This window comes from Megasphaera sp. MJR8396C, from assembly GCF_001546855.1.
Lineage (GTDB): Bacteria > Bacillota > Negativicutes > Veillonellales > Megasphaeraceae > Megasphaera.
The window spans coordinates 65045-122715 of record NZ_KQ958161.1; the positions used below are offsets into that span (position 1 = coordinate 65045).

59 protein-coding genes and 1 riboswitch (1 of these 60 cut by a window edge) are annotated in these 57671 nt (G+C 49.3%); of the genes, 20 read left to right on the plus strand and 39 right to left on the minus strand.

Annotated elements, in window-relative coordinates:
* The 10 genes from HMPREF3201_RS03545 to HMPREF3201_RS03590 form a co-directional block, all read right to left on the minus strand.
* A partial coding sequence (locus HMPREF3201_RS03545) for a sugar kinase (protein ID WP_062411767.1) occupies positions 1-840 on the minus strand: 840 nt, incomplete at its 3' end.
* Between the two features lie 164 nt (positions 841-1004).
* Positions 1005-1781, minus strand: a complete 777-nt coding sequence (locus HMPREF3201_RS03550) for an SDR family oxidoreductase (RefSeq protein ID WP_062411768.1) — start codon at positions 1779-1781, stop codon at positions 1005-1007.
* Positions 1782-1797: 16 nt separating this feature from the next.
* Positions 1798-2841, minus strand: a complete 1044-nt coding sequence (locus HMPREF3201_RS03555; protein WP_062411769.1) for an alcohol dehydrogenase catalytic domain-containing protein — start codon at positions 2839-2841, stop codon at positions 1798-1800.
* Between the two features lie 46 nt (positions 2842-2887).
* On the minus strand, positions 2888-4171 hold the full coding sequence (locus HMPREF3201_RS03560) for a TRAP transporter large permease (RefSeq protein ID WP_062411770.1): 1284 nt from the start codon (positions 4169-4171) through the stop codon (positions 2888-2890).
* 14 nt (positions 4172-4185) lie between these two features.
* Positions 4186-4692: a TRAP transporter small permease gene (locus HMPREF3201_RS03565; protein WP_062411771.1), complete on the minus strand. Its 507-nt coding sequence runs from the start codon at positions 4690-4692 to the stop codon at positions 4186-4188.
* Between the two features lie 3 nt (positions 4693-4695).
* Entirely contained in the window at positions 4696-5712 is a 1017-nt protein-coding gene (locus HMPREF3201_RS03570) for a TRAP transporter substrate-binding protein (RefSeq protein ID WP_062411772.1), read from the minus strand.
* A gap of 29 nt (positions 5713-5741) precedes the next feature.
* Positions 5742-6992, minus strand: coding sequence for an enolase C-terminal domain-like protein (locus tag HMPREF3201_RS03575; RefSeq protein WP_197408254.1), 1251 nt, complete (start codon positions 6990-6992; stop codon positions 5742-5744).
* A gap of 100 nt (positions 6993-7092) precedes the next feature.
* On the minus strand, positions 7093-7788 hold the full coding sequence (locus HMPREF3201_RS03580) for a FadR/GntR family transcriptional regulator (protein WP_062411774.1): 696 nt from the start codon (positions 7786-7788) through the stop codon (positions 7093-7095).
* Between the two features lie 158 nt (positions 7789-7946).
* Positions 7947-8894, minus strand: a complete 948-nt coding sequence (locus HMPREF3201_RS03585) for a 2-hydroxyacid dehydrogenase (protein WP_062411775.1) — start codon at positions 8892-8894, stop codon at positions 7947-7949.
* A gap of 186 nt (positions 8895-9080) precedes the next feature.
* Complete coding sequence (locus HMPREF3201_RS03590; protein ID WP_062411776.1) at positions 9081-9635, minus strand: 3'-5' exonuclease; 555 nt, start codon at positions 9633-9635, stop codon at positions 9081-9083.
* An 85-nt stretch (positions 9636-9720) separates the two neighbouring features.
* On the opposite strand from HMPREF3201_RS03590, the gene HMPREF3201_RS03595 reads away from it, so the two are divergent.
* On the plus strand, positions 9721-10443 hold the full coding sequence (locus HMPREF3201_RS03595) for a M48 family metallopeptidase (protein ID WP_062411777.1): 723 nt from the start codon (positions 9721-9723) through the stop codon (positions 10441-10443).
* Here HMPREF3201_RS03595 and HMPREF3201_RS03600 read toward each other — a convergent pair.
* From HMPREF3201_RS03600 to HMPREF3201_RS03615, 4 genes are read right to left on the minus strand one after another with little or no spacing between them, the layout of a single operon-like run.
* Positions 10431-11600 carry an ABC transporter substrate-binding protein gene (locus tag HMPREF3201_RS03600; protein ID WP_072272006.1) on the minus strand — a complete coding sequence of 390 codons (1170 nt, stop codon included), beginning with the start codon at positions 11598-11600 and terminating at the stop codon, positions 10431-10433. The genes HMPREF3201_RS03595 and HMPREF3201_RS03600 overlap by 13 nt on opposite strands.
* Positions 11601-11647: 47 nt before the next feature.
* Entirely contained in the window at positions 11648-12658 is a 1011-nt protein-coding gene (locus tag HMPREF3201_RS03605) for a M23 family metallopeptidase (RefSeq protein WP_062411778.1), read from the minus strand.
* Between the two features lie 13 nt (positions 12659-12671).
* Positions 12672-13202, minus strand: a complete 531-nt coding sequence (locus tag HMPREF3201_RS03610) for a DUF4446 family protein (protein WP_062411779.1) — start codon at positions 13200-13202, stop codon at positions 12672-12674.
* 29 nt (positions 13203-13231) lie between these two features.
* Positions 13232-14083, minus strand: coding sequence for a ParB/RepB/Spo0J family partition protein (locus tag HMPREF3201_RS03615; protein ID WP_062411780.1), 852 nt, complete (start codon positions 14081-14083; stop codon positions 13232-13234).
* 160 nt (positions 14084-14243) lie between these two features.
* Between HMPREF3201_RS03615 and HMPREF3201_RS03620 the strand changes: the two genes are divergently transcribed.
* On the plus strand, positions 14244-14906 hold the full coding sequence (locus HMPREF3201_RS03620) for a hypothetical protein (RefSeq protein ID WP_062411781.1): 663 nt from the start codon (positions 14244-14246) through the stop codon (positions 14904-14906).
* A gap of 98 nt (positions 14907-15004) precedes the next feature.
* On the opposite strand, the gene HMPREF3201_RS03625 is transcribed toward HMPREF3201_RS03620, so the two are convergent.
* On the minus strand, positions 15005-16288 hold the full coding sequence (locus tag HMPREF3201_RS03625) for an adenylosuccinate synthase (RefSeq protein WP_062411782.1): 1284 nt from the start codon (positions 16286-16288) through the stop codon (positions 15005-15007).
* Positions 16289-16573: 285 nt separating this feature from the next.
* Between HMPREF3201_RS03625 and HMPREF3201_RS03630 the strand changes: the two genes are divergently transcribed.
* From HMPREF3201_RS03630 to HMPREF3201_RS03655, 6 genes are all read left to right on the plus strand, one after another.
* Positions 16574-17692 carry an NADH:flavin oxidoreductase gene (locus tag HMPREF3201_RS03630; RefSeq protein ID WP_062411783.1) on the plus strand — a complete coding sequence of 373 codons (1119 nt, stop codon included), beginning with the start codon at positions 16574-16576 and terminating at the stop codon, positions 17690-17692.
* A gap of 66 nt (positions 17693-17758) precedes the next feature.
* Positions 17759-18541 (plus strand): ATP synthase subunit B family protein, encoded by a 783-nt coding sequence (locus HMPREF3201_RS03635; protein WP_062411784.1) that lies wholly within the window; start codon positions 17759-17761, stop codon positions 18539-18541.
* Complete coding sequence (locus HMPREF3201_RS03640; RefSeq protein ID WP_062411785.1) at positions 18534-18944, plus strand: GerW family sporulation protein; 411 nt, start codon at positions 18534-18536, stop codon at positions 18942-18944. The genes HMPREF3201_RS03635 and HMPREF3201_RS03640 overlap by 8 nt, the downstream gene beginning before the upstream one ends.
* A 107-nt stretch (positions 18945-19051) precedes the next feature.
* A complete protein-coding gene (locus HMPREF3201_RS03645; protein ID WP_062411786.1) occupies positions 19052-19480 on the plus strand; it encodes an OmpH/Skp family outer membrane protein in 429 nt (142 codons plus the stop codon).
* Positions 19481-19680: 200 nt separating this feature from the next.
* A complete protein-coding gene (locus tag HMPREF3201_RS03650; protein WP_044503395.1) occupies positions 19681-20001 on the plus strand; it encodes a metal-sensing transcriptional repressor in 321 nt (106 codons plus the stop codon).
* Between the two features lie 13 nt (positions 20002-20014).
* Complete coding sequence (locus HMPREF3201_RS03655; protein WP_062411787.1) at positions 20015-22690, plus strand: heavy metal translocating P-type ATPase; 2676 nt, start codon at positions 20015-20017, stop codon at positions 22688-22690.
* A gap of 59 nt (positions 22691-22749) precedes the next feature.
* On the opposite strand, the gene HMPREF3201_RS03660 is transcribed toward HMPREF3201_RS03655, so the two are convergent.
* The 6 genes from HMPREF3201_RS03660 to HMPREF3201_RS03685 all read right to left on the minus strand — a co-directional run bounded on the left by HMPREF3201_RS03660 (position 22750) and on the right by HMPREF3201_RS03685 (position 27590).
* Positions 22750-23904, minus strand: coding sequence for a sensor histidine kinase (locus HMPREF3201_RS03660; protein ID WP_062411788.1), 1155 nt, complete (start codon positions 23902-23904; stop codon positions 22750-22752).
* The gene (locus HMPREF3201_RS03665; protein WP_062411789.1) at positions 23891-24598 is read right to left on the minus strand and encodes a response regulator transcription factor; all 708 of its coding nucleotides are present in this window, start codon (positions 24596-24598) and stop codon (positions 23891-23893) included. Before HMPREF3201_RS03665 ends, HMPREF3201_RS03660 begins: the two co-directional genes overlap by 14 nt.
* Before the next feature lie 124 nt (positions 24599-24722).
* Positions 24723-25403, minus strand: a complete 681-nt coding sequence (locus tag HMPREF3201_RS03670; RefSeq protein WP_062411790.1) for a DUF6803 family protein — start codon at positions 25401-25403, stop codon at positions 24723-24725.
* 28 nt (positions 25404-25431) lie between these two features.
* Positions 25432-25650, minus strand: coding sequence for a hypothetical protein (locus HMPREF3201_RS03675; protein WP_062411791.1), 219 nt, complete (start codon positions 25648-25650; stop codon positions 25432-25434).
* A gap of 103 nt (positions 25651-25753) precedes the next feature.
* Complete coding sequence (gene panC, locus HMPREF3201_RS03680; RefSeq protein WP_062411792.1) at positions 25754-26599, minus strand: pantoate--beta-alanine ligase; 846 nt, start codon at positions 26597-26599, stop codon at positions 25754-25756.
* Positions 26600-26627: 28 nt separating this feature from the next.
* Positions 26628-27590, minus strand: a complete 963-nt coding sequence (locus HMPREF3201_RS03685) for a bile acid:sodium symporter family protein (protein ID WP_082709388.1) — start codon at positions 27588-27590, stop codon at positions 26628-26630.
* A gap of 451 nt (positions 27591-28041) precedes the next feature.
* Here HMPREF3201_RS03685 and HMPREF3201_RS03690 point away from each other — a divergent pair, with 451 nt between their 5' ends.
* Positions 28042-29445: a sodium:solute symporter family protein gene (locus HMPREF3201_RS03690; RefSeq protein WP_062411794.1), complete on the plus strand. Its 1404-nt coding sequence runs from the start codon at positions 28042-28044 to the stop codon at positions 29443-29445.
* Positions 29446-29575: 130 nt separating this feature from the next.
* Here HMPREF3201_RS03690 and HMPREF3201_RS03695 read toward each other — a convergent pair whose 3' ends face one another.
* On the minus strand, positions 29576-29962 hold the full coding sequence (locus HMPREF3201_RS03695; RefSeq protein WP_062411795.1) for a winged helix-turn-helix transcriptional regulator: 387 nt from the start codon (positions 29960-29962) through the stop codon (positions 29576-29578).
* Between the two features lie 172 nt (positions 29963-30134).
* On the opposite strand from HMPREF3201_RS03695, the gene HMPREF3201_RS03700 reads away from it, so the two are divergent.
* On the plus strand, positions 30135-30425 hold the full coding sequence (locus HMPREF3201_RS03700) for a hypothetical protein (protein WP_062411796.1): 291 nt from the start codon (positions 30135-30137) through the stop codon (positions 30423-30425).
* A 117-nt stretch (positions 30426-30542) separates the two neighbouring features.
* On the opposite strand, the gene HMPREF3201_RS03705 is transcribed toward HMPREF3201_RS03700, so the two are convergent.
* From HMPREF3201_RS03705 to rpmH, 16 genes are all read right to left on the minus strand, one after another.
* On the minus strand, positions 30543-31355 hold the full coding sequence (locus HMPREF3201_RS03705) for a basic amino acid ABC transporter substrate-binding protein (RefSeq protein WP_062411797.1): 813 nt from the start codon (positions 31353-31355) through the stop codon (positions 30543-30545).
* A gap of 135 nt (positions 31356-31490) precedes the next feature.
* Positions 31491-33122 carry a phosphoenolpyruvate--protein phosphotransferase gene (ptsP, locus tag HMPREF3201_RS03710; protein WP_062411798.1) on the minus strand — a complete coding sequence of 544 codons (1632 nt, stop codon included), beginning with the start codon at positions 33120-33122 and terminating at the stop codon, positions 31491-31493.
* A gap of 21 nt (positions 33123-33143) precedes the next feature.
* Positions 33144-33401 (minus strand): HPr family phosphocarrier protein, encoded by a 258-nt coding sequence (locus HMPREF3201_RS03715; RefSeq protein WP_062411799.1) that lies wholly within the window; start codon positions 33399-33401, stop codon positions 33144-33146.
* 88 nt (positions 33402-33489) lie between these two features.
* Positions 33490-35433, minus strand: a complete 1944-nt coding sequence (locus HMPREF3201_RS03720) for a PTS fructose transporter subunit IIABC (protein ID WP_062411800.1) — start codon at positions 35431-35433, stop codon at positions 33490-33492.
* 71 nt (positions 35434-35504) lie between these two features.
* On the minus strand, positions 35505-36410 hold the full coding sequence (pfkB, locus tag HMPREF3201_RS03725; protein WP_062411801.1) for a 1-phosphofructokinase: 906 nt from the start codon (positions 36408-36410) through the stop codon (positions 35505-35507).
* Entirely contained in the window at positions 36407-37168 is a 762-nt protein-coding gene (locus HMPREF3201_RS03730) for a DeoR/GlpR family DNA-binding transcription regulator (protein ID WP_062411802.1), read from the minus strand. The genes pfkB and HMPREF3201_RS03730 overlap by 4 nt, the downstream gene beginning before the upstream one ends.
* A gap of 244 nt (positions 37169-37412) precedes the next feature.
* On the minus strand, positions 37413-38660 hold the full coding sequence (locus tag HMPREF3201_RS03735; RefSeq protein ID WP_062411803.1) for an L-lactate MFS transporter: 1248 nt from the start codon (positions 38658-38660) through the stop codon (positions 37413-37415).
* A gap of 82 nt (positions 38661-38742) precedes the next feature.
* A riboswitch (ZMP/ZTP riboswitch) is annotated at positions 38743-38828 on the minus strand.
* Between the two features lie 47 nt (positions 38829-38875).
* The gene (locus tag HMPREF3201_RS03740) at positions 38876-39898 is read right to left on the minus strand and encodes a D-alanyl-D-alanine carboxypeptidase family protein (protein WP_062411804.1); all 1023 of its coding nucleotides are present in this window, start codon (positions 39896-39898) and stop codon (positions 38876-38878) included.
* 16 nt (positions 39899-39914) lie between these two features.
* A complete protein-coding gene (rsmG, locus tag HMPREF3201_RS03745; protein WP_062411805.1) occupies positions 39915-40625 on the minus strand; it encodes a 16S rRNA (guanine(527)-N(7))-methyltransferase RsmG in 711 nt (236 codons plus the stop codon).
* A gap of 1 nt (position 40626) precedes the next feature.
* Entirely contained in the window at positions 40627-42501 is a 1875-nt protein-coding gene (gene mnmG, locus HMPREF3201_RS11730) for a tRNA uridine-5-carboxymethylaminomethyl(34) synthesis enzyme MnmG (RefSeq protein WP_062411806.1), read from the minus strand.
* Positions 42502-42513: 12 nt separating this feature from the next.
* On the minus strand, positions 42514-43890 hold the full coding sequence (mnmE, locus tag HMPREF3201_RS11735; protein WP_062411807.1) for a tRNA uridine-5-carboxymethylaminomethyl(34) synthesis GTPase MnmE: 1377 nt from the start codon (positions 43888-43890) through the stop codon (positions 42514-42516).
* Between the two features lie 72 nt (positions 43891-43962).
* The gene (gene jag / locus HMPREF3201_RS03760; protein ID WP_062411808.1) at positions 43963-44760 is read right to left on the minus strand and encodes an RNA-binding cell elongation regulator Jag/EloR; all 798 of its coding nucleotides are present in this window, start codon (positions 44758-44760) and stop codon (positions 43963-43965) included.
* Entirely contained in the window at positions 44757-45419 is a 663-nt protein-coding gene (locus tag HMPREF3201_RS03765) for a YidC/Oxa1 family membrane protein insertase (protein ID WP_062411809.1), read from the minus strand. Before HMPREF3201_RS03765 ends, jag begins: the two co-directional genes overlap by 4 nt.
* Positions 45420-45476: 57 nt before the next feature.
* On the minus strand, positions 45477-45686 hold the full coding sequence (yidD, locus tag HMPREF3201_RS11330) for a membrane protein insertion efficiency factor YidD (protein ID WP_071822302.1): 210 nt from the start codon (positions 45684-45686) through the stop codon (positions 45477-45479).
* A gap of 6 nt (positions 45687-45692) precedes the next feature.
* On the minus strand, positions 45693-46046 hold the full coding sequence (gene rnpA, locus HMPREF3201_RS03770) for a ribonuclease P protein component (protein ID WP_044503417.1): 354 nt from the start codon (positions 46044-46046) through the stop codon (positions 45693-45695).
* A gap of 75 nt (positions 46047-46121) precedes the next feature.
* Positions 46122-46256: a 50S ribosomal protein L34 gene (gene rpmH / locus HMPREF3201_RS11335; RefSeq protein ID WP_071822304.1), complete on the minus strand. Its 135-nt coding sequence runs from the start codon at positions 46254-46256 to the stop codon at positions 46122-46124.
* 372 nt (positions 46257-46628) lie between these two features.
* Here rpmH and dnaA point away from each other — a divergent pair, with 372 nt between their 5' ends.
* The 10 genes from dnaA (at position 46629) to HMPREF3201_RS03820 (ending at position 57354) form a co-directional block, all read left to right on the plus strand.
* Positions 46629-48146, plus strand: a complete 1518-nt coding sequence (gene dnaA / locus HMPREF3201_RS03775) for a chromosomal replication initiator protein DnaA (protein ID WP_062411810.1) — start codon at positions 46629-46631, stop codon at positions 48144-48146.
* Positions 48147-48371: 225 nt separating this feature from the next.
* Positions 48372-49487 carry a DNA polymerase III subunit beta gene (dnaN, locus tag HMPREF3201_RS03780; RefSeq protein ID WP_062411811.1) on the plus strand — a complete coding sequence of 372 codons (1116 nt, stop codon included), beginning with the start codon at positions 48372-48374 and terminating at the stop codon, positions 49485-49487.
* Positions 49487-49702: an RNA-binding S4 domain-containing protein gene (locus tag HMPREF3201_RS03785; protein ID WP_044503420.1), complete on the plus strand. Its 216-nt coding sequence runs from the start codon at positions 49487-49489 to the stop codon at positions 49700-49702. Before dnaN ends, HMPREF3201_RS03785 begins: the two co-directional genes overlap by 1 nt.
* A gap of 2 nt (positions 49703-49704) precedes the next feature.
* Positions 49705-50817, plus strand: coding sequence for a DNA replication/repair protein RecF (gene recF, locus HMPREF3201_RS03790; protein WP_062411812.1), 1113 nt, complete (start codon positions 49705-49707; stop codon positions 50815-50817).
* Positions 50798-51703 carry a DciA family protein gene (locus HMPREF3201_RS03795; protein WP_062411813.1) on the plus strand — a complete coding sequence of 302 codons (906 nt, stop codon included), beginning with the start codon at positions 50798-50800 and terminating at the stop codon, positions 51701-51703. The genes recF and HMPREF3201_RS03795 overlap by 20 nt, the downstream gene beginning before the upstream one ends.
* Entirely contained in the window at positions 51681-51941 is a 261-nt protein-coding gene (gene remB, locus HMPREF3201_RS03800) for an extracellular matrix regulator RemB (RefSeq protein WP_062411814.1), read from the plus strand. Before HMPREF3201_RS03795 ends, remB begins: the two co-directional genes overlap by 23 nt.
* A gap of 101 nt (positions 51942-52042) precedes the next feature.
* Positions 52043-53962: a DNA topoisomerase (ATP-hydrolyzing) subunit B gene (gene gyrB / locus HMPREF3201_RS03805; RefSeq protein ID WP_062411815.1), complete on the plus strand. Its 1920-nt coding sequence runs from the start codon at positions 52043-52045 to the stop codon at positions 53960-53962.
* Positions 53963-53974: 12 nt separating this feature from the next.
* Positions 53975-55135, plus strand: a complete 1161-nt coding sequence (locus HMPREF3201_RS03810) for a pyridoxal phosphate-dependent aminotransferase (protein ID WP_082709389.1) — start codon at positions 53975-53977, stop codon at positions 55133-55135.
* Positions 55136-55171: 36 nt separating this feature from the next.
* Positions 55172-55963: a hypothetical protein gene (locus tag HMPREF3201_RS03815; protein WP_062411816.1), complete on the plus strand. Its 792-nt coding sequence runs from the start codon at positions 55172-55174 to the stop codon at positions 55961-55963.
* 23 nt (positions 55964-55986) lie between these two features.
* The gene (locus HMPREF3201_RS03820) at positions 55987-57354 is read left to right on the plus strand and encodes a hemolysin family protein (protein WP_062411817.1); all 1368 of its coding nucleotides are present in this window, start codon (positions 55987-55989) and stop codon (positions 57352-57354) included.
* A 61-nt stretch (positions 57355-57415) separates the two neighbouring features.
* On the opposite strand, the gene HMPREF3201_RS03825 is transcribed toward HMPREF3201_RS03820, so the two are convergent.
* Positions 57416-57671, minus strand: partial view of an NAD(P)H-dependent glycerol-3-phosphate dehydrogenase gene (locus HMPREF3201_RS03825; RefSeq protein WP_062411818.1) — the end only. 704 nt of this gene lie beyond the right edge of the window; only the last 256 of its 960 coding nucleotides appear in the window; the start codon falls outside the window, past its right edge; the stop codon is at positions 57416-57418.

Here is a 57671-nt window from a genome sequence, read left to right on the forward strand (position 1 = left end):
GGCGGCATCTTCTAAGGTTAACCCATCGAGGAGACCACTGGTAAAGCCGACGGCAAAACCATCGCCGGCACCGACGGTATCGACGATGTGTTTTACGTGATAACTCGGTACGTAAAATTCTTCCTGTTCCGTCCGAATATAGGTGCCGTTACTGCCGCCGAGCTTGATAACAACGGTCTGGACGCCGCGCTGCAGATAATACTGGGCAATGTCCTGTTCACTTTCCCGACCGGTCAGAATCCGGCCTTCACCGAGGCCCGGCATGACGATATCGGCATACCGAGCGGCACCATTGATAACTCTAGCCATGGCTTCCTCTGATTTCCAGAGCATGGGCCGCAGATTAGGGTCAAAGGAAATGCGTACGCCTTTACTGTGGGCCCGCATCATGAGAGTATAGATCGTTTCCCGGCATGATTGCGACAAGGCTAAGGGAATCCCCGTCACATGAAGGTGGTTGACGCCAGTCCAGTCGATACCGCTTAAATCAGATGGCTGGAAATGAGAAAAGGCCGTATGCTTACGAATATTGGCCACAAAAGGATCTCCTTCGACGACTTTTTCCTTCATCTGAAAGCCCGTCATATGGTCCTCGTCGGTCCATACATACTGTTCGTGGATGTTGTTTTCTTTCAGGAAATTGACGATACAGCGACCAAAGGGATCGATACCGACTTTAGAAATATACGATACGTTATTTCCCAGGCGCGCCATACCGACGGCATAATTCAGCTCAGCTCCGCAGACGTGGCGGGAAAAGTGTTCGACCGCTTCCAACGGCCCCGTTTCTTCGGCGATGAGTAGCCCCATCGCTTCGCCAATAGTAAGCACATTCTTCATTTTGATTCCTCCATAAGATAAAACGAGACTGTCGCAGCAGACAGTCCCGTCATCGATTTTCTAATTCAACTTACATAGATCATGATACTGTCAAGATATAAATTAGAATATCCTTTCATGTCATTACCAACAGGGAAGCTATATCAAGATCCCTTATTCGATCCTTATTTTACCAAATATCCGCCATCAACCGGAATAATCGCCCCGCCAAGATAATCACTTGCATGGGAGCATAAGAATAAGCAAGGCCCCTTCATATCATCACCCGTACCCCAACGGTGTGCCGGAATGCGTTCTGTAATCTGAAGATAGCGAGGATTATTTTTATCGAGAAGGGCGTCATTCATCTCCGTTGCCATATAACCGGGAGCAATAGAGTTTACATTAATTCCCCGGCCAATCCAATCGTTGCTCAATTCTTTTGTTAACTGAGCAATACCGCCTTTGGCTGCAGCATAAGCAGGTACCGTCTGCCCCCCAAAGAAAGAGGACATAGAAGCAATCGTAACAATTTTTCCGTACCCCTTTTTTAACATGATCTTGCCTGCTTCCTGGCAAAGGATAAAAACAGAATTCAAATTAACATTCAAAACTTCATCCCATTCTTCCATAGGGAATTCTTCTGCACTGTGGCGACGCTGGATTCCATGAGACGTAACCAGGATATCCAAATCCCCCCCAAGGGCTGCTACACTTTCCCGAAAAACACGATAAACTTCATCGCGGACAGCCAGATTACCTTTGACAGCGTGGCAGGCAAAGCCTCGGTCTTTAAAATCATCAGCAACGGTAAATACCCGATCAGACGTCCCGACGATAACGACTTCAGCCCCCGCTTCCATAAGGCCTTCAGCCATGCCATAGCCCAGGCCACGGGTACTGCCTGTTACAATCGCTTTTTTCCCCTTTACATCAAATATATTTTCAGTCGAAATATTCATAATGACATCCTCCAAATTATTCATCAAATAAAATTACCATTTTCTTAACAGATGGATCGGGATTTTCTATTTTATCAAAGACTTCTTGAATGCGACTAAAGGGAATATAATTGGTAGCAATTCCTTTCAAGTTAAATTCGCCATTTTCCATACGTTCAATTGTAGGCTCGAACTGATAGCAGGACATTCGTGAGCCAATAATATCTAATTCTCTCTGATTGATCATCGCTTGAGTGATTTGTTCAGGAACGGTAACAAATCCAAGGGGTACGACACGTCCGGCATTGCAGATAATCCCCGGTTCCATGATCATCGTTAAAGACCCGGGGAAGCAGGCTGAATCAAAGGCAATCGTTACTCCATGTCCATCAGTCAACTCATGAATCCGCTGTTTCAAATCTTCCCGCTTTGTATTAATAACAAAATCTGCACCATATTCTTTTGCCCGTTCTAATGAACTATCACTGATATCAGCACAAATAATCTTTTTAACGCCCTTTGCCTTACATGTTTGTAAAATGATAGCGCCAATCGTCCCAGTCCCCAATATAAGAACCGTATCATCAGGTACCACGCGCCCTCTTTGCGTGCAATGTGCGCCGATTGCAAAAGGTTCTACCAAAGCCGCATCTTTCCAAGGTACGTCGGAACTGATAGGATATACTTCACCTTCGGGAACAATGAAGTATTCCCGCCAACCGCCATCATAACCAGAGCCGCGAACCAAGACATTCTCGCAGACATTTTTACGATGAATACGGCATTGGTAACACGTTCCACAAGTATGAATCAAATCAACAATAATATGGTCGCCAGGTTTGACCTTCGTAACTTTAGAGCCGACAGCCGCTACGACCCCTGCATTTTCATGGCCGGGAATTCGTGGATAGCTGGCGCACGGATTGGAACCATTATAGATATGGAAGTCACTGCCGCAAACACCAGCAGCCTTCATTTGAACTAACACATCATAATCACCCTTAACTTCAGGCCGAGGCACCGTCCGTACCTCATAAGCATGTGCCCCTGTAACGACGACTTCTTTCATCATATCTGACATATCTATTCCTCCATTTCGCAATGATACACTATATTTATACTTCTATTTACTTCATTAGGTCAAGAATCCCAATAGATAAAGCCGGGAAGAAAGCAAATAAGAAGGCGCAGACAATTTCAACAGCCACAAAAGGTAACAATCGTTTGGCGACTTTCGCTACAGGTTCCCCACTAAGGCCACAAGAAACAAACATGGTGGTCCCGAAAGGCGGTGTCGCCTGTCCCATCGCTAATAAGAATACAAACAGCAGACCAAATTGAACGGGATCTACACCAAACTTAATCGCAATCGGTGCTAAGATAGGTCCTAATATTAAGTTCGTCGCACCGACTTCCAAAAACATCCCGCAAATGGTAAGCAGAACAATAATTAATACTAAGAACACAGATGCATTGCTGGCAATAGCCATAAACCCTTTCGTTACCAATACCGGAATGTGATAGAAGGTAACAATAAACCCAAACATCTGCGCCGTAACAACCAGAAACATGATGTTAGCCGTTGTAATGGCAGTCTGTCGAACGACATCAAAGATCTGGGCTCCCGTAATTTCTCGATAAATCCCTAGGCAAACAAAAAAGCCATAAAATACAGCGACAACGGCGCTTTCAGTCGGAGTAAAAATCCCGCCATAAATTCCACCTAAAATAACCAGCGGCATTAAAAGAGCCCAGATGGCATCGCGGAAAGACAGTAAAAAGCGTTTAAAGGAAAAGCTATCATTGCACGGGAAATTACATTTCTTGGCTTTGATGTAGGCATATACACAAAGGAAAAATCCACAAATGATACCAGGTACAATCCCTGCCATAAGCAATTTAGCAACCGACGTATTCGTAATATTACCATAAATAACGAATACCGTAGATGGGGGAATAACGATGCCTAAGGTACCACCAATCGCTTGACACGCGGCCGAATAATCCTTAGGGTAATCTCGTTTAACCATTTCAGGATACATAATGCCGCCAATCGCTGCCGTCGTCGCAACAGAAGAGCCTGAAATAGCTGCAAAAAACGCACAAGCAACGATAGATACCAAGGAAATACCACCTGAAATCCATCCGACCAGAGAATCGGCAAAGGAAACCAGACGTCCAGATAATCCACCTTTTGCCATGATATCTCCGGCTAAAAAGAAGGCCGGTAATGCCAGCATGGCAAAATTATCACATCCTGTGAATATTTTTTGTGTAATCATCGCTAACGATAAATTAGGGTCTAACAAAATAGCACTGATACAAGCTCCCCCCAGTGCCCAAGTAATGGGCAATCCAATGGACATCAGTCCGACTAATACTACCAGCAGGGCTACTGCAGATAACTCCATAACCTTTCGCCTCCTTATTCGTTATTTGTGGAATGTACATCCGCTTCATGATTTGTAAAACACCGTTCTTTCATCTGGAATAAGATAGCGAGTACCGTTAAGCCAAACCCCAGAGAAACAATTCCATACATGACATTCATTGGAAGTCTCAGTGCTGGGCTCATCTGGTAGCCACCGATCTCGATCATTCCAAAACTGCTGTAGAAAAAGACACTGGCAATGATAAACGCTAATAGTTGTCGAATGAATTCTAACCTTTGTTTATTCTTTTTAGAAAGGATATTATCAATTAAATCGATGCTGACAAATTGATTTTCAGTAACCGCAATATTTACACCAAGAAGGGTTAACGCTACATAAAGATATCGTGAAGCTTCCTCTGACCAGGGAATACTATAAAAAACAACATATCGGGTTACGGTTTGTATAAACACAATGCTCATAATCAGAATCAAAATAACCGCGTTTAACCGCATAACCCAAGATTGAATGCTTTTAAACCATTTTTCACCTTGCCTCATCAACTATTCCTCCTCTCCAATATCTTTAGCGGTTTGCTTAATTCGATCCAGTGTATCCTTAAATGTTCCACTAAACTCATCGCGAACGCTGCTAGTAGCTGCAATAAACTGAGATTTATTGGGGTACGTAATCTGCATGCCTTTTGAAGCCAAGGTATCTAACGCTTCTTTATCCATCTGTCGGCTCAACAGTCTTTCGTTTAAATTAGCTCGATTCATGCATTCTGTAATAAGCTGTTGATCGTCCGGAGTGAGGCCTTCCCAAGTTTTCGGTGACATAATCAAAAATACAGTAGAGTATACGTGCTGTGTAATAGCCATATGTTTATTCACTTCTACTACATTATTTTTGTCAATAACCGTCGGCGGATTTTCCTGGCCATCTAGAGCCCCTTGCTGTAAGCCGGTATAGGCATCTCCCCAAGACATGGGCACTGGATCAGCGCCTAATGCTTTCCAGAGCTCTTGATGAATTTTATTTTCCATAACACGCACTCTTAAGCCATAGACATCTTCTACATTAACGACGGGACGTTTAGAATTGGTTAAATCGCGGAACCCGGATTCCCAAATCCCCAATCCATGCAATTTCACAGAGGATAATCGCTGAAGGAAGTCATTACCAATAGGACCTAAGAATACGGCATCGGCATGTTTTTCACTCTCAATCGTATAGGGAAGATCAAATACGGCTATTTCCGGAATAAAATTAGCCAGGACACTTTGATTAACTACGGCAATGTCTAAATTTCCTAATTCACAAGCTTCTATATTATCTCGTTCGGAACCTAATTGCCCATTATGAAAAACACTGATTTGGATACGTCCATTCGATTTTTCATAAACATCTTTGGCAAATATTTCCAAACTCTTACCAATAGCACCATCTGCAGCCGAGGCTTGGGATAATCGCAAGTGAGCTACTCCATCAGCATCATAAATGTTTTTATTGCTCCCACAGCCGGCAGATAATATCAGCATTCCCAGTAAAAGTAATCCGGTCAGAATCCTTCGCATCATATTCATCTCCTTAATAGTTTAATGTGTAGTTATGGAAGTTGTAAGGCTCCATCTGTTTTTCTAGTTTGCGTCCACTGCACCACCTCGTTGCTGCAAGGATATTTTGCCGCCTCTTTTTCGTCGATATCAACCCCTAAGCCGGGAGCGTCATTGGGATAGACATATCCATGGCGGAATTCCGGCAATCCGGGAAAGACTTCCAACAAAGCACCGTGAGGACCTTTAACATCTTGAATAACGACATTCGGGGGTTCAATCCCTGACCACTCTTGAACGCCGAAATTAGGCGCCGCTAAATCGATATGGACATTCGCTGCATGTGCAATAGGTGTCATATCTCCAGGGCCATGCCAAGCTGTTTTTACTCCAAACTGTTCTGCAAAAATAGCGAGTTTACGAGCCGGGGTAATCCCTCCGATTTGACTGATGTGAACGCGAATATAATCAATCAATTGCTCTGTAATCAACTGTCTCCATTCGGCAGGATTATTAAATAATTCTCCTTCCGCCAAGGGAGTCGTAGTACTCATGCGTATTTTTCTAAACCATTCAATCTGATCCAAGGGCAATACATCTTCCACAAAGAAAAGGCGATACGGTTCTAATTCTTTCACAAAACCCATGGCTTCGGTTGGACTGATTCGTTCATGAACATCGTGAATGAGCTCAATATCAAATCCTAATTTACTCCGGATCCCATCAAACAGTTTTAAGGTATCTTTAATATATTTACGACTATCTAAATAAATTCCCGGATACGCGCCTTCGGGAGTACTATTTAAACCATGCGCCTTCCATGATCCGCCATAACCACCACACTGACATCGAATATGGGTAATTCCCATCTCCTTAAATCGCTGGATATTTTCACACAATTCTTCTAGATTTCTACCGTCTGCATGACGATAAACAGGGACGCCCTTACGAATCTTTCCTCCGAACAGTTGATATAGGGGCATTCCGGCAAGTTTTCCCTTTATGTCCCACAAGGCCATATCAATGCCAGAAATAGCATTGTTCTCAATAGGGCCGTTTCTCCAATATCCGTTCTGATGCATCAACTGCCATAGTTCTTCAATATCTTGAGGATCTCGCCCTACTAATAAAGGCTTCAAATATTGTTCAATTAAGCATTTTACGGCTAAAACTCGGTAGGCAAAGGTAGCACACCCAACGCCATATAAACCATCTTGATTCGTCATGACCTTGACAGCCACTAGGTTAATCCCTTCCGGAGCCGTTAATATTACACGGACATCTGTAATTTTTAAAGTCATCATACTCCTCCTTATCCGCTTTTATAAAAATTAACTAGCATAATTGCGTTCTCCAAACTTGTATGTTGTCATACAAGTTGAGTGAAAATAAATAACCTCCCTTTCAACGATCTTGTGACATAATCTTCGGTAACATATCCATAGCATGCTGCATGTGTTCTTCCATCCACATTTTAGCTTGATCAGAATCTTTATTTCTCATCGAATTTAAAATCTTATTATGGTAATAAACCCCGTCTTTATAGCCAAAAAGCAGATTCAATTGTTGACTCGAACGAAGTGTCTGTCCAAAAATACTTTGCAAGGCACTTTCAATAAGAACATTCCCTGAGGCTCGGCTAATTTCTAAATGAAACTGCATATCTGCTTGGACAAAGGCAATCGGTTCATTGCTTTTTTTCTTCATGGTGTCCAAAATAGCTTGCAACTTATCCAAGTGGGTATTGTTCATGCGCTCTGCAGCTAGGGCTGCACTACCACTCTCTATAATTTTGCGAAATTCTAATACTTTTAGAATATCTTTATAATCACTTTGAGTCAGTGTATGAATGGTATTCACAACACCACGTACATCACTATTTTTTACAAAGGTTCCCCGACCATGCTGACTTTCCAAAATATTCAGCGCAATACATTGCTGTATAGCCGTTCTCACGCTCGATCGGCTAACATCCATCATTTTCGTTAATTCATTTTCGGATGGAATCTTAGAGCCGACAGGCCACGTGCCATTTTCAATATTCTTTTGTAAAAAGGCGAAAACTTGTTGCGATATATTGTTTTTTCTTATAATAGGCATAACAATCTCCCAAATAAAGTAAACTTGTATGACGTCTTTCAAGTTGATCTGATTGTATCATCTTGAATGCTAAAATTCAATAGAAATATAAACAAAAATGCATTGCTTGAAAAAGAAGAATATCTTTAAATCAAGCAATGCATTTATTGCAATCATACTTAGAGGACTACGTTTTTCTGATTCCCGGCGATATAAGCGTCGATGTTATCAAAGACGATGACGGCGCGTTTCGCCATCGATTCAGCCGTTGCAAAGGCAACGTGGGGCGTAACGATGGTATTCTTAGAATGGAGCAGGGGATGATCCGTATCGAGAGGCGGTTCTTTTTCAAAGACATCGATGCCGGCACCGGCAATTTTACCGCTGTTTAGGGCATCGGCCAAGTCTTGGGATACGACGACCGGGCCGCGGGCTTCGTTGACCAAGAAGGCCGTCGGTTTCATATAGGACAGGGTTTCTGCATTGATCATGCCCTTAGACTGTTCCGTTACCGGGCAGTGAAGGCTGACGATATCAGACTGAGCCATCAGTTCTTTTAACGGCAGATATTTAATCAGTTCCGTATCTTCTTTATGGGAGAATCCATTGTAGGCAACGACCTTGGCTCCGAAGGCATGGACCAATTCGGCTACGCGATGACCAATGTTTCCCGTCCCGATAAGGCCGACGGTTTTTCCTTCTAATTCATTGCCGACAAGGCCGGCTTTGGTTCCTCCAGCCCGGCAGGCAGCGTCTACCTGAGGAACGCGGCGCAGTAAATCGAGGATCATGGCAATGGTGAGTTCGGCTACAGCAACCGTCGAATAACCGGAAGCATTGCTGACTTTGATGCCCTTAGCTTTCGCTGCGTCGAGAGCTACGTGATCGACGCCGGTAAAGGCGACGTCGATATATTTTAAATTCGGGCAGGCATTGATGACTTCTGCCTTGAGAGGCATATTGGCAATGATGAGGATATCGGCATCTTTTGCTTCTTCGATCTGAACTGCGACGTCATCATTTCTTTCATAAGCGGCAAATTCATGGCCCTTTTCGGTAAGCGGTTTTACATAGGAGTCAAGTAATTCCTGACTGATACCTAACGATTCTAATAAGACAATTTTCATGTTAAAAAGCTCCTTTCAGGATAGTAATCACTCTCTTAATTATACGCAGATAGTAGGGATTTGTAAGCCTCTATGGAAAATCAGTATATAACATTCAATGCTATATAAAAAACAGATAGCCATAAGCCAATGGACCAAGAAACAAAAAAATACTGCCGGCAATCACAAGGGACTGCCAACAGTACATTATAAGGGTTTCAATTTTAAATGTGTCGCCTGAAGGAGTTCTTCCATGGAGGAAGCACCGACCGCTTCAGCCGCTTTTAAGACGATATGGGCACAGGCCCGGGCATCATCAAGGGCCTGATGGTGCTGGAAAGAATAGCCCAAATAGCCGGCAACGGTGTCCAGTTTATGGTTGGGCAGGTCCGGCCAGACGCGGCGTGATATTTCTACCGTGCAGGCATACGACGCCTGGGGCTTTTCCAAATGGTAATACTTCAGCAGGCTGCGCAGGACCCGCGTATCAAACACAGCGTAATGGGCCACCAATATCCGCCCTTCCAGGTGTTTTTGGATATTTCCCCATAAGGCATCAAATTTCGGTTTATGGGCAACCTGCTCCGGATGAATGCCGTGGATTGCCACATTTTCAGGGTCGAATACCATAAAGGGCGGCCGAATCAAAGTGTATCCTTGACGGACACAATCATCGTCATTCATCGTGACCGCCGCCAGCGAGCAGGCGCTGTTGGCATACTTATTGGCCGTTTCAAAATCAAAGGCCGTGAAATCAAGCATACGATACCATCCTTTTGACAAAATCCTAAAATCTACTTACAATTAAATCTGATTTTTCATTCTTTTATCGGTACGAGGTATTTCCATGACGAGTGAACAATATACCTTTGCGGCTCAGGACCAAAAATTTTCCGTAACGGTCGTCCGCAAAAAAGTAAAGAACATCAATCTCCATATCCGAAATGACGGGAACTTGTTTATTTCCGCATCGCCCCGTGTTCCCTGGGCCTATATCGAGGCTTTCTTACAAAAAAAGAGCGACCTTATCTGCCGGGCCGTACAGAAGTTGCAAGAACAGCAGAAAAAGTTCCCTTTCCTGACATTGAGCGACGGCGAAACCCTCTTGATTACGGGGAAACCCTACCGTCTCGACGTCCGTCTGGGCCTTCGCAATACCATCCGGCGAAATCAGGACACGGTATTTATGGAGCTCAAGGACGATACGCCTCAGACCCGGCAGAAGCTGTATCATCAGCTGCTGCAGCGCATCGGAGCCCCTCTTTTTTCAGCCAGTCTTCAGCGAATGCTGCCCTTATTCAAAGAATATAACTTAAAAGAACCGATACTCAAACAGCGCGTCATGCGTTCCCGCTGGGGCTCGTGCATGCCTTTAAAAGGCATCGTGACCATGAACACCTACTTGGCCATTATGCCGGAAGCCATCATTGACCACGTCATGCTCCACGAACTATGCCACTTCATCCACCCCAACCATTCCCGCCATTTTTATGACGTCATGACCGTGCGCATGCCGGACTGGAAGGAACGGCGTCAGGCTATGAACCGGTATCTGCCTTACTGCATCTGATAATCAGGCGGAATGGTCGCGGCTAGGGACGGCTGTCCGTCTTTGAAAGTCAGGATGAACACATCTTTAATGGCATCGTGATTGGCGTCAAGTGAAATCGTCCCAGTCGCCCCTTGATAGTCAATCGTCTTGACCAGTTCTTTGGCGACCTCTGTCGGGTCACCGGACTGACAGCGCGAGATAGCCGCTGCCGTCATCATAAAGGCATCGTAGCCGAGGGCTGCATAACCATCGGGCAAAACGCCGTATTTTTCGTAATAGGCCCGGGAGAATTGACGAGCTGTGTCACTCGATTCGTTCCCGGCATAATGATCGGTATAGTAAAGATTAGTCAGATATTGACCGTCTATATCCTTCTCCATTTTAAGGCTGTTCCAACCGTCAGGTCCCAATAGCGGCATAGAAATTCCCTGGCTTCTCAGTACTTTAATAGCCGGAATCGTCCAGTCGTCGTATCCCGGAAGATAAATGACATCGATGCCGGCAGCCTTTAGCTCAGATATGGCCCGAACAAGGTCGTTCGGATCCGATACGTCACGAAAAATCGGAACCTCTCCGCCGCTGGCAAGAAAAGCACTGCGGAAGTATTCCGCCAGTCCCTGGGCATACATCTTATCGGGATAGTAAAAGACGGCGGCCTTGCCGGCCTGCAGGTTATGACGGGCATAATCGGCCATGGCACGCCCTTGAGAGGCGTCGATAAAGGCAGCCCGGAACATATACTGATAGACTTCATTAGCCCGGATATCGACGGTGATATCGGGCTGCGTCCCGCCAGGACTGATGAGGGGAATCTTGACGGCTTCCACATTGGGAATGACCGCCCGCGTACAGTCGGCAAGGTCCGGCCCAATGATGGCCGACACATGCCGCACGTTTAGCTGCTGAATGGCGGCTACGGCATCTTCCGGCTTGCCGTGATTGTCTACCGATACGAGCTGTACCGGTTTGCCCAGCAGGCCGCCGCGTTCATTGACGATATCTTTCGCCAGTTCAATGCCCCGTTCGGTCGACGCCGAATAGGACATCCCTTTGCCGCTTAGGGCCAGATTGGTTCCGATGAGAACCCCGGTGTACTGGCGGAAAAAAGTACATCCCCCAAGCAAAAAGGCAGACAAAAATACAAACAGGACAAGGAACTGAACATTTTTCTTCATGAAAGTCCTCCTTCCTTATTTGAAAACGTCTGCCTGAGTCTTTATGATTAAGGTAAAAACAGTAAGGGATTGGTCGGCGAGCCATTGACCCGAACCTCATAGTGGACATGAGGTCCCGTGCTGCGTCCGGTGCTGCCGGCCAGGGAAATGATAGAGCCGGCCTGGACTTCCTGTCCGACCGTAACCAAAAGCATCGAATTATGCCCGTAGCGAGTGACAAAACCGTTGCCATGATCGATTTCAACGAGGTTGCCGTAACCATCGACCCAGCCGGCCATGGTAACCTTACCGGCAGCCGTGGCCCGAACGGGAACGCCATAGTCGACACCGATATCGATACCTTCATGGAAGCCGGAACCGCCGCCAATAGGATTGCCGCGATACCCGAATTCAGACGTAATGGTCCCCGTAACCGGCCAAATCGACGGTACCGTAGAGGCACTGTTGGGACTGCCTGAGCTGCCGCCGACCTGATACATACGACTGTTTTGCTGCATTTGCAGGACTTGTTGACCGGCCGTATCACTGAGGACGGTCTTTAAGGTAATAAAGCTGATAATACGGGCATTGCTGCGCGTTTCCAATCGAGAGGTGGCCAATAACAGGTCATTGTAGCTGGCATTAGAAAGGTCCGGGGATTTCTTCTGTCCCCCTGCTACGCCACCGTCACCTTTTGGGCTGTCACCAGCCCCCGATCCCTTGACCATTTGCCGCAGCTCCTGATCGAGGGCATCCATTTTATCCATTTTTTCCTGGAGCGATGCTGTCTTATCCCGCATCAACTCCAGCTGCTGTTCATGCAGCATTTCCTGGTCTTTAGCCTGTTGGAGCGAAACAAATTCATAGATACCGATGCCAACAACAATTACAATGAAAATTGCTGCAGCGACTCCGATACGAATGATTTTTTTATACTGCTCCGGCGTCACAACCAATGGTTCTGTCCGATCAGATCGCAAAAATGACGGCCACCAAGCCGGCATCTGCGCCGGCTTTACCCGCTGCCACCAATCTTTCAGGGACGTCAGCCATGGATAGTCCTTAATTTGGAACTTCACCTTTTTCCCCTCTTTATTCTTCCATATCCTTCTGAACTGCCTGCATGTCACCGCTGTAGTTCAAAGCGTTGTCCAGGCTTTCCTTTTCTTCTTCACTCATGCCGTAAAGACACTTGCCATCGACAATTGGTTTTGCAAAAATACGGGATTCATTGCGGCCATACACACTGGAAAGACAGAATCCGTCATTTTTCCCATCGAGAACCGTAAAGGCAAAACTTAAGTTATTGCCGATATTGTCAAAGGCGTTGTATTTGACAAAACCGATTTTACGGAAACAATGGTTCTGTACAGCCATGATATCTTTTTGAGTCTGATGAATCAAATCCAGGGTCCCCTGCAAATCGTGCAGCTTTTCGACATCATCCCGCAGTTTTGCTTCAACGCTGGTCCCCGTTTCATCCTGCATAAAAAAGGTATACTTCGTTTCTAATTTTTTGATTTTCCAGTGTAAAAAGGCAATATAGACGAGCAAAATCAATAAAAGCAAACCGCCTATACCGGCAAGTGCCATTGCAGCAACCTGCATGTCAACATTAAACATTTTGTTCCTCCCGTAGATATACCAATAGATTATATATGAAACGAAGAAAAGGTCGGCCGTCGAGGACCGTCGTTTTCTTCGGTAAGTATCGACATCAGTCGTTCAAACTCCGCTTCTGATGAAAATGAAATTTCAATTTTTCCCGTCCCCGGCCCGGGCCGCAACTGAATGGAAACATCGGTTCCTAAAGCCATCTTCAGCTTATCCTGTAAGAGAGCAAGGTGGGCATCCGGCTCCGGTTTCGGCTCATTCTCAGCCATGAGTCGCCGTACTAAAGCTTCGGCTTTTCGGGCGGACAGCTCATGTTTCAAAATGTAAAGGGCCGCTTCGCACTGCCCTTCTGCCGTCGGTAGCTGTAATAGCGGCCGGGCCTGTCCCATCGACAGTTTCCCCTCGACAATCAAGCCTTTGACGTCTGCCGGCAGCTGCAGCAGACGAACCATATTGGCAACATGGGAACGGCTTTTCCCGACTTTCTGTGCCGTCTGCTCTTGTGTCAGGCCAAATTCGGTCATCAATCGGTCATAAGCCAGGCCTTCTTCGATCGCATCCAAGTCTTCGCGCTGTAAATTTTCAATGAGTGCGATTTCAGCAGCTTCAGCAAGGCTGTACCGGCGAATAATCGCCGGAATCTGTTTCAATCCGCATCGCCTGGCGGCTCGCAGCCGCCGTTCGCCGGCAATGAGTTCATATTGACCGGGCCCTGACTTTTGGACGACGATGGGCTGAACCACACCATGCTGGCGAATGGATTCGGCTAAGGCATCCAGAGCCGCTTCATCAAAGGAACGACGCGGCTGCCTGGGATTGGGTACAATACATTCGACAGCAATATCAGTGATTCTTTCTCGTTTCCCAGAAGGACCGTCGACCGCCACCATGGCCACCTCTTTTCTCTCGTATTATTTTTAGGTCTATATTATAGTATATAGTCTATTACCCATTTAATCAAATATTTATTCTCTCATCTTTTCTCCAATTTTATGAGAATTCTATGATATAATAAGGAAAAAAATATCTCATTCAGAAAGGATGTAACATATGCCACTATTTACTGATCCCTTAAAAGAAATAGACGCTGCCAGCGTCAAAGAATATGCCCAGCAGCGAGGCGCCGAAGAGCTGTCCGATGATATCGTAAACGAAGCCTGCCAACGCGTCATGGAACTGGCCAAACCGAAGGCTTCCTGCCAGCAGTGCTTCTATGACAATACGTCGCACATGGTCCTTTGCGACAATCCCTTTACGGTCAGCAGCCAGCGTGCCCGCCAGCTCATTGAAGACTCGGCCATCGTATTGATGTACGCCGTGACCCTCGGCGAAGCCGTAGAACAAGAAATCGACAAGCTGTTCATGGATAAGGAAATCACCCGCGGCCTGGCCCTCGATTCGGCCGTCGCCGTTGCCACCGCGAACTATACGAAACAGCTCATCGACACCCTCGATGAAGCCAGTGCTGATAAAGGCTATAAAGCCGTATGGGCCATGAGCCCCGGTACCGGCGACTGGCCGGTCGGTCAGACAGCCAACATCGCCAAGGCCGTCCACGCCGAACAGATGGGCGTCTCGCTCTTGCCGAGCGGCATGCTCATGCCTCGTAAAACCGTAGCCGGTATGATTGGTCTTAACATTGCCGACGGCGGCTGCAGCACTTGCGGCGGTTCTTGCGGCGGCTGCGCCATGGCCGGTCACTGCGGAGAATAAAAGTACCCGCTCGCGCGCGTATCCCCAATATATCAATATATCAAAGGACCTGCCACCTTGGTGGCAGGTCCTTTTTGTTATGGTGTAATTCAGTTTATTTAAAAAATGGTTTTGAGGATGATCGTCTGGCTGCGGTTCGGACCGACGGAAACGATGCCCAGGGGCACGCCGACGAGTTCGCTGATCCGTTCGACATAATGACGAGCTGCTTCCGGCAGTTCATCATAGGATTTGCAGTTTGAAATCGACGTCTTCCAGCCCGGCATGTCTTCATAAATCGGTTCGACATTTTCAAGGACGTCGAGGCTGGCCGGATATTCTTTCAGCTGCTGGCCCTTATATTTATAGCCGGTGCAGATTTTAATCGTATCCAGATCATCGAGGATATCGAGGCGGGTAATGGCCAAATAATCGAGGCTGTTCAGCATAGCAGCGTATTTTACGACAGCCGTATCGAGCCAGCCGCAGCGGCGGGGACGACCGGTAACGGTACCGAATTCGTGACCCGTATTGCGCAGGTAGTCACCGATTTCATTGAGCTGTTCAGCCGGGAACGGGCCGGCACCGACACGCGTCGTATAGGCTTTTACGACACCGACGATGTTTTCCATGCGGCGAGGACCGACGCCGGATCCGGTGCAGGCACCGCCGGCCGTCGGATTAGAGCTGGTAACGAAAGGATAGGTACCGTGGTCTAAGTCGAGCATAGCAGCCTGAGCCCCTTCAAAGAGGACCTTTTTGCCTTCGCTGACGTAGAGGTTAGCCGAGTAGTTCGTATCCTTTACATACTGGCGAATCTGATCGGCATAGCCGAGGTATTCCTGAAGTACTTCATCATAATCGAATCCCGGGCAGCCATAATATTTTTCAAAGAGACGATTTTTCAATTCAATATTGCTACGCAATTTTTCCGCAAAGATATCGCGGTCCATGAGGTCGCCAATGCGAATGCCAACGCGGTTGATCTTGTCGGCATAGCAGGGGCCGATACCATTTTTCGTCGTGCCGATTTTAGCATCGCCCTTGAGCTTTTCATCTTCTTCATCAATGCGGACATGGTACGGCATGATGACGTGTGCCCGTGTAGAAATTTCCAGCTTACTAATGGTTACGCCTTTTGAAGTCATACTTTCAATTTCTTCGAGGAGGACTTTCGGGTTGACAACGACACCGCTGCCGATGATACAAGTTTTTTCGGAAAAGAGGATCCCCGACGGCAAGAGGCGAAGTGCAAAGGACTTATCGTCAACGACGACCGTATGGCCGGCATTGTTCCCACCTTGGGAGCGGATGACGACGTCGGCTTTTTGGGCCAAATAATCTACGATTTTACCTTTTCCTTCGTCGCCCCACTGGGTTCCGATTACCATTGCTGTAGCCATGTATTCAACATCCCTTCATGAATTGCAAAATTAACAAACACTTACATTATACCATAGGCCTTATAGTTATGCTACTAAAAAGGCCCTGGCTTTTACGCTTTTTTTACGATGTCAGCCTTAATAAAAAAATTTTCCCGTCGAAATCTCGATAGAAATAAAAAAGAAACGTCGCCATGCAGACTTGATAAAACAACTCATTGGCTTATTTCAACAAATATTGTATAATATGGAAATACCGAAGAAAAACTGAAATTCATTTTTTATTACCAAGGAGAGATTTTGACCATGTTATTTGATACCTGTCGCATCGGCCGTATTGAAACGAACTGCCGTATTATCCGTTCTGCTACTTTTGAAGGAATGGGAAGGTATGGTGTGCCGACAGAAAATCTGACCAAAATGTATGAAAAATTGGCAGATGGCGGCGCCGGTATCATCATCACCGGTATGATGGCCACCAACAAGATGGAACCGCGGCAGCACTGCCAGATTCGCATCGACGATGACCAGTGCATCGAGCCGCTTGCTAAGGTCGTCAGCCATGTCCACGACCACGGCAGTAAAGTCGTCGCCCAGCTCGTCGTCATGGGTTCGGCCATCCTCCTGCCGGAAGTTCCCGAAGGAGAACACCGCATCATCTTCAGTCCCAGCGGCGTTACCGAAAAGGTAGCCAAATGGACGCAGGAATCGCAGGCCCTGACTGTCAGCCAGATTCACGAGCTGACCAGCGCCGTTGCCCTGGCAGCCGAACGAGCCCAGAAAGCCGGCTTTGACGGCGTCCAGTTCCACGGAGCCCACGGCTATCTGGCCAGCAAATTCTTATCGCCTCACTTTAATACCCGTACCGATGAATACGGCGGCAGCTTAGAAAACCGTGCCCGCTTCCTCTTAGAAACGATTGCGGCGATGAGAAAAGCCGTCGGGCCGGACTACCCCATTTGGGTCAAACTGAACTGTGCCGACTTCATGGAAGACGGCAGCCTGACCTTTGAAGAAAGCAAACAGGTCATGGCCTGGCTTGCTGACGCAGGTGTCGATGCCATCGAAGTCAGCGGCGGCAACACGTCGTCCCTTCCGCGAAAAGGACCCATTCGGGCCATTAAGCGCACGAAGGAACCGATGTATTTTAAAAACTACGCGGCCGAAGCCGCTGCCTCGTTAAAGGGTAAAATCGATATCGGCGTCGTCGGCGGTTTCCGCAGTGCCGAAGAAATGGAACAGGCCCTCGAAGAAACGGACCTGGCCTTCATTTCCATGAGCCGCCCCTTCCTTCGTCAGCCCGATCTTCCCAAACGCTGGCGTGAAGGCGATACCGAACCGTCCTTATGCATTTCCTGCTCGCGCTGCTTCGGCGCTGAAAACGTCGACTGCATCTTTAATAAGCGCGAAAAACAGGAAGGCTGATCGTCTATCCCAAGTAAAAGATACGTTAAAAGTTGATTCTGTACGCATGGAAGAGGAGGGCTGGTCATGACGCTTATTGCCATTGCCGTCATACTATTCAGCACAATCCTGCTCATTTTATGTCTGCCCGTAACCTATGAAGTCACCCTCCACATCGGAAAGCCCTACCACTTCGCCTTCTGTGTCGGATGGGGACGGAAGTTAATCCAAAAATCCTGGTCCTACACCGTCGGCGAAGAAGCCAAGGGTGAACTCTCGGTCTTTTGGAAAAAGGACGATGCTGACGGGAAAAATACCGTAGCGGAATCTCGCGAAGAAGCCCTGCAAATCTTAGAGGAAGAAAGTCAGCAAACGACCTATGAAGACCTTCCTTCCATCGAAGAGGCTGAAAAGGAAGCGGACCAGGAATCTCCCCCAGATACGAAGGAAGAAACGAAGGAGAAAGAAGAAACGGACACGGCGCCGACTGCAGAAAAAAAGAAGGGCAGCCCCAGCGAGTGGATTCCCCTCATCGTCAACACCGATTTCCTGACAGCCCTTTTCACCTGGCTGTCCCGCCTCATCGGTCACGGCCAAATCCGGAGTCTTTCCTTCGATGGAACCCTGGGCCTTCCGGCGCCTCATAAGACCGGCATCTTAGCCGGTGCACTCTACGCCTGCTGCCCGGGAAACCTCGAAAACCTGCAATTCAACTTTTTAGAAGAACAATACGACTGTACCGCCCATGCTTCAGGTCGCCTCTATCCGGCAATGCTCCTCTTGTTCACCTTGATGTTTGCCTTGTCGCGGCCTGTACGCCATATATTGATTCATTGGTTTGCTGTGAATAAGGAGACGCGCTATGGATAACTCGTACATCAAAAACAATTTAGAGCAAATTTTTGAAAGCTTCAAAGAAATGATCAAAGTCGAAACCGTCGTCGGCCAGGCCGTCCACATCGGCGATGCCATCTTGGTTCCCTTCGTCGACGTCACCTTCGGTTTCGGTACCGGCGGCCTGAACGGCAAGACAGAAAACGGCCGCAACAGCCTTGGCAGCGGCGGTGGTGCTCGCCTCGAACCGGCAGCCATCCTGGTCATCAAGGGAGACCGTGTCGAAATGTTCTCGATCAAAAAAGACGGCTATCAGGCCTCGGCTTTTGAAAAACTCATCGCCATGGCTCCTGAAATTATCGACAAAATGAAGAAGGATAAATACATTTACATCCACGATGAAGATGAAGGGGACACGGCGGAAAAAGAAGAAAAGTAATCTTAGCCCTTTTGCTCATTATTGTAATTCTTAACTAAATTTGTTATAATATAATAATAATCATATTTAGTAGTTGAACCGCTCCGGCGGTATAGGAGGAATAAATTATGAAATTGAAAAAACAATTGGCATCTCTCGCCGTTATGGGTATGATGAGTCTTGCAGCTGCATCGTCAGCCTTTGCTGCCGGTGTCGGCTACGTTAATTTCGACGCTCTCGTTCAGGCACACAAAGACTTCCCGAAAGTCAGCGCTCAGATGCAGTCGGCTATTAAAGACGCAAACGACAAGTTCTCCAAACAGGCTCCGAAACTGAAAACCGATCAGGAAAGACAGAACCTCGGCCGTGAATTGGCACAGAACCTCAGCCAGCTCGAAACGAAACTCGTCGTTCCTATTGAAAAAGACGTCGTCGCTAAAGTCGAACAGGTCCGTAAAGAAAAAGGCCTCGACAGCATCGTAGCCCAGGGCGCTATCATCGCCGGCGCTGACAATGCAACCGACGAAACGGATGCCGTCAAAGCATTGCTGAAATAAGAATATAACCTTCGAAAGACTGTCACCGTCGTGGCAGTCTTTTTTTGCGCTCTTTTCAATCCCAAAGAGGCTATAAAAAGCCGTTTTCCCACCTTTTTGTAAAAGTCTTTCAAAATTTCAGAATATCTCTTGACAGATACCCCCATTGGGTATATTATAACAATGTACCCCGAGGGGGTATCCAAGGAGGGAATACTACGATGGAAGAAAAAGACGTCTGTCCTTGCTGCAATTCTGAAAAACATAAGTACCGCAGCAAAGAAGGCAAGGAATATAAGTCTCTCGTATCACGGCTGAACCGTATCGAAGGTCAGGTCCGCGGCGTGAGAAACATGTTGGAAGACGACCGCTACTGCATCGATATCCTGACCCAGGTCAGTGCCATCCAGTCGGCATTGAACGCCTTCAATAAGGAGCTCTTAGGTCAGCATATCAAAGGCTGCGTCGTCGATGATATTCGCGATGGCAAAGACGAAGTCGTCGATGAACTCGTCGGTGCCTTGCAAAAACTCATGAAATAAAGGAGTGAGCCTAGTGAAACACGAAAAATTTACCATTACCGGCATGAGCTGCTCTGCCTGCTCAACTCGTGTTGAAAAAGCAGTCAATAAGCTGGACGGCATCGATAAAGCCAGCGTCAACTTATTGACTAACAGCATGCAGGCCGACTACGACGAAAACGTCGTCAGCCAGCAAGATATCATCAAAGCCGTCGTCGACGCCGGCTATGGTGCCAGCCCGGCAGATACGGGAAATGCCGCCGCTTCTGGAGGAGCTCCGCAAAAGAGCGCTTCTGACTTGGCAAAAGAAGAAATGAAATCGATGAAACATCGCCTTATCGGATCCATCATCTTCTTGATTCCGGTCATGTACATCGCCATGTACCACATGTTCAATGAATGGTTCGGCCTGCCGATTCCGAACGTCATCCACTATGTGTTCCATGGTCCGGAAAATGCCATTACCTTCGCCTTCACCCAGTTCTTATTGATTCTTCCTATCATGTACTTGAACCGCAAGTACTATATCAACGGTTTCCGCAACCTCTTTGAAGGGGCGCCGAACATGGACAGCCTGGTAGGTTTAGGCTCCATGGCGGCCGCCGTCTACGGTGTCTTTGCCATCTTCCGCATGAGCTGGGGCATGGGCCACGGCGATTGGGCCCTGGTTTCGCAGTACAGCATGAACCTGTACTTTGAATCAGCCGGTATGATCGTCACCCTCATCGACATCGGCAAATACCTCGAAGCCCGCGCCAAAGGCAAGACCAGCACAGCCATCGAAAAACTGATGGATCTGGCACCGAAACAGGCTACGGTCCTTCGCAACGGTATCGAAACGGTCATCCCCGTCGAAGAATTGGTCGTCGGCGATGAAATCGTCATCCGTCCGGGCGAAAGCATCCCGGCCGACGGTATCATTTCCGAAGGTTCAACCAGCGTCGACGAATCGGCCATTACCGGTGAAAGTATTCCTGTCGAAAAACAGGCTGGCGACAAGGTCACGTCGGCTACGATCAATAAAACGGGCTTCATCCACATCAAAGCCCAGCGCGTCGGCTCCGATACGACCATCAGCCAGATCATCAAGCTCGTCGACGAAGCCAGCGCCAGCAAGGCGCCTATCGCCAAGATGGCCGACACCATCTCCGGCTACTTCGTACCGGCCGTCATCGCCATCGCCTTAATCACGGGTATCGTATGGTACTTCGTCTTCGGCTACAGCGCCGAATTCGCCTTCTCGACGGCTATCGCCGTCTTGGTCATCTCCTGCCCCTGCGCCTTGGGCCTGGCAACACCGGTTGCCATCATGGTCGGGACCGGGAAAGGTGCTGAAAACGGCATCCTCATCAAGTCCGGTGAAGCCTTGGAAACGGCTCACGCCATCGACACCGTCGTCATGGACAAGACCGGTACCATTACCGAAGGCCGCCCGAAAGTCACCGATATCATCGCCCTTACCGGCAGTGACGAAGAGTTAGTCACCTTAGCTGCCGCTCTTGAAAAAGGCAGCGAACACCCCTTGGCCGAAGCCATTACGACCTATGCCGCCGATCACAACCTCACGGGCAAGACAGCCAGTGACTTCAAAGCCCTCTTTGGCCGCGGCGTCCAGGCCGTCATCGATGGAAAGACCTATTATGCCGGCAACACCCGCCTCATGGACGAAGTCCACATCGATACGGCTGCCATTACGGCCAACCTCAACACCTTGGCCGACGACGGCAAGACACCGCTCCTCTTTGCCAATGAAAAAGAAATCATCGGCATCATCGCCGTCGCCGACGTCGAAAAAGAAACGAGTGCCGAAGCCATTGCCGACTTTGCCAAAATGGGCATCAACGTCGTCATGCTGACCGGCGACAACCAGCGTACAGCTGAAGCCATCCGCCAGCGCCTCCACATCCCTCAGGTCATTGCCGGCGTCCTGCCGCAAGATAAGGAAAAACACATCGCTGCCCTTCAGGCAGAAGGCCATAAAGTCGCCATGATCGGCGACGGCATCAACGATGCCCCGGCTCTTGCCAAAGCCGATTTAGGCATGGCCATCGGGGCCGGTACCGACGTCGCCATCGAAAGCGCTGACGCAGTCCTCATGCGCAGCGACCTTCTCGACGCCGTCAGCGCCATCCGCCTCAGTAAGGCCGTCATCAAGAACATTAAGGAAAACCTGTTCTGGGCCTTCTTCTACAACGTCATCTGCATTCCCTTAGCAGCAGGTCTTCTCTACCCGGCTTTCGGCATCCGCCTCAGCCCGATGATTGGCGCCGCTGCCATGAGCCTGTCGAGCTTTACCGTCTGCATGAACGCCCTGCGCCTGCGTTTCTTCCAAACGACGCACAGTTCCCGTGTTTCACGTGAAACACGTATCAATACATCCCAGCCCGCTGTTACCACCGCAGAACCGAAAGCGGCCGTCGCAGCTACAACTTCCGTTTCCGCAGATCATACTGCTGAAAATAAAACAACGGTTTCGAATGAACCTCAGAAAGGAAATGATGAAACGATGGAAAAAACACTGAAAATCGAAGGCATGATGTGCCAGCACTGCCAGAATCACGTACATGAAGCTTTGTCCGCAATGGACGGTGTCACGGCCGTTACCGTCGACTTAGAAGGTAAAAAAGCTGACGTCACCCTCAGCAAAGACATCCCCATGGACGACTTTGCCAAGGTCATTGCCGACGCAGGTTATGAATTAGTAAAATAAACGATACGCCAAAGGCCTCATCCGAAAAATCGGATGAGGCCTTTTTCTGCCTAAAAATCTCACCGGGGATCGTCTTGCGAAAAGGGGAGAATAAAGGTAAAGGTCGTCCCCTTACCAACGGTACTGTCGACCCAGATATTGCCGCCGTGACTGCGGATAAACTGCTGAGCCAGGGCAAGGCCGATGCCGCTGCCGCCGCTCTTACGGTTGCGCGACTGTTCGCTGCGATAGAAGTATTGAAAAATATGGTCCAAATCATCGGGAGCAATGCCCTTTCCCGTATCGGCAATCTGTACCTGGGCATAGGGCTTGCCCTCTACGGTAACCCCCATGGTCGATACGGTGATAGAACAGCCCTCATCGATATAGCGAATGGCGTTATTCAGTAAATTATAGATGACCTGATTGATGCGGTCGACGTCGATAAAAAGAGACGGCAGGTCGGGACTCAAATGTTGCCGGACCGTCAGTGATTTTTCGTCACATAAGGGCTGGAGCATGCTGACCGCCCGTTCCAGCATCACATTGATATCGGCCTTTTCTTTATGAAGGGTCAATTCATCGATTTCCGCCAGAGACAAGTCACGGAGATCCTGAATGAGGCGTCCCATGCGCACCGTTTCGTCGGCCATGGATAAGAGAATCTTTTTATCCGTCGGGATGATATCGTCGATCATACCCTCTAAATTGCCCTGAAGGATGGCCAGAGGCGTCCGCAGTTCATGGGCAATGTTGGCAAACAATTGGCGCCGCATCTTGTCATTTCGTGCCAGTTCTTCTGACATCTCATTGAAGGACTCGGTCAGGACGCCGACTTCATCGTGCCGCTCAACCGATACGGTTTGGCCGTAGTTACCGGTCCGGACTTTTTGGACGGCACCGGTCAAGGTCGACAAGGGCCTCATGATTTCCCGGACGACAAAGTAACTGACGACGACACTGACGCCGATCATGCCAATGCCGACCCACAATAGTGACTGGTGGACGGCCGAAATATAGGTACTCTCGGCCGGACCGTGCATCGATCCGTGCATACTGCCCATTCCCATGCCCATCTGGGAATTTCCCATCATATGCGACATATTCGTGAGGTACTGGGAAAAATGGTTGTTCATCTGATTATTGACTAAAATAAGCAAGATAGCAATCGTCAAAAACAACAGGATAAACACCAACGCCGTCAGGCGGATAACGATACTGTCAGACCGCTTCATGGCCGCCTCCTACAAATTTATAGCCGATGCCGTACACCGTCAGGATATACGTAGGCTGTGCCGGATTGGGTTCGAGCTTCTTGCGCAGATTGCGAATATGCGTATCAATGGTTCGCTCATAGCCTTCAAAGCTGTAGCCGCCCTGTATCTTATCCATGAGCTGCATGCGGCTGAAGACGCGGTCCGGCGAAGCCGACAAGACTTCCAAGAGATTAAATTCCGTCGGCGTCAGCACGATGGGCTGCCCGTTTCGCAGGACGGTGAACTTCTCCTTGTCAATGACCAGGTCGCGGATCATATAAGACGTCGTCTGCTGCAGGACTTCGCCGCGCGTACGGCGCAGCAAGCTGTAAACGCGGGCGATGATTTCCTTTACATGAAAAGGTTTGGTCACATAGTCGTCACCGCCGATATTGAGCCCTACCAAACGATCCGTTTCATCATCTTTCGCCGATAGGAAAATAATGGGAATATCACTGAACTGCCGCGTCCGACGGCAGACCTCAAAGCCGTCTATGCCGGGCATCATAAGGTCAAGCAGCATGATCTGCGGCTTCTGGTTCCGCAGTATATTCAAGGCCGCCAGGCCGTCATGGGCGACGTAAACGATAAATTGCTCCTGCTCAAAATAGGATTGGAGCAGGGTACAAAGCTTTTCATCGTCATCTACGATAAGAATGGAATTGGTACGCAAAAAGGCTCACCTCCAAAAATTTCTTTGTTTCTATTGTACCATATGACCCCTACCGGAGCGACCCCATCAAAAAAAGGACTGCCGCAAAAGCGACAGCCCTTTCTTAATGACTATACACGGAGCCTTATTTGTTGGAATCCATCTGATCGTGATTCATCTGGTCGTGGTTCATTTGGTTGTTGTTCATCTGATCGCTGCTCATCTGACCGTGGCTCATCTGGTCGTGATTCATCTGATCATGGTTCATCTGACCATTGCTCATCTGGTCATGATTCATCTGGCTGTGATCCATAGGCATGTTCATATCCATGTTGCCATGCTGCATCTGCATATCCTGCTGAGTCGGAACGTAGCCGGCAAGCGTCGGATTGGCCATGCCGAATACCATAGCCAAGTGGGTGAACAGGACGAAGAGAATCATGAGCACGATATGATTCTTGATCTTAGCCGTAGAATCCTGGTTCTTGAAGATAATCCCCAATTCCTGTAAGAGAATCAAAACAGCAGGGATGACGCCCAGGACGTAAGCCCAAATGGAAACGTAGTCGATGGGACCGCGCCACTGAATGGTCGGTACGTAGGACGTGACGATGTATACCGTCGCAATGATGAAGAATACGCCGAGAATAATACCGCAGATGTGGCTCAGGCTGTCCCATTTTTCGCTGCGATGATCTTTATACAGCAAGGAAAAGGCGCCGGAGGCCAAAATCGTTTCCGCCAATACCATCGGTACCAGCATGAAGAGAATCAAAAACCACGGTGAATGAAGCGACAAGAGCTCCATGTAATGAGTCATTACCATATTTACTTCCCCCTTTTAAAACAAACGATTATCTCTGATAACCATGATGGCCCATGTACGGGCCATGGCAGTAGCCATCGTTGTAGCCATCGCCATTGTCACTATAATAGCCATTGCCGTGACAGTAATAACCATTGTTGTAATAAGAAGAATCATACTGGTCTGAAGAATTTGAATTGGCCGCAAAGGCGGAGAAACCTGCCATAACGGAAATTGCAGCTACGACGAGCAATACCTTCTTTTTCATAGATATAACCTCCTAAAGAAAATCATCATCATTTCTATGGTTAGAGTATACCAAAAAGGTGCGAAAAATCTATGGAGGAAATGTCAAGAAAATATAAAGATTTTTATTTCAAGATGATGTTGTCGATGAGGCGGGTCTTACCGATGCGAACGGCAATGGCCAACAGACTTTCGCCGGAAACAGTTTCAATCGGTTCGAGGTCGGGGAAGGAGAAGAGGTCGACATAATCGATGGAGGCCATCGGTTCCGCTTCAATTTCAGCCGTGACGATGACTTTCAGTTTTTCTACATCTTTTTCGCCGCCGTCATAGGCAGTCTGGGCCTTTTTCAGGCTCCGGGAGAGGACCAGGGCCGCTTCTTTTTCGGAATCGGACATATAGGCGTTGCGCGAACTGCGAGCAAGACCACTTTCTTCACGGACGATGGGGACCATGTTGATATGGACGGGCAGGTTGAGGTCGCTGACAAAACGGCGGACGACGACGACCTGCTGAGCGTCTTTTTGACCGAAGAAGGCTTCATCGGCACCAGTAATATTAATCAATTTGGTGACGACGGTGGCTACGCCGCGGAAGTGAATCGGCCGCTGAGCGCCGCAGAGCTTATGCGTAATGTCGCCTTCGACGTTGACATAGGTGCAGTAGCCCTTAGGATACATTTCCGACGGTTCCGGATGGAAGACGGCATCGACGCCGACGCTTTCGAGTTTCCGGCAGTCTTCTTCGAAACGGCGCGGATAGGCATCGTAATCTTCATTAGGACCAAACTGAGTCGGATTGACAAAGACCGAAGCGATGACGACGTCACAAGCCGCTTTTGCCGTCCGCATGAGCGTCAGATGACCTTCATGGAGGGCCCCCATGGTCGGGACCAAACCGATGACCTTACCGGCCTTCTTTTGTTCACGGGAAAAAGCCTGCATTTCTTTGACAGTACGGAAAATTTTCATGATAATAAAACTCCTTCATAAAATGAGATTATGCCGCATGGGCAGTCGATTCTTTTACACTTGTCCCTTCACCCTTTTCATCGCGGCGAGAGAAGTAATTGGCGATGAGGGACCCTGAAATATTGTGCCAGACGCTGAAAATAGCACCGGGAATGGCCGCTGCCGGATTGAAGTACATGACGGCCAGGGATGCCGCCATCCCGGAATTTTGCATCCCCACTTCGATCGCCACGGTCCGGGATTTTCGCGAATCGAGGCGAAACAGTTTGGCCATGAGATAGCCGAGAGCCAGACCGAAGCCATTGTGCAGGATGACGATAGCCGCCATCAAGAGGCCGACATCAAAGAGGCGGGACGCACTGAGGGAGACGACGCAGCCAACGAGGATGACGATGGTGACGACAGACACGACGGGCATGGCCGGCAGCACCCGTTCGACGCCGCGGGCAAAGAAATGGTGAACCCCTAAGCCCAGCATGACCGGGACCAGGACCATTTGCACGATAGAAATCATCATCGACAAGAAAGAAACATGAATCCAGGCGCCAGCCAAGAACCAGGTCAGGGCCGGCGTGACGATGGGAGCCAATAACGTCGTCGCCATGGTCATCGATACCGACAAGGCGACATCGCCCTTAGCTAAATAGGAAATGACGTTTGATGCCGTTCCGCCCGGGCAGGTGCCTACCAGGATGACACCAATGGCCAGTTCCGGCGGCAGGGCAAAAATCCGGACCAGTCCCCAGGCCACCAAAGGCATGATCAAGAACTGAGCAAAGACGCCGATGAGGACCTCCCACGGCCGTTTAAAAACGGTCTTAAAGTCGGCTACGGTCAAGGTCATGCCCATGCCGAACATGACGATCCCCAAGAGCCAGCCGACATAGGGTGCTGCCCACTGCAGCGTCCAGGGCCAGATAGCTCCGACGACGCCGATGAGGACGACGAAGACGGCCATGTTGCTGACCAGAAAATCACAACACTTTTTCAATAAATCTATACCTCCTGTCTTAATTTTGGGGCAAAAGGACATAAAAAAACACCCTTCAGCGCGGACTGAAAGGTGTGCGTATCTGCAAACGTCACGTAGGGCCGACATATATCGTAAAAAAACACGCCTATTGCCGTGCCGCCATACCATGATGAGCAATCCTTCCTGTCTCGGTCTGAATCAGATCCAAGCAGATAATGAATCGATAAGTAGACATAAAAAAAGTATAACTCACATTGCGTGATGCTATCTTTTGCCTCGGCCGTATCATACCATATTTATGCGTCTCATGCAATGGTCCCTGCGAAATCCGAAAAAGGGGGCGATTCATCGATAAAATCCTTGTATTTTTCATCATTCTATCTTATAATATTACCAATTCTTGTCACACGTTGTTCCCTTGTGAGGAACTAGTGTTGCAAAATAACTTTAAAAAGGAGATACAAGGAAAATGTCGATTCAACTTGCTATTGTCATCTTATACATCATCTTACTATTTGCCATCTCCATGTATGTCAAACATCGGGCCAGCCAAAATCCGACGGAATATCTCTTCGCCGGCCGTAAATTTTCGACGGGTCTGGTCGCCGTCAGCATTACCGGCATGGCCGTCGGCGCTGCTTCTACCGTCGGCGTCGCTGAAAGTGCCGTAAAAATCGGCCTGGCAGCCGGCTGGTACAATGCCGCCTGGGCCATTGGGGCCATCGTCATGGGTTTCGTCGCTGCCGGCAAATACCGGTCCTTGAACTGTACGACCATTCCCGAACTCTTTGAACGGAGTTACGATAAAAAAGCCCGTATCATCAGCGTCATCGGCCTGGCCCTCATCATGCTCTGCATCACCTCCCTGCAGTACGTCGCCGGCGGTTCCATTCTGCATACCCTCATGCCGGATATCTTCTCCATGCAGGGCGGCATGATTACCAGCGCCATCGTCTTCGTCGGCATCACGGCCATCGGCGGCCTGTGGTCGTCGGGCCTGTCCAACATCCTCAGCGTCACCGTCATTTACCTTGGCATCCTCTATTCCCTTATCCGCATCCTCCTCCGCGACGGCGGCATCAGCGGCATCAACGCCGCCTTGCCAGCAGCGGACTTCAGCTGGTTCTCGCCCATGGGCGGCCTGTCCTTTGCCGTCCTCATGGGCTGGATCATCGTCATGACCACCCAGGCTATCACCGCCCAGGGGCCGGTACAGATCGCCTGCGGCGCCAAAAGCGCCAAAGAGGCCCGTAAAGGCTTTATCTTAGGCGGCCTGCTCATCTTCCCCATCGGCTTCTTGTCAGCTATCTTAGGCCTGGCAGCCAAAGCCCAGTTCCCGGATATCAATCCGACCCTGGCCCTGCCGCAAATCATCATGAGCCTCGATCCCTTCTCTTCGGGCATGACCTTAGCGGCCCTTTGGGCAGCCGACGTATCGACGGCCTGCACCATCCTCCTCGGCGCCGGTACCCTCATCTCACAAGACGTCTTTAAACGCTTTATCAAGCCCAATATGTCCGATATGACCTACGTCAAAGCCAACCGCCTGATCATCGTCATCATCGGCGCTGTAACCCTCCTCATGGCCTTCTATGCCGTCGGCATCGTAAAGGTCATGCTCATCGGTCTGAGCCTGACGACAGCCTTCACCCTGGTCTTTTTATGCACCCTCTTTGCCCCGTCCCTGTGCCGGAAAAACACGGCCTTCTGGACGACCCTGGTCGGCATCGCCGGCCTCATACTCTGGCAGTTATGCCCGGCCGTCCGCCTGTTCCCACACGTCATCTACTTTGAATGGGTCATCTGCATCGTCACCTTACTGATCGTCCGTCTCGTCGATAAGACGCCGATTAAAATGCCGGAATTAAAATAACCTCCGTAAATCCCAAGTCTGCCGGAAAGCATTTAAAATAATAACGACAAAAGGGAAGCATCCCGCTACGGATGCTTCCCTTTTATTTACCCGATAAAGAAGGCCCAATCTGTAAGACACTTCCGCTTCATCAATCGAACTGTCGATTATAATCACATGTTTGGCATTGGCTCATCGTATTTTCATTATCCGTTTTATGGTACGCGCCGGACCACTCACAGATCGTTTGAAGGATGGGTACGACCGAGCGTCCTTTTTCAGTCAGACCGTATTCAACCCGCGGCGGAATTTCATCAAACTGTTTACGCTCAATCATGTCATCGTTCATCAATTCTTTCAGCGTCGCCGCCAGGACAGCATCGGTAATATTGGCCATCTCACGGCGGACCGAACTGTAGCGCAGCCGTCCCTTTTCGGCCAGCACACAGAGGACCCTTGACTTCCATTTGCCGCCAAAGACAGACAGGCCATATTCCAGAGGACATCGGATATCCTTCTCTAATTTAGGCTTATACAAGGTTCACGCCACCTTTCTCTATTCTGATTTTATTATAGTAGCTCTCTTTTATCCCTTCAAGTTACTATGAAAATGAATAGTGACTTATAAATTTGCTTATATCTTCTCTTCCCCGAGTATGGATACTATAATGAAGAAGAGCTCACAGAAAACCGAAAGGGAGGAACATACCATGAACGTAAAAGCTTATTTAGAAATTACCATGAAAATCGACGCCGCCAATCGTCCGGCAGCCGCTAAAGTGTATACCGATTACCGCCAGCCTTTCTTGACCACCATCGAAGGCGCCTTGACCAAGGATCTCCTCATTCGCGATGAAGACGTACAGGTACTCCACGGTTTTGACAGTGCCGAACACGCCCAGGCTTATCTTTCCAGCGACCTCTTCAAAAACGACGTCTTCGTCGGCCTTCAGCCCCTTTGGACCGAAGATCCGGAAGTAAAAATCTATACCGTCGCCTAAGCTAACACAAATTTTAAAAATACCGGTATTACAAAAAATAAGCAGCCCTTTACAGGACTGCTTATTTTTTATATCTGAACGATTGTAAACAAGAAGATGACTGTCGTTTACGGCACCTTATTTAAGGACAGCATCGGCACTGGTCGGGAGATCCGGCATATCGGTGTTAAACCATTTTTTATAGATCTGCTGGAATTCGCCGCTCTTCTTCAATTTTTCCATAGCTTCGTTTACTTGCTGCAAGAGTTCCTTGTTGTCCTTATTGAGGGCAAAGGCCAGGTATTCCGGTTTCGTATTGCTGATATCGATGACGTCGAATTTATCCTTCCCGTCCTGGGTCAGGAAATAATCAGCAACTGGTTTATCGATGATCGCTGCCGGAGAACCACCGACCTGGAGTTCCATGATGGCTTCCGAGTTATTATCGAACTGCTTGACATTGTAGCCCTGTTCTTCAGCGTATTTAGCCCCTGTCGTCCCGATTTGGACGGCAATCTGTTTCCCCTGAAGGTCGGCGGCAGAATGGATTCCGCTGTTCTTCGGCGTTAAGATGACCAATTTCGATTCATAGAAGGGGGCTGCAAAGGCAACTTTCTGGGCCCGCTCCGGCGTAACCGTCATCCCCGTGGCGGCAATATCCATATCGCCCTGCTGGATGATGGGGATGATGCCCGAAAAAGCAATATTATTAAATTCGACGTCGCGATTCATTTCTTTGGCTACGGCACGGATCAAATCCATTTCAAAACCTTTGTATTCGGCCGACTGATCGCTGTCTTTAAATTCAAAAGGAACGAAGGTCGCATTGGTAGCGACACGAAGGGGCTTATTGGCATCTCCCGCATCTTTTTGACTGCTGCCGCAGCCTGCCAAGAGTGACGCCGCCAAAACACCTGTCAGTAATGCAGTACCCATTTTTTTCATATCCATGCCAATTCCTCCATTTAAAATGAATAAAAATTAAATTTGTTTTTATTATTATACCATTTTATACAGAAAAGTAAAGGGGTATTTGGCTAAAATAACAAAAAAGCGCTGCCCCCAAAGGAGCAACGCTTTGATATATTATTTACTGAGATCCAAAGAACGGACTTTTTCACGAAGCGGCAGTACAGCCGGAGGGCTGACCGACAGTTCATCTACGCCCATGCGCAGGAAGGTTTCCGTCAAGGTCAGATCGGCACCGAGTTCGCCGCAGATACCAACCCAAATGCCGGCTTTATGGCCATTTTCAATGGTCATCTGAATCAATTTCAGGACAGCCGGATGATGGGGATCAAAGAAGGTATCGAGCTTCGTCTGCTGACGGTCGATAGCCAGGGTGTACTGGGTCAAGTCGTTAGAACCAATACTGAAGAAGTCGACTTCGTGTGCCAGTTCTTCACTCATGACGGCAGCCGCCGGCGTTTCAACCATGATGCCGACTTCCATATCCTTATCGTAGGCAATGCCTTTGGCATCCAATTCCTGGCGGACTTCATCCAAGATCTTTTTGCACTGCTGTACTTCCCAGACGGAAATAATCATCGGGAACATGATAGCAATCTTACCGAATGCCGAGGCACGCAGCAAGGCGCGAAGCTGTGTCTTGAACAAATCGACGCGACTCAGGCAGATACGGATGGCACGCATGCCCATAGCCGGATTTTCTTCCGGGTCGAGGTCGAAATAATCGACCTTTTTATCGGCACCGATATCGAGAGTACGGATGACGACCGTCTTGCCCTGAAGGGCTTCGGCAGCCTGTTTATAGGCTTCGAACTGCTGATCTTCCGTCGGATAATCGCTGCTTTCCAAATAAAGGAATTCGCTGCGGAAGAGGCCGATGCCTTCGGCATCATTGGCCAAGACCTGGGGCAGGTTGCCCGGGTTGCCGATATTGGCAAAGAGATTGATCTTCTTGCCGTCTTTGGTAACCGTCGGGACGCCTCGGACTTGTTCCAGAGCCGTCAGGCGCAGTTCTTCTTCCTTCTGTTTTTTCTTCATCAGGGCCAACGTTTCTTCATCAGGATTGATGTACACGTCCCCTGTCGTGCCGTCAATGACGGCCATCATGCCGTCAACGTCATTGTGGAGCTGAGTCCCTGTGCTGACGACAGCGGCAATGCCCAAGGTACGGGCTAAGATAGCCGTATGCGAGTTGGTGCTGCCTGCTGACGTAACAAAGCCAAGGATCTTGTCCGTATCGAGCTGTAACGTTTCGCTCGGTGCCAAGTCGTCAGCAGCAATGATAACCTGATCATAGTTACTGAAATCAATCCCCGGGCCGCCGCTGAGCTGCTGCTCTACACGACGGGAAATATCGAGAACGTCGGCTGCACGGGCCTGCATATAGGCATCGTCCATGGAGCGGAACATCTCAGCCAGTTCTTGAGCAGTCTGATCAACAGCTGCTTCAGCATTCATTTTTTCCTCGCGGATTCTTGTTTCAATACCTTCAACATAGTCATCGTCATCAAGCATCATCTGATGAACTTCAAAGACAGCCGCTTGTTCTTCACCGACTTTGTCTACAGCTTTAACATATAAGTCTTTCAGCTGGCTCATCGCTTCTTCACGCGCTTTTTGGAAACGCGCCAATTCTACATCGACACTTTCAATCGGTCGAACGGCAGTAGAAATGGTATTGCGATGAAACAGTGCCAGCGGTCCGATACTGATACCGGAAAAGACACTCTTACCTTTTAACGTCAGCATCTGCTTTCCCCCTCAAAAATCTTAGAAGTTTTCCTTCAAGAAGGCTTCTACAGCACTTGCTGCCTGTTCTTCGTCAGCGCCTTCTACCTGTACTTTAATGGCTTCACCCTGCTTTACCCCTAAAGCCATGACGGTGAAGATTTTTTTCAAATCACCTTTACGAGCGCCTTTGAAGACACTGATGTTGGATTCAAATTTTTTAGCTTCTTTAACCAAGAGGCCAGCCGGACGAGCATGGATACCCTGGGGATCGGTTACAACGAATTCAAATTCTTTCATGAAAATTCCTCCTTCAGGAAATACGTGTTTGGAATAGTTGAGATAAAACTCTATTATATAGTGTACTTGATTTATGGAAATTACGCAATTACTCTTGAGGACGTTTTTTGCGGAAAATACCAAGTAAGATAGCTGCCACGATGACACCGGCGATTAACGAGACGATATACATGGGCCAATTGGTGATGACACCGAATACGAAAATACCGCCATGAGGTGCCGGAAGAGCGCAGCCAAAGAGCATCGACAGCGAGCCGGCGACAGCAGAACCGATAGCGCAGGCCGGAATGACGCGAAGCGGGTCAGAAGCCGCGAAAGGAATGGCGCCTTCCGTAATGAAGGACAGGCCCATGATAAAGTTGGTAATCGTCGACTGCCGTTCTTTCGGCGTAAACTTATTTCTAAAGATCAACATCGCCAAGGCGATAGCCAGGGGGGGAACCATGCCGCCGGCCATGACCGATGCCATGATGCCCGAGCTGACAGCCTGACCGGTGGCGCTCATGAGCGATGCCGTCCCAAAGACGTAAGCCGCTTTGTTGATCGGACCGCCAAAGTCGATAGACATCATGCCGCCGAGGACGAAGCCGAGGACGATACGGCTCGACGTCGTCATGCTGTTGAGGCTGTCAAACAACCAGGTATTGAAGATAGCCGTCGGAGGATTGATGACAAAGGTCATGATGAGGCCGATGAGAATCAGACCGAAAACCGGGTAAAACAGGATGGGCTTGGTGCCTTCCAGGGATTCCGGCAGGACCGACAACACTTTTTTCAATAAAAGGACCAGGTAACCGGCAATGAAGCCTGCAAAGAGGGCTCCGAAGAAACCGGATCCGCCCGTTGTCGCCAGGAAACCGCCGACGATACCGGGCATGAGAGCCGGCCGTTCGCCGATACTCATAGCAATGTAACCGGCCAGGATCGGCATCATCATGCTGAAGGACAGGCCGCCGATGTTTTTCAATAAGGCTGCCACCGGTGTCCCGCTGCCGAAGTTGGCGGCCCCGGCATTATCCATATCAAAGAGGAAGGCCAAGGCGATGAGAATCCCGCCGCCGATAACGAAGGGCAGCATGTGGGATACGCCGTTCATCAAGTGCTTATAGATCTGACGGCCGACGCCTTCTTTTTCGGCGCTTTCAACAGCTACCGCTTCAGAAGACGATTCCGCGCCCTGATAAACAGGGGCCTTGCCGTCGAGGATCGTCTGAATCAATTCTTCCGGAATCTTAATGCCATTGGCAACTTTGGTGAAGATAACCTTTTTGCCGGCAAAACGCTGGACCGGTACGTCTTTATCGACGGCGACGATAACGCCGACAGCCCGTTTGATATCGGCTTCAGTCAAGTGATTTTTGACCCCGCCGGAACCGTTGGTTTCGACTTTGATGTCGACGCCCATGGCAGCTGCCTTGTTTTCCAAAGCTTCAGCAGCCATGTAGGTATGGGCAATCCCCGTCGGGCATGCCGTAACACCGATGACGAAGGGGCGTTCAGACGGAGCCGCTTCTTCAGCCGGTGTTTCTTCAGCAGCCGCTTCCGCCGCAGCTTCTTCAGCTTCGGCTTTGATCTGTTCGGCTTCGGCTTTATCGATCGTCGAAAGGTATTCTTCCGGCGTCTTAGCCTGCATCAAGGCATCACGAAAATCATCATCCATCAGCATGCGGCTCAGGCGGCTCAACACTTCCAAGTGGACGTCGGCACCGCCGGCCGGTGCCGCAATCATGAAAAACAGATGAGCCGGTTCGTCGTCGAGGCTTTCGTAATCGACACCGTCACGGACGATCATCGATGCCAGGCCCGGTTCGTTTACGGCTTCGGTCTTAGCGTGAGGAATGGCAATGCCTTCGCCAATCCCCGTGCTGCCTTCAGCTTCACGAGCCAAAACGCGTTCTTTGTACAATTCTTTGTTATTCAAATTGCCGCCGGCTTCCATGAGGTCGACTAAGTGGCCAATGGCCGCTGTCTTATCGGCAACAGCGGCGTTAAGGTCAATGCTCTGCTTCTTGAGTAAATCTACAATACGCATCTACATCTCTCCTTCTCTCTTTAATTTTCTCTATACAATTCAATTCTCTAATATGAAAAATACAGCCTGACTTATAACTGGGAATAAATGTCCCGAATCTGGGATTCCGTGGCCAGCCATTCATTAAAGGCCGAAGCACTGCCGGCACTGATGCCCATCTTCAACGCTTCATTGAGGTCGCCCTTAGACGATTCGAAACCTGCCAGGAATCCGGCTACCATGCTGTCACCGGCACCGACAGAGTTGACCAGCGTCCCCTTCGGCGACGGACGGCGGTATACCTTTCCGTCTTCGCCGAGAAGAAGAGCCCCGTCGCCGCCGAGGGAAACGAGGACGTTGCGGGCACCCATGGCCTGCAGCTGTTTGGCGCAGACGATGATTTCGTCATCGGTCTTGAGGTCGACGCTGAACAGTTCACCTAATTCAAAATTATTCGGTTTAATGAGGAACGGTTTATATTTAATGACGTTTTTCAATAAATCACCCGTAGCATCGACGACGACGCGGATATCCCGCTTTTGGAGGCGTTTCAAAATCTGTTCATAGATATCGTCGGGAATATCGCTGGGGATACTGCCGGCCAAGACCAAGGTATCGCCGTCGGAAAGGGCGTCGATCTGGGCCAAGAGGGCATTCAGTTTATCTTCCGGGATATTCGGGCCCATGCCGTTGACAGCCGTTTCATCGTCAGCGCTGACCTTGAGGTTAATACGCGAGCAGCCTTCATCGAGGAGGATAAAATCCGTATCTCCGCCGTTGGCTTTTGCCAGCCGTTCGATTTCCTTACCCGTAAAGCCGGCCACAAAGCCCAGCATCTTCGACGGGATATGAAGATTGCCGAGAACGAGGGACACGTTAATGCCCTTGCCGCCGGGATAAATCATTTCTTGCTCTGCCCGATTGATATCGCCGGCTGTAAACTTCTTCATGTGGACGACATAATCTAAGGATGGGTTGAACGTAACTGTATAAATCACAGGATATGCACCTCCGTCATTTGCTGATACGGTTTGTAATCGAGGCTTTCATCGTCCCGCGCCGTAATCAGCGTAACCATTGATAATTCTGCAAATGTAATATGTGAAGATAAGCCGAACTTACTGGAATCGGCCAAGACAAAACGATCCAAGCACTGCCCCATAGCGGCTCTCTTACAGACAGCCTCTTCTTCATCGGGCGTCGTACAGCCGGAATGGACAGCAACGCCATTGGCGCCAAAAAAGCCCTTGGTAAAATGGTATCGGCCAATCATATCTCTCATTTCACTGCCGACGATAGCTTCAGTATCGCCCTTCACACGGCCGGGCACGATGTACACCCTGCCGCCGATGCGGCCCAATTTCTGGGCCAAGGGAATACTATTGGTCACGAACGACGCTTCTGAACCGGCCAGAAAATCGACGAGCTGTTCCGTCGTCGAACCGGCGTCCAGATAGACGAAGTCTTCTTTATGGATCAGTCGGGCTGCATACTGGGCAATACGCCGCTTTTCACTCATGTGAATGGAATATTTATCCTGCAGATTTTCCATATCCGCTTCATATAAAGAATCGTCACGGAGCGTCGTCGCTCCGCCATGGACACGGCGCAGGCGGCCTTCCCGATCAAGGGTCAGTAAATCCCGGCGGACTGTCGATTCCGAGATGTTTAAAAAACCAACTAAATCCTGAACAGATACGGCTCCGCTCGTATTGACGAGTCGCATTATTTTTTCATGTCTTTCTTCAGTCAGCATCGCATCACTTCCTTTTCCAGCCTCCTCTTGCCATATTATATCGTTATTTTCGTTCATTTTCAATCAAATACAGCCATTATAATCAAAAAGCAATCAAATTCCTTCATTTATGTGCTCAACTCATTCAAGTGATTTTATTCACATAACCTTAAAAAGAAAGAAGGAAACTGTCACTAAAGAGACAATTTCCTTCCATAGAAAACGGATCAATCGATTCGAAAAATGTTCAGGTTTAGGAAAGCACTTACATACCGGCACTCCGAGACGGCTGTCCTGCCGTTTCAATGCCGTGACGGGTCTGATATTTCAAGAAAGCCATCAGGACCAAGGCGACGACGAAGGCTCCGACGAAGAAGTACAGCGTCGCAGCGTAGCTGTTGGTCGTTTCCTTGATGATCGATACCAGGACCGGACCGGCGACGCCGGCAGCGCCCCAGGCCGTCAGTACCCGGCCGTGAATGGCACTGAGGTACTTGGTTCCGAAGAGATCGCTGAGGTAAGCCGGCATGCAGGAGAAACCGCCGCCGTAGCAGGTAATGATGAGCAAGAGTAAAATCTGGAAGCTGAAAGCACTGCTTACATTAGCCAACTGCCAGAAAGCGAGGATTTCAATGGCGAAGAATAAGACATACGTCGACGAACGGCCGATATAGTCAGAAACGGTCGCCCAGGCGATGCGGCCGGCACCGTTCAAAAGGCCGATGAGACCGACCATGGAAGCGGCGGCCATGGGAGACATGCCGACGACGTCCTGAGCCATGGGAGAGGCGACAGCCAGGAGGGCGATGCCGCAGGTAATATTGGTAAAGAAGAGCCACCAGATGGCATAGAACTGCCAGGTCTTCATCGCACCGCGAACGGTAAACTGAGGCTGGGCATCGGCGTATTCAACGGTCGATTTCTTTTTAGCTTCAGCAGCCGCATCTTCTTCCGGAGGAGCTAAGTAAAGGGAAGACGCTGTCATGATGACCATGTAGACGATACCGAGAATGATGAAATTGGCGACCAGGCCAAAGGACTGAACCAGAATCTGCATGGCAGGACCGGCAATCAGGCTGGCAAAGCCAAAACCCATGATGGCCAGGCCCGTTGCGAAGCCGCGATTTTCAGGGAACCACTTGACCAGCGTCGATACCGGCGTAATATATCCCGTTCCCAGGCCGATACCGCCAATGACGCCATAGAACAGGTAGAGCATGGGCAGGCTGTGTACATAAAGAGCCGCTGCCGTGCCGAACATCGCCAATACAAAGAAAGACATCGATAAGAGACCCGATTTGCGGGGACCGATCTTCTGAACGAAGCTTCCTAAGAAACCTGCCGATAAACCGAGGAATAAAATAGCTAACGAAAAAGTCCATGTCGTTTCCTGCAGGCTGAAGCCCATGGCTTCCATGATCGGCTTGGTCAAGACGCTCCAAGCGTAGACACTGCCGATACAGATGTGGAGGCCGATGGCCGATAAGGCGATGAGCCAGCGATTTCTTTTCATGATCCATTATCTCCTTCCAGGTAGGGAGCCTGGAGGTCAAAAAAATATGCCGACCCCCGGGCCCAAGAATATGTTAGTAGCATACACTTGCCCAGACGGTCGGCATGAAATGACTTCGTACAGTTCACGTGGTTGCTCCACTTGATTCCGTCAGTCCTGTACGAATCTGCTGATGTTATTATACGAATATTGATTTATTTTGTCAATATCCATTTTTAAGCGGCAGGCGTAAAGGGAACGTAGTCCTTGTCCACAGCCTGAGATGGCGTATTTTCAGTCTGTGAGGCATCGGAGGTCTGTTCCGTCGTCTGCTGCGATGCTAATTCAGCAGCCTGCTGCTGCTTTTCCTGAATATCGGACAAGGTCTGTCCTGCCGGTGCATGGCGCACGATGTAAACGTTTTCCGTCGGTTTCAGGGCCGAAAAAGCATAGGTCATCAGTTTCTGTGCATCGCCATAACGGTCGCTCGAATTCATGATCGACGCGATGACCGTCCGGCCGTCTCTCGTTGCCGAAACGACCAGGCAGGGACCGCCGGCATTGGTCGTACCGGTCTTGATTCCGTTGGCACCTTCAAAACCGCTGGTCAAAAATTCATTGGTCGATACGCAGTGTTTAAATCCGCCGTCCATGTAGGGCATGTCGAATTCGCTGCGGCTGACCATACTCTGAAATTCAGGAAGCTTCATGCCATAAGCGGCGATGACAGCCATGTCGCGGGCCGTCGAGTAGTGGTTGCTGTCGGGAAGGCCGTGAGGATTGGCAAAATGAGTATGCGTGGCACCTAAGGCAGCAGCTTTTTCATTCATCTTAGCGACAAAATCGGCTTCCGTCGGCGTTACCGTTTCGGCGACAGCCACAGCCGCATCACAGCCCGATACGAGCATCATGCCGGTCAGGCCATTACTGAGGGTGATTTGATCGCCGGGCTTGATTCCGAGGACCGAGGCATCACTGTCGATGTCATAGATATCATCGGTGATATGAAGGGGCTTATCCATCATAGCTTGCTCCTTGCCGAGCTCAATCCCAAGGATAGCCGTCATGATTTTCGTCGTACTGCCGGGATAGGCCAGGTCATCGGCATTTTTGGAATAGAGTTCATCGCCCGTATCGGCATCCATGACATAGGCTGCATGAGCTTCGATATCAGGCTTTTGGATTTCATCGGCAAAGACCGGAGCTGCCAGGGTAAGACAAGCAACAGCGGCGAGACATAGCATTCTTTTTAAAGACATAATTGCACCTCTCCCTTTATAAAGGATTTTTTACAGCCATTTTCGGCTTGCGCGGATATTTTTTAGGACTTTCGCCCACCTTTTGAATATAGATGACGGCCCGCACCTCATCGAGTCCCGGAATCTCGACGGCTTTGACGCGAGCTACCTTGCCGCCTAACATTTTCAGGGCATTTTCAGCTTCTTTCAGTTCGTCCTCATACTGGGCGCCCTTCAAGGAAATGAAATAACCGCCCTGTTTCACATACGGCAGGGCCCATTCGGCCAAGACGTTCAAACGGGCGACAGCCCGGCTGGTCACGACATCAAAGGCACTGCGATAGACGGGCTGATGGGCCGCATCTTCGGCACGCCCGTGAAGAAACTCAGCCGAAAGTCCCAATTGATCGACCAGTTTCTGCAAAAAAGTAAGGCGTTTTTGCAGGGAGTCAAAGAAGGTGACCTTCAAATCGGGACGATAGATGAGGAGCGGCAGGCCGGGAAAGCCGGCGCCGGTCCCCAAATCGAGGACGGACGCCCCGGCCGTAAAGCAGTCTTCCTCATAGCAGGACAGGCTGTCGGCCATGTGCTTAATGGCGACTTCTTTCGGCTCGGTAATGGCCGTCAGGTTCATGACCTTGTTGGTTTCGATCAAGGCTTCCTGAAAGACGTCGAATTGGCGGAGCTGGTCCTCTGTAATCGAAAGCCCCATAGCCGTCAGGGCCGATTGTAATTCGCTGCGAAACATATTACTTATCCCCCCGGTTGTGTTGTTCCAAGAGGATGAGCAGGGCCGTAATATCGGCCGGTGAAACACCGGAGATACGGCTGGCCTGACCTAAGGACAAGGGTCGAATTTCATCGAGTTTCTGCCGCGCTTCGGCCGACAAGGTATCGATGTCGGCATAGACGATGCCTTCGGGCATTTTCTTCTTTTCCAGGCGGTTCATCTTGTCGACCTGTTCCATCTGGCGGCTGATATAACCTTCGTACTTGATCGTGATTTCGATTTCTTCTTCGACGTCTTCTTGTAAGTCCGGCAGGTCAAAGACGGTCTGCAACGACGCATAGGTCACATCGTCACGACGCAGCAGATCATAGGCCGTAAGCGCCGTATGGATAGGTGCCGTACCGAGTTGTTCAAGTTTTGCCAGATTTTCTTTAGACGGCGTAACCGAAATCTCCTTCAAGGCTGCAATCCCGGCTTCTATGGCCTGTTTCTTGGCCGTGAAGGCCTGATATCGTTCCTCCGTGACCAAGCCGATGTCGTAGCCTTTCTGGGTCAGGCGCAAATCGGCATTGTCCTGCCGCAAGATGAGGCGGTACTCACTGCGGCTGGTCATGATGCGGTACGGTTCATTCGTCCCTTTCGTTACCAAATCGTCGATGAGGACGCCGATGTAAGCTTCCGAACGGGTCAGGACGAAGGGCTCTTTATGCTGTACTTTTAAAGCGGCATTGATGCCGGCAATCAGCCCTTGAGCAGCCGCTTCTTCATAGCCGCTGGTACCGTTGGCCTGACCAGCTGAAAAGAGGCCGGGAATCTTTTTCGTTTCCAACCACGGCGTGAGCTGCGTCGGATCGAGGCAGTCGTATTCAATGGCGTAGCCAGGCCGCATGATTTTCACGTCTTCAAGACCTGGAATGGTCCGCAAGAAGGCATACTGAACATCGGCAGGCATACTGGTACTCATGCCCTGGACGTACATTTCTTCCGTCGATTCCCCTTCCGGTTCGACAAAGAGCTGATGCCGCTTCTTATCGGCAAAGCGGACGATTTTCGATTCAATCGACGGGCAGTAGCGAGGGCCGATGCCTTCGATGACGCCGTTGCACATCGGCGCCCGGTCGAGGTTGTCGCGAATGATTTTATGCGTTTCTTCATTGGTAAAGGTCAGCCAGCAGCAGGCCTTATTACGGTTCTTCCGTTCCGACAAGAAGGAAAATGCATGGCCGTCTTTATCGCCTTCCTGCTTGGTCATTTCGTCGGTCCGAAGGGTACGGCGATCGACGCGGGCCGGCGTACCGGTTTTAAAGCGCATGAGCTTGAGACCGGCTTTTAAAAGGGATCCCGACAAATCTTCTGCCGAGCGCTGGCCGATGGGTCCACCGGAATAGGTGCAGTCGCCAATGATGATTTTTCCCTTTAAATAGGTTCCCGTGGCCAAGATGACGCAGGGAGCCTTATAGACTTCATCCAGTTCCGTCCGCACGCCGGAAACGACGCCGTCTTCCAGCAGCAAATCGGTAATCATGAGCTGTTTGACATCGAGATTTTCCTGGTTTTCCAGGGTCTTGGTCATGGACATCTGATAGAGCTTCTTATCGGACTGAGCCCGCAGCGAATAGACAGCCGGCCCCTTGCCCGTATTGAGCATCCGCATTTGCAGGCACGTTTCATCGGTATTAAGCCCCATTTCGCCGCCTAAGGCATCGATTTCCCGGACCAAATGGCTCTTTCCGGGACCGCCTACGGCCGGATTACACGGCATGAGGGCAATATTATCTAAATTTAAAGTAGCAATCAGCGTCTTGGCACCTAAGCGGGCACTGGCAAGAGCCGCTTCACAGCCGGCATGGCCGGCACCGACGACGATGACATCGTATGTATCGACGGTAAACATAGTTACACCTCTTTATTTTCCCAAACAGAATCGGCTGAAGATTTCTTCAACGATATCGTCATGAACGGTATCCCCGGTAATAGAGCCCAACAGACTCCAGGCTTCCCGTAAATCGACGACGGCAAAGTCGACAGGCATGCCGTCTTCCATGGTCGTCAAGGCCCGGTTCAACGCTTCCCGGCTCTGGCGGACCAGTTCAATATGACGCGTATTGGTTAACAGGGCACTGCCCGATTGATTGGTCCGGGGCAGGGCCTGTTCCAAAAGTTGGTCTTTTAACGCCTCAAGGCCCTCGCCGGTACTGGCCGAAATGGACAAGACCGGATGGTGATAGTCCCTGAGGTCGCCTTCGCTGACGACAGCCGGTAAATCGAGTTTATTGAGGACGATGAGGGCATTCTTATCAGTCGTAGACGCTAAAATCCCCTTGTCTTCCTCGGAAAGGGGACGGGAACGGTCGATGACGACGACGGTGATATCGGCTTTATCCATATAGGACCTGGCCTTGGTCACGCCGATCTGTTCGACCCGATCCTCGGTCTCGCGAATCCCTGCCGTATCGACCAGGCAGACGGGAACGCCTTTTAAAGAAATCCACTCTTCGAGGACATCCCGCGTCGTTCCCGGCACATCGGTGACGATAGCCCGGTCGCTTTGAAGCAGGCAGTTGAGAAGACTCGACTTGCCGGCGTTCGGCGTGCCGGCAATGGCGGCCATGACGCCGTCGCGAATCATCCGCCCTTCCCGCGAAGCGGCCAGCATCTCATCGAGGGCTTTTAATTGCGTCCTAATGGCACCGGCAACGTCAGGGACGGTAATCTCTTCTAAGTCTTCTTCGGGATAATCGATCATGACTTCCAGGCGCGTAATAAAATCGGTCAGTTCCTTGCGCATGGCACCGACCGCCTTGGACAGGCGGCCTTCCAACTGGCTTACGGCACTGGTAAGGCCCTGATCGCTTTTGGCCTGGATAACATCCATGACGGCTTCGGCCTGGGCAAGGTCGATGCGCCCGTTTACGAAGGCCCGCTGCGTAAATTCGCCGGGATTGGCCAGTCGGGCGCCGTGAGAAAGGACCAGCGCCAATATCTCTTCTAAGGCCTTATAGCCACCATGGCACTGGATTTCCAAGACATCTTCCGCTGTATATGAATGAGGCCCTTTCATAATGAGCAGTAACACTTCATCAATAGGCCGCCCGTCATCGGACACGATCATACCGTGCTGGATCGAACGGTCTCGCCGATCGGCTAAAGGAACCTCAGAGGAACTCTTAAAAACGGCATCGCCGACAGCATAAGCCTTACTGCCGCTGATACGAATGACGCCGATGCCGCTCTCACCGAGGGGCGTTGCAATGGCCGCAATCGTATCGGCCGTATCATACATCATATAGGACTCCTTCCATAGTCTAAAAGGAGTTGTCAGCGACAACTCCTTTTTCATATCTATCTTTATACTTTATCCTTGATAATAAATGACGACGTGACGGTACGGATCTTTGCCTTCGCTTTCCGTCCGTACTTCCGAGTCATTTTGCAGGGCTACGTGAATGATTTTTCGTTCATAACCATTCATCGGCTCCAGGGTAACGGACTCGCCGTTTTGCTTGACCCGGTTCGCCAGGCGATGAGCCAACTGCTTCAGCGTTTCTTCCCGGCGATGACGGTAGTTTTCAACATCGAGCATGATGAAATACCGTGCATTTTCGCCCTGATTGGTCGTCAGGTTGGTCAAATATTGGAGGGCATCCAAGGTTTGGCCATGCTTGCCGATGAGAATGCCTAAGTTCTTGCCGTGGAGATGAAGAAGGATTTTATCGGACTTGATCATCTTTTCAATGACCACATCGATGCCCATGTTCTTCAACACTTCCTGCAGGAAGGCCTTGCCTTTAGCGGCTGCTTCTTCTGCGGAAAAAGCTTCTTCTTCCGGTTCTTGTACAGCCGGTTCAGACGGTTCATCTTCCATCATATCCGGTTCAGCGACTTCGACAGCTTTCACGACGTCAGCTGCTTTCGGTTCAGCAGCGGATACTTCCGTTTCCGGTTCGGCCTGAATGACTTCAGACGGTACCGGCGTTACATCAGCTTTTTCGGTAATACGGACACGAGCCGGTTTGCTGCCAAACCCAAAGAAACCGCTTTTCGGTTCTTCTAAGATCTCGATGTCAACTTCTTCTTTCATTCTGCCGAGACGCACCAGACCGGAGCGCACGGCATCTTCGATCGTTTTTCCTGTTGCTTCGATAGTACTCATGCTTGTGCTCCTTTATTCTTGAGGTGAGCCATAACCATCTGCTGGCCCCACTGGAAGAGGTTGGAAACAACCCAGTAAATGACCAGACCACTCGGGAAGTTGAGACTGATCCAGCCGATGAACAGCGGCATGACGACTTTCATGATTTTCTGCTGTTTGGCCTGGGCATCCGATGCCGCTACCTGTGCGCCGGACATCTGGTTCTGAATAAAGTACGTCGAAATAGCCGACAAGATCGGCATGACATAAATCGGATCGGGCTGACCGAGGCTCGGAAGCCATAAAAAGCTTTCAAAGGCCGGGTCATAAGGATACTCTCTTAAAGCATAGAATATAGAAATAAGGAAAGGCATCTGAATGAGAATGGGGAGGCAGCCCGACAAGGGGTTGACACCCATTTCGCGATACAGTTTAGACATTTCTTCCTGCATCTTCTTCTGGTTTCCTTTATATTTCTTCTGAATTTCTTTAATCTTAGGCTGCAAAAGCTGCATGCCTTCCATGGAGCGGATCTGTTTCGCCGTAAGGGGCGACAGCACCAATTTAATAATCAAGGTGAGCAAGATAATGGCAATGCCATAGCTCGGATAGCCCATATTCTGGGTGAATGCATAACAGTAATTCATAAATGTCGTCATAATACCACTGAGGACATCCATTATTCCACTGAAAAAGCCCAATGTGCTCAACTCCTGTTCAGTTGTAAAAATAAGGATTTACGGTACGGGATCATATCCACCTTTATGAAAGGGATGGCATTTTAAAATGCGCCTTATTGCCAAGTAACTCCCTTTTAACGCACCGTATTTCTGCAATGCTTCAAGAGCATAGGCAGAACAAGTGGGATAAAACCGGCAGCATGGCCGGTGAAGCGGCGATATAAATAACTGGTAGCCCCGAATCAGGGCTATGAAACACCATTTCATGCATCATCACTTCTTTTTCAATACCCTGGCATGCCGGAATAACTGCAAAATGGACTGTTCAGCTTCTGCATATCCGGCATATTTCAGACTGCTGCGGCCAATGAGGACTAAATCGAAGCCGTCCTTCAGATCAAACTGATGGAGACGGTATACTTCCTTCATCAGGCGGCGGCAGCGGTTGCGCTCAACGGCACAACCGATTTTTTTCCCCGTCACAAAACCGATGCGGGTCGGTTGCTTTGGCGATCGCGGCAGAACGTATAAAACGACGCGGCGATTGACATACGACTTTCCGCGGCGATATACGAGCTGGTACTCGCGATTTTTACACAGCCGTTGCTCTTTCGTTAGTTCATACATACATAATTGTCCTAGTAATGCTAGAAAAACAGAAAAATTCCACATGCCGGAACTTTTCTGTTTATCTCGTAATAATTAAGCAGAGAGTTTTTTTCTGCCTTTCATGCGTCTTCTTTTTAAAACCATGCGGCCGCCCTTAGTCTTCATTCTTTCACGAAAACCATGAGTTCTTTTTCTCCACAATGTATTCGGCTGATATGTCTGTTTCAAGCTAGACACCTCCTTTTCCATCATTGACAGTAATTGATTTACACCATAACAGGTTAATTATAGTAAGCGATGGTCAGCCTGTCAAGCCTTATTTTTAGGCACTTATTCCATTTGAGAATACCCGATGTATAAGTATTCCAACAAAAATTTCTTCCCATAACCTGGGTTTTGTTGTAGAATGTGGATAGATAAATATAGTTGTCAACAATCCATCCACATTTTGTGGATAAGTGGAAAGAATCGGAAACTCGATGTACATCGGCTTTCCGGCTTTTTACATTTCATTTGTTCACGTTGTCCACAATGAAGTTGTACACATATGAACGCCCAATATACACACCTAAATTTTTCGTACAGACAGGAAGGATTACTATGGATCTGCTCAGTTTATGGGAAAAAATGTTAGCCAATTTGAAACAAGTCTTGCCCAAAGAAATTTTCACCAATTGGTTTGAAGGCAACATCATTCCCTACTCTTATTCGGAAGAAGAAAATTTGCTCATCCTCGATACGATGACCAATTTCCTTCGCGATTACGTCAGTAAAAAATACACCGACGTCCTGGAAACCATCGCCGAAGAAGTCATTGGCCATAAAACAAGGGTTCAGCTCATTACCAGTCAGGAAAAAACGCCGGATCACGACAAAACCGAAGCCGTTGCCGAAACGATTACCCTGCCGCCCAAACAAAGTACGCCTCCCGTAGAGGCCGTGACCGCCCCCAAAGCCGCAAAACCGGCTCCAGTCGTCCAAACCGAATGGGTCCAGCCAGAACTTCCCATCACCGATGCCATGCCGGCTATCAAGGATGCTGCTTCTTTATCACTGACCACAGAATCCAGTCCTTATAATAATAATTTAAATAAAGATTATACCTTTGACAACTTTATCGTCGGCAACAGCAACCGCGTGGCAACGGCCGTCGCCAAGTCCATTGCCGCAGCTCCGGCCCAAAAATGGAATCCTTTTTATATCTATGGCGACAGCGGTCTCGGAAAGACCCATTTAATGCATGCCATCGGCCATGAGCTCTTAAAAAACTTTCCCAATATGCGCCTCCTGTGCATTACCAGCGAAGACTTCGTCAATGAATTCATCCAGTGCATCCAGGACCAGAATACGGAAAGCTTCCGCCGCCGGTACCGCAACGTCGACGTCCTCTTCGTCGACGACATCCAGTTCCTCGGCCGCGGCGAAAAGGAGAGCTCCAAGGAAGAATTCTTCCATACCTTTAATAAGCTCTATCAGGATAAAAAACAGATGGTATTCACCAGCGACCGTCCGCCCCGCGACATCAAAAAGCTGGAAGAACGCCTGCGTTCCCGCTTTGAAAACGGGATGGTCACCCAAATCGAGCCTCCCGATCTGGAAACCCGAACGGCAATCCTCCGGACCTGGTCGGAAAAAGAAAATATCGTCTACGATTTAGATGCCTTAAATTATATTGCAGCCAACGTCAGTGAAAACATTCGAAAGCTGCACGGCGCTTTCATCCGGGTCCTCTTGGAATCGATGCAGACCAAGAGCAACGTCACATTGCCGTTGGTTAAACATGCAATCAGCTACATTACCGATGCGCAAGACGAAAAGAAGTACATCACCATCGATGAAATTACGACCTATATCTGTCAGCACTACAATATCAATTATAAAGAATTAATGGGCAAGAAAAAAACTAAGGATATCGCTCTTCCCCGTCAGATTGCCATGTACATGTGCCGTGAACTGACCGGGAACACCTATCCCCATATCGGAACGGCCTTCAATGGCCGTGACCATACGACGGTTATGCATGCTTGTACCAAGATCATGGAAAAGGCCAAAGAAGACCGTCACTTTAAGGAACACATCGAAAAGATGATGAATGAAATCCGTGGTGTGGATAACTAGGTTGATAAAAATATCGATAGATTGTGGATAAGAAAAAAAAAGAAATCCACAGTGGAAATGTGGACAAAAAATTACCCGTTATCCACATTCTATCCACACCTGTGGATAGCTGAAAATAGCTCTTATCAATCACTTATCCACAAATTCACAGGCCCTACTACTAAGACTACTGTTTTTTAACTTGCATTTAATTAATTTACTCAGCGCAGAAAAGGGGATACTCCATTGAGACTGAAACTAAAAAAAGAAGATCTGAACAAAGGCTTACAAGCCGTCCAGAAAGTAGCTCAGAACAAAAACAACAATATGTCTTCTGAAAACGGCCTTCTGATCAAAGCCCTTCACGGCATTATCGAATTTCAGGCCAATGACTATGACATGGGCATCAAGATCACCGTTCCCGGTATCATCGAAGAAAAAGGCGAAGCCTTTATTGCCAATCCGTATTTAATGGATTTGACCCGACGGATTCCCAGCGATGAAATTGAAATCATCAAAGCCGATACGGATACGCAGCTGCTCATTAAAGGTGACAAACTGAAATTTGAATGCCTGACCATCAATCCCGATGACTTCAATGAAGTCGAAATCGTCGAAAACGGCTATGCCAGCTTCAAAACGACCAGCGTTGTCTTAAAAGATTTAATCGATAATACGTCGTATGCTTGTGCTACCGACGTAGCTCGTCCGATTTTCATGGGCACCTTCCTCGATGTCCAAGGCGACCAGATGACCATGGTGGCTACCGATACGCATCGCCTGGCCCTGAAAAAGACAACCCTCGATCAACCGGTGGATAATCCGCTGCAGGCCGTTATCCCCAGTCGTCTCTTGTCTGAAATTTCCCGCCAGCTGCCGACCGATATTCCGGAAACCGTGGAAATCACGGCTGTCCGCAACTACCTGGCTGTCCAGTTCGGCAACGTCTATATCCGTACGCGCCTTATCGAAGGCGACTTCCCGAATTACCGCCGCGTCATCCCGACGGATTTCAAATGTATTGCCAAGGTCAATCGGGCTGAATTCACCGGCGCCGTCGAACGCGCTTCCATCGTCGCCAAAGATGCCCAATATAATGTCATTAATTTCTTGATCGGCGACGGTCAAATTAAATTGATGAGTCAGCATCCCGATTACGGTACCGTTGAAGACTACGTCTCCTGCGACCTGGACGGTGAAGATTTGGATATATCCTTCAATGGAAAATTTATCCTCGACATCCTGAAACATTGCCAGAACAGCGAAGTCATCTTGAAATCGAAAGAAAACAGCCCGATGCTCGTTCAGGACAAGGATGACGATTCTTGCGTATTTGTTGTAACCCCTATGAGGACACGATAATGGAAACTATAAAAATTGAAACGCCGATGATCCAACTGGACCAGTTTTTGAAATGGGCCAGCATTTTACAAAGCGGCGGCGAAATCCGCTTTTTATTGGACGAAGATAAAATTTTAGTAAACGGAATTTTATGCAAAGCCAAGCGAAAAAAACTCTATCCGGGCGATACGGTAGAGATTAAGGATGTCGGTACATATTTGATTAAAGGTGAATAATTATGATGATTGAGTCGGTTCGACTGCACCGGTTCCGAAACTATGAGGATCAGAAAATCTCCTTTCCCAAGGCGACGATCCTCTTATATGGGCAAAACGGGCAAGGTAAGACCAATCTTCTGGAATCGTTATATTTAGGCGGAATCGGCAAGTCCTATCGGGGCATCGCCGATTCCGATCTCATTTCCTGGGATCAGGACAAGGCCAGTGTCATCATCGATTTTAACCGGAATGATACGACGCAGCAGATCAAAGTGATCCTGTCCAAGCTCGAGAAAAAAGAATTATGGGTCAACGAAACGAAGGTATCGCAGAAAGAACTGATCGGCACCTTGAATGAGGTCCTCTTTTCCCCCGATGACCTTCAGCTCATTAAGGGCAGTCCCTCTTTGCGGCGCCGTTTTATCGATATGGAGATCTCTCAGGTCAGCCGATCCTATTACCGCGATTTGCTGCAGTATAATAGAGCCATATCACAGCGCAACCTCTTATTGAAAAAGATGAAATACAGCGGCAGCCAATCCCTGGATGAATGGGATCGGCAGATTGCCGGCTTTGCAGCGTCCATTGTAGCTAAACGTTTAGAAGCCCTTCAGAAATTATCCTTTTTGGCCGGCGTCCTGCATAAACGGCTCAGCCGCGGCAAAGAAATGCTTCACCTGACCTATGTCCAGCCTTATGGAAAGGGAGACGGCAGCCATCAGATCGATCCGAAATGGTACTACGACCTCTTACAGCAGCATCTTCCGGAAGATATCCGTCGTCAGTCGACCTCGGTCGGGCCTCATCGCGACGACCTCTTATTTTCGGTCGGTCAGGGGGATTTAAAAAAATACGGGTCCCAGGGACAACAGCGGACGGCCGTTCTGGCCCTGAAATTATCGGAGCTTGAATTTATTAAGTCGGAGACCGGAGAATACCCCGTCCTCTTATTGGATGACGTCATGAGTGAGCTCGATCAGAGCCGGCGTCAAGCATTGCTTGACTTTGTCCGCAACCGCATTCAAACCTTTATTACGACGACCGAGCCCGATATTTTCGCCGGTATGGAGGGCTGTCATCCCATCTGTATCGAACAAGGGAGGGTGGTTTCCCATGGAGAAGCGAAATCTTAAACTCGAAAAAGCCGGACTTGCTATCCCCGATGTCTTGGCCAAACACCGCCTGCTCCTTCCGTACCGGATGTACCAGGCCAAGCGGGACTGGAAAAAAATCGTCGGCGAGCAAATTGCCAAATATTCATATATATTAGATTTTAAGAATAATTTGATGATCGTTGCCGTCATGAATCCCGTTTACATGAATTATTTATTTATGTATAAAAACAAGATAATTGAGGAATTTAATTCCTATGTTGGGCATCAGGCTATTGCCGATGTCCGTTTTGTCAAAAAGGGGAAAAAACCCGTTCAGACGGTCTATGAAACCTTAGAAGGAGAAACACAAGATGTCCTTCCTGAAGGGAATATTCGTCAAATCATTCTCGATGACGCGACGGTAGCCAACATTCGCCGTGAAACGGAAAAACTTCCCGACGGCTTGCGGGAAAAGTTGGTACAGCTGCGTTTTGCCCAGGCTAAACGCATCAAAGCCTATGCCGTGAGCGGCTTTATCCCCTGTCCTTCCTGCGGTCGCTGGATGGCTAAAGGCGAAAAGATCTGCATCTTTTGCCGAAGTGCTGCCCGCCATGCCCTGAAAATGAAGGTGCGTTCTATTTTAGAAGACATGCCCTGGCTGAGCTGGGAGAAAATGGCCGGGCAATTAGATGTTTCGGTTCAGGATAAAGGGGCTGAGCAGGCCTATAACGATGTCCGGAGAAATCTCATCTATACCTATATTGAAAAAGTATACTATGAGTACGATACGGAGGCCGATGACCTCATCCTGGCCCTGCTCATTACGCGCCGCGTTCCCGGCGATATAGAGCCTAAATTCATTGAAAATCTCGTTGCAAAATATCGGAGGAAACCAGACCATCATGTATCTCCATCTGAGCCCTGACACGATTATTCCCATACGGGATATCGTAGCTATCTTACCGTATCCGAAGCGAAAGGGGGCGGCTCTGCTGCAGTCCTTTGGGCTTCCCGTGCAATCCGTCGGTACTTCCTCGGAAGCCGATTGGCGCTCTCTGGTCATTACAGAAGATTGCGTCTATTCACTGCCGGTCACGGGAGATACCATGCTTCGCCGGTATCAGAAATGCCTGCAGCTGTTAGCGCCTGGCGACAAGGCCTAAGGGCGGGATGTATTTAAAAAATGTGGATTTTACGGTATAATAAAGTGTTAGTTGCCTAGTTTATCATTAAAAATTGCAAGAAACAGGAGTTGAGAATTTATATGTCGAAAGACAAAGCGCGATATGGTGCCGAACAGATTCAAGTATTAGAAGGCCTGGAAGCCGTTCGTAAACGGCCGGGGATGTACATCGGCAGTACGTCTGAACGGGGGCTGCACCATCTGGTATATGAAGTCGTCGACAATAGTATCGACGAAGCGTTGGCCGGGTATTGTACGCATATCGAAGTCACGATTCAGGAAGACAACAGCATTACCGTCGTCGATAATGGCCGCGGCATCCCCGTTGCCATGCATAAAATCGGCAAGCCGGCTGTTGAAGTCGTACTGACCGTCCTTCATGCCGGTGGCAAATTCGGCGGCGACGGCTATCCGATTTCCGGCGGTCTTCACGGCGTCGGTATCTCTGTCGTCAATGCTTTGAGTGCCTGGACGAAGGTCGAAGTAAAGCGCGACGGCTATTTATGGGATATTTCTTTTGCCCGCGGGTTAACGGAATCGCCGCTGAAAAAAGTCCGTCCCCTGGAAGCCAGTGAAGAAACGGGAACCCGTGTTTCTTTCAAACCGGATCATGAAATCTTCCCTGATACGGTCTATGATTTCAATACGTTAAAGACGCGCCTGCGCGAACTTGCTTTTCTGAATAAAGGTTTGAACATCACCCTTACGGATAAACGAGGCGAAGGCAAACAAGAAGTATACTGCTATGAAGGCGGCCTCGTTTCTTTCGTCTCCTTCCTGAATGAAAAACATCAGGCCGTCAATCCGACCGTCGTCAGCATCGATGGTGAAAAAAATCAGGTCATCGTCGATATCGCTATGCAGTATAACGACGGCTACAGTGAAAATATCCTGACCTTCGTCAACGATATCTTTACCGAAGAAGGGGGCACGCACCTCAGCGGCTTCCGCTCCGGTTTGACCCGTACCATCAATGATTATGGCCGCAGCGCCGGTATTTTAAAGGACAATGAAGACAACCTGTCCGGTGAAGACGTCCGCGAAGGCTTGACGGCCGTCATCAGCGTCAAAGTCCGGGAACCTCAGTTTGAAGGTCAGACGAAAACCAAGCTTGGCAACGGGGAAGTAAAAGGCATTGTCGACAACATCATTTCCGACGGACTGAAAGAATTCTTTGAAGAACACCCGGCCGAAGCCAAAGCCGTCATCAACAAGACCATTTCGGCATCGCGTGCCCGTCAGGCTGCCCGCCGTGCCCGCGAATTGACGCGCCGGAAAAATGCCCTGGAAATCAGCAGCCTTCCCGGTAAATTGGCGGACTGCTCGGAAAAGAATCCTGATCAGACGGAAATCTACTTAGTCGAAGGTGACTCGGCTGGCGGCAGTGCTAAACAGGGCCGTGACCGTAGATTCCAGGCTATCCTGCCCCTACGCGGCAAAATCATCAACGTCGAAAAAGCCCGCCTCGATAAGATTTTGGCCAACGAAGAAATTCGTTCCATGATCACCGCCTTCGGTACCGGTATCGGCCAGGAATTCGACATCAGCAAACGCCGCTACGATAAAATTATCATCATGACCGATGCCGACGTCGACGGCGCCCATATCCGGACGCTGCTGCTGACCTTCTTCTACCGGTTCATGAAGCCTCTCATTACGGAAGGTCACGTATTCATTGCTCAGCCGCCCCTCTATCAGGTACGCAAGGGCAAACAGGTATGGTATTTCTATACCGATGAATCGATGCAGAGCAAGCTCGATGAATTAGGACGCGACAATAATTCCGTCGTCGTCCAGCGTTATAAGGGCCTTGGTGAAATGAATCCGGAACAGCTCTGGGAAACGACGATGGATCCGGAAAACCGGACCATGCTCCAAGTCCATCTGGAAGATGCTGTGGAAGCCGACCGTATTTTCTCGGTCCTCATGGGCGATAAGGTCGAACCGCGGCGTAAATTCATTGAAGACAATGCTAAGAAGGTCCGTAACCTCGACTTATAATCAGGAGACCCTATGCCGACTATTTCTCAAAAGATAAACTTATTTACCGATTCGGCCATTGCCCGCATGTCAAAGGTGGCTGAAGCCTGCGGCGCCATCAACCTGTCGGAAGGCTTTCCGGATTTTCCGCCGCCCAAGGCCATGCTCGACCGTCTGGCTGAAGTGGCCGCCGCCGGTCCTCACCAGTACAGCCTCGATAATGGTGCAGAAAATCTGCGCCGGGCCCTGGCCGACTATCGAAAACTTTTTACCGGGCAAACCTTGGATCCGGAAACGGAAATCGTCGTTACCTGCGGCGGTACGGAAGCGCTCATGACGGCTATGATGGCTATCGTCGATCCCGGCGATAAAGTCATCCTCTTTTCGCCCTTCTATGAAGCCTATGCCACGGATGCCCTCCTTTGCGGTGCCGAACCGATTTATGTGTCCCTTACCGGCGACGACTACACCTTTGATGCCGATGAATTGGAAGCGGCTTTTAAACAGCGGCCGAAGGCCATCTTTATCTGCAACCCGTCGAATCCCTGCGGCAAGGTTTTTTCGAAAGACGAACTGCTTACTATCGCATCCCTCGTCGAAAAGTACGATACCTTTGCCGTCATCGATGAAGTCTATGAACACATCGTCTATGAACCGACGGAGTATACCTATTTTTCGACCCTTCCCGGAATGTATGAACGGACGATTTCCTGCGGTTCCCTCTCGAAGACCTACTCGATTACGGGCTGGCGGTTAGGATATATCTTTGCACCGCCGGTGGTGACTGATGCCATTAAAAAGCTTCACGTCTATCTGACCATCAGCGCTCCCAGCCCCCTTCAGGAAGCGGCCGTGACCGGCCTTCACTTTGGCCTCGATTACTATCAAGGCCTGCGGGAACTCTATCGAAAGAAACGAGATTTCGTCATCGACAGCCTCGATGCCATTGGGATTACGCACAATGTCCCCCAAGGCGCTTTCTATATGCTTCTCGATATCGGGGCCTACGGCTATGATGACGATGAAGCCTTTTGCCGGGATTTAGCCGAAAAAATCGGCGTGGCCCTCGTTCCGGCATCAACCTTTTTTAAAGAACCGGTCCATCATTTGGCAAGATTACAGTTTGCCGTCCGCGATGAAACGTTAAAAGAAGCCATGCATCGTTTGGAAGGCATCCATAAACTGAAAAAATAATTTGTTTCGTTACCTTATCATAAGGAGGGATTGTACATGAAAAAATGGCAGCTACTTCTCGTCGCCCTTTGCTTGACGGCTGGTACGATGACCGCCATGGCCGACGATGTTTCTGAAAGCACCCAGCCGAAAAAAGAATCGGCCGTGGTTCTCACCGATCCGACGGTGAATATGAAGAATTTAAATGATTTTTTTATCATGGAAGGTCGTACCTATGATAAGGTAACCGGTCTCTTAACGGCTTTGCCGCCGCAGACGACAGGCCTTACAGGCTCTTATTATTTCCGCGTGGACAAGCAGATCGTCGGCGACTATTTCTATCACGTCAAAGCCTACGATACGGACTCTCACGTCTTACTGGGGAACTACTTTGTGGCTAAAGATGAGAGCAGCGCTTGGAAGCTTCAAAGCAACCAGCAGGCCTCCCTTATTTACGGCAGTGCCGAAAAACTGATGGACAAGGTAGAAGTCGTCGTCTATCCGCCCAAAATTCCGATCGGCAGTTACGGCATCATCCGTGTCCACGTGCCCGGCATGATTCCTTATGATATTAAGGCGACCAGCTTGAATACGAAAATTGCCGATATTACGGACCATATGAATATCCGACCGCTGGAAGCCGGGAAAGTCGATCTCGTCGTCGATGTGAAAATCGGCGATGCCGTCCGTACGGTGACCAAAGAAATTACCGTCATCGATGAAGCCGACAAACGTACGGAATCAAGATCCCGCAATAATCCGACTGTCGGTGTCGGCATCGGCATCGGCTGGGGCAGCGGATGGCATCATGGCGGCGGAATCGGCATCGGTGTCGGACCTTGGTGGTAATCTAAAAGGAGAGTGGATCTACTGTGGAGTTTTCCCTAGGAAAACAGTTACTGGTCATCATTTTACTTATCTTTGGCAACGGCATTTTTTCTTTATTGGAAATGGCCATCGTCAGCAGCCATCAATCGCGCTTGGAAGCGATTGCCGATGAAGGCAGCAAGTCGGCGGCTATCGTCCTGAAGCTGCGTGAAAATCCGAATAAGATGTTTTCTACGGTCCAGTTCGGCATCACCCTGATCAGCCTGTTGACCGGTGTCTACGGCGGTACGGAAATGGCCGGACCTTTATCGGTATACGTCGCCAAGATTCCCGGTCTCGAACCCTATGCCTACACGGTCAGTCTGACCAGCATCGTCGCGGTGATTACCTATTTGACGATCATCCTCGGTGAAATCGTTCCGAAGCGGATTGCCATCGACAATCCGGAAAAAGTAGCCTGCCTGCTGGCTCGTCCCATGCTCTACTTTTCGACGATCTGTACGCCTGTCGTCTGGATCTTGTCGTGGTCGACGACTGCCGTTACCAAGATGATGGGCGTCAAGAAGCCTGAAGTCCTTCCCGTAACGGAAGATGAAATTAAACTGCTTCTCGAACAAGGCGTCGAACTCGGAGCTTTTGAAAAAGAAGAACCGGAACTGGTAACCCGCGTCTTTCGCCTGGCCGATATGGACGTCGGCGATATCATGACCAACCGGACCCAGGTAGACTGGCTCGACGTGGAAGATCCGGAAGCGACGATGATGCAGGAACTGGTAGCCTTCAATCACAATAACCTGCCTGTCGGACGAGGCTCTTTGGATGACTTCATCGGCATGGTTTCAGTCAGTGAAATCTTTCAGAAATATTATGAAAATATTCGCTGTCAGAAACCGGCGTCCCTGCCGGCTATCGTAGAAGACTGTGTCCATAAGCCGATTTACATTCCCGAATCGATGGACATCATGAAAGTCGTCCACGTCTTCCGGGAACACAGCGTCCATGAAGTCGCCGTCCTCGATGAATACGGCAACTTCAGCGGCATCCTGACCCTTCACGACATCCTCGAAGAATTAGTCGGCATCATGCCTGCCGGGGAAGAAGAAAAGAAGGAAGAAGCCAACCGCATCATCCAACGGGGCCCGAACGACTGGCTCATCGAAGGGCTGCTCACCATTGAAGAATTTAAAGATTTCTTTAAAATCGAAGACGAGCTGCCTGACGAAGAAGAAGACTTGTATAAAACGCTGGCCGGCCTCATTACCTATGGCGTCGGCCGGATTCCACGGGAAACCGATACGTACGTGTGGAAAGACTTTACCTTTGAAGTCGTCGATATGGATAATCTCCGCGTCGATAAAATCCTCGTCACCCGAAATCCAGATTACTCAGAAGACGAAGAAGAAGAAAAATAAATGCACAATAAAAGGAACTGGCCTTTAGGGCCAGTTCCTTTTTTCGTGATGGCAGTCGTTTCTATTCACTTTTTGTCGAGCGGAGAAAGAGATTTTTTAAGACGTCATGAGGGTCTTTCTTTTCTTGAATGATGGAATGGACAGCCGACGTAATGGGAAGCTCTACACCGTAGTGAGCCGATAAATCTAACAGGGCTTCCGTCGTGCCGACGCCTTCGGCCAATTTTGAAAAAGGTCTTCCTTCGATATAATCCTGGCCGAAGCGGCGATTATTGCTGTGCGGTGAAAAGAGGGTCGCTTCATAGTCGCCTAAATGA

What these genes read in the sequence shown, in the direction of transcription:
- HMPREF3201_RS03550 (WP_062411768.1), bottom strand. Translation starts at nt 1,781, where the DNA reads ATGAATATTTCGACTGAAAATATATTTGATGTAAAGGGGAAAAAAGCG.
- HMPREF3201_RS03555 (WP_062411769.1), bottom strand. Translation starts at nt 2,841, where the DNA reads ATGTCAGATATGATGAAAGAAGTCGTCGTTACAGGGGCACATGCTTAT.
- HMPREF3201_RS03560 (WP_062411770.1), bottom strand. Translation starts at nt 4,171, where the DNA reads ATGGAGTTATCTGCAGTAGCCCTGCTGGTAGTATTAGTCGGACTGATG.
- HMPREF3201_RS03565 (WP_062411771.1), bottom strand. Translation starts at nt 4,692, where the DNA reads ATGAGGCAAGGTGAAAAATGGTTTAAAAGCATTCAATCTTGGGTTATG.
- HMPREF3201_RS03570 (WP_062411772.1), bottom strand. Translation starts at nt 5,712, where the DNA reads ATGATGCGAAGGATTCTGACCGGATTACTTTTACTGGGAATGCTGATA.
- HMPREF3201_RS03575 (WP_197408254.1), bottom strand. Translation starts at nt 6,992, where the DNA reads ATGATGACTTTAAAAATTACAGATGTCCGTGTAATATTAACGGCTCCG.
- HMPREF3201_RS03580 (WP_062411774.1), bottom strand. Translation starts at nt 7,788, where the DNA reads ATGCCTATTATAAGAAAAAACAATATATCGCAACAAGTTTTCGCCTTT.
- HMPREF3201_RS03585 (WP_062411775.1), bottom strand. Translation starts at nt 8,894, where the DNA reads ATGAAAATTGTCTTATTAGAATCGTTAGGTATCAGTCAGGAATTACTT.
- HMPREF3201_RS03590 (WP_062411776.1), bottom strand. Translation starts at nt 9,635, where the DNA reads ATGCTTGATTTCACGGCCTTTGATTTTGAAACGGCCAATAAGTATGCC.
- HMPREF3201_RS03595 (WP_062411777.1), top strand. Translation starts at nt 9,721, where the DNA reads ATGACGAGTGAACAATATACCTTTGCGGCTCAGGACCAAAAATTTTCC.
- HMPREF3201_RS03600 (WP_072272006.1), bottom strand. Translation starts at nt 11,600, where the DNA reads ATGAAGAAAAATGTTCAGTTCCTTGTCCTGTTTGTATTTTTGTCTGCC.
- HMPREF3201_RS03610 (WP_062411779.1), bottom strand. Translation starts at nt 13,202, where the DNA reads ATGTTTAATGTTGACATGCAGGTTGCTGCAATGGCACTTGCCGGTATA.
- HMPREF3201_RS03615 (WP_062411780.1), bottom strand. Translation starts at nt 14,083, where the DNA reads ATGGTGGCGGTCGACGGTCCTTCTGGGAAACGAGAAAGAATCACTGAT.
- HMPREF3201_RS03620 (WP_062411781.1), top strand. Translation starts at nt 14,244, where the DNA reads ATGCCACTATTTACTGATCCCTTAAAAGAAATAGACGCTGCCAGCGTC.
- HMPREF3201_RS03625 (WP_062411782.1), bottom strand. Translation starts at nt 16,288, where the DNA reads ATGGCTACAGCAATGGTAATCGGAACCCAGTGGGGCGACGAAGGAAAA.
- HMPREF3201_RS03630 (WP_062411783.1), top strand. Translation starts at nt 16,574, where the DNA reads ATGTTATTTGATACCTGTCGCATCGGCCGTATTGAAACGAACTGCCGT.
- HMPREF3201_RS03635 (WP_062411784.1), top strand. Translation starts at nt 17,759, where the DNA reads ATGACGCTTATTGCCATTGCCGTCATACTATTCAGCACAATCCTGCTC.
- HMPREF3201_RS03640 (WP_062411785.1), top strand. Translation starts at nt 18,534, where the DNA reads ATGGATAACTCGTACATCAAAAACAATTTAGAGCAAATTTTTGAAAGC.
- HMPREF3201_RS03645 (WP_062411786.1), top strand. Translation starts at nt 19,052, where the DNA reads ATGAAATTGAAAAAACAATTGGCATCTCTCGCCGTTATGGGTATGATG.
- HMPREF3201_RS03650 (WP_044503395.1), top strand. Translation starts at nt 19,681, where the DNA reads ATGGAAGAAAAAGACGTCTGTCCTTGCTGCAATTCTGAAAAACATAAG.
- HMPREF3201_RS03660 (WP_062411788.1), bottom strand. Translation starts at nt 23,904, where the DNA reads ATGAAGCGGTCTGACAGTATCGTTATCCGCCTGACGGCGTTGGTGTTT.
- HMPREF3201_RS03670 (WP_062411790.1), bottom strand. Translation starts at nt 25,403, where the DNA reads ATGGTAATGACTCATTACATGGAGCTCTTGTCGCTTCATTCACCGTGG.
- HMPREF3201_RS03675 (WP_062411791.1), bottom strand. Translation starts at nt 25,650, where the DNA reads ATGAAAAAGAAGGTATTGCTCGTCGTAGCTGCAATTTCCGTTATGGCA.
- panC (WP_062411792.1), bottom strand. Translation starts at nt 26,599, where the DNA reads ATGAAAATTTTCCGTACTGTCAAAGAAATGCAGGCTTTTTCCCGTGAA.
- HMPREF3201_RS03690 (WP_062411794.1), top strand. Translation starts at nt 28,042, where the DNA reads ATGTCGATTCAACTTGCTATTGTCATCTTATACATCATCTTACTATTT.
- HMPREF3201_RS03700 (WP_062411796.1), top strand. Translation starts at nt 30,135, where the DNA reads ATGAACGTAAAAGCTTATTTAGAAATTACCATGAAAATCGACGCCGCC.
- HMPREF3201_RS03705 (WP_062411797.1), bottom strand. Translation starts at nt 31,355, where the DNA reads ATGGATATGAAAAAAATGGGTACTGCATTACTGACAGGTGTTTTGGCG.
- ptsP (WP_062411798.1), bottom strand. Translation starts at nt 33,122, where the DNA reads ATGCTGACGTTAAAAGGTAAGAGTGTCTTTTCCGGTATCAGTATCGGA.
- HMPREF3201_RS03715 (WP_062411799.1), bottom strand. Translation starts at nt 33,401, where the DNA reads ATGAAAGAATTTGAATTCGTTGTAACCGATCCCCAGGGTATCCATGCT.
- HMPREF3201_RS03720 (WP_062411800.1), bottom strand. Translation starts at nt 35,433, where the DNA reads ATGCGTATTGTAGATTTACTCAAGAAGCAGAGCATTGACCTTAACGCC.
- HMPREF3201_RS03730 (WP_062411802.1), bottom strand. Translation starts at nt 37,168, where the DNA reads ATGCTGACTGAAGAAAGACATGAAAAAATAATGCGACTCGTCAATACG.
- HMPREF3201_RS03735 (WP_062411803.1), bottom strand. Translation starts at nt 38,660, where the DNA reads ATGAAAAGAAATCGCTGGCTCATCGCCTTATCGGCCATCGGCCTCCAC.
- HMPREF3201_RS03740 (WP_062411804.1), bottom strand. Translation starts at nt 39,898, where the DNA reads ATGTCTTTAAAAAGAATGCTATGTCTCGCCGCTGTTGCTTGTCTTACC.
- rsmG (WP_062411805.1), bottom strand. Translation starts at nt 40,625, where the DNA reads ATGTTTCGCAGCGAATTACAATCGGCCCTGACGGCTATGGGGCTTTCG.
- mnmG (WP_062411806.1), bottom strand. Translation starts at nt 42,501, where the DNA reads ATGTTTACCGTCGATACATACGATGTCATCGTCGTCGGTGCCGGCCAT.
- mnmE (WP_062411807.1), bottom strand. Translation starts at nt 43,890, where the DNA reads ATGTATGATACGGCCGATACGATTGCGGCCATTGCAACGCCCCTCGGT.
- jag (WP_062411808.1), bottom strand. Translation starts at nt 44,760, where the DNA reads ATGAGTACTATCGAAGCAACAGGAAAAACGATCGAAGATGCCGTGCGC.
- HMPREF3201_RS03765 (WP_062411809.1), bottom strand. Translation starts at nt 45,419, where the DNA reads ATGGATGTCCTCAGTGGTATTATGACGACATTTATGAATTACTGTTAT.
- yidD (WP_071822302.1), bottom strand. Translation starts at nt 45,686, where the DNA reads ATGAAATGGTGTTTCATAGCCCTGATTCGGGGCTACCAGTTATTTATA.
- rnpA (WP_044503417.1), bottom strand. Translation starts at nt 46,046, where the DNA reads ATGTATGAACTAACGAAAGAGCAACGGCTGTGTAAAAATCGCGAGTAC.
- dnaA (WP_062411810.1), top strand. Translation starts at nt 46,629, where the DNA reads ATGGATCTGCTCAGTTTATGGGAAAAAATGTTAGCCAATTTGAAACAA.
- HMPREF3201_RS03785 (WP_044503420.1), top strand. Translation starts at nt 49,487, where the DNA reads ATGGAAACTATAAAAATTGAAACGCCGATGATCCAACTGGACCAGTTT.
- recF (WP_062411812.1), top strand. Translation starts at nt 49,705, where the DNA reads ATGATGATTGAGTCGGTTCGACTGCACCGGTTCCGAAACTATGAGGAT.
- HMPREF3201_RS03795 (WP_062411813.1), top strand. Translation starts at nt 50,798, where the DNA reads ATGGAGAAGCGAAATCTTAAACTCGAAAAAGCCGGACTTGCTATCCCC.
- remB (WP_062411814.1), top strand. Translation starts at nt 51,681, where the DNA reads ATGTATCTCCATCTGAGCCCTGACACGATTATTCCCATACGGGATATC.
- gyrB (WP_062411815.1), top strand. Translation starts at nt 52,043, where the DNA reads ATGTCGAAAGACAAAGCGCGATATGGTGCCGAACAGATTCAAGTATTA.
- HMPREF3201_RS03810 (WP_082709389.1), top strand. Translation starts at nt 53,975, where the DNA reads ATGCCGACTATTTCTCAAAAGATAAACTTATTTACCGATTCGGCCATT.
- HMPREF3201_RS03815 (WP_062411816.1), top strand. Translation starts at nt 55,172, where the DNA reads ATGAAAAAATGGCAGCTACTTCTCGTCGCCCTTTGCTTGACGGCTGGT.